Here is a 46,832-nt window from a genome sequence, read left to right on the forward strand (position 1 = left end):
GGCCTGGGCGCTCGCATAGGACAACGGAAGCCCCGTGCCCTTAGCCACCGAAAGCGCGTGGGCGAACATCGCCCGCTCCATCCGGTCGGCCGGCTGCTCCGGGTTCGCCCGGCGAGATGCGGCGTAGACGCAGGCCTGCCCGACGAATTCCATCCACCACGAACGGCGTTCGCCCAGGGACAGGGTGGGGATGCGGCGGGGTTTCATGGGCGCGCCTCGTCGGGGTCACGGACGAGCGAAATCAACCGATCAGCCACGCGGTGGACGGGGATCGCGATGAACGCGCGCAGGCCGCACTCGGCCAGCTTATCGACGTCGCAGCTCGTCCAGGCGCGGACATTTTCCGCCACCGACAGCACCATGCAGGGCGAAGGGCTGGCCCAGGGGCGCGCTCGCGCCCAGATGTCCATTTCCACCAGCACAGCGAACTCGTCGAAGCCCGCCGTGGCTGGGGTGGTGAAGCCGCGGCGAACCCCGAGCGCGGTCAGCTCATCGTCGACAAGCTCGAAGACCACATCATCGAAGCCCATCGGGCTGTCGCGCCCCGGCACAGGCCGCCCCAGCAGCCGGGCGACAGCGGCCACGGGCCACTTGGCCGCGCCGCTGATGATCACGCGCCCGCTCATTCGATCGGGTCCGCGATCAGGTCGCTGGCGGTGATCGGCAGGGCCTCGGCTTGCGCCAGTCGCAGGATGCGCGCCTGGAATTCCGCCGGGATCAGACCGCCGGTGCCGCCCTTCGACTTGGCCCGGTCCCACTTGCGAACCGCCTCTGTCGTGCGGTTACACAGCTGCGCCAGCCGCATCGCCCCGACCACTTCCCGCACTCGCCTGGAGGGTGAAACACCCGCCTCGCTGTTGCCGGGAGAGACGATTTGTACCATAGGGACTATCCGTCGCTAACATTTGATCGCCTTTTGCTGGCCTGATTTGGGATATCTCGTCAATAGCGCCGTGGCGTTCGGTCACAGAAAGTCGTTCCCCATGGACGATCTTCTGGACTGGCCGACCGTAGCCGAGCGACTCAATCACGCCCCACGGGGCGCGCGCGCCCGCCTGGCCGCCGCCCTGCGCATGGACCGCAGCCAGCTGGCCCGCGAGCTGCGCAAGCCGCGCGGCTTCCCCAAGGCCGATCAGGCCAAGATCATTTCGGAGTTTCTGGCCGGTCGCCCGGTGGAGGCTCTAGCCCAGGCCCCGGCCCGCCCCGGCGACCCCATGCGGGTGCCGCTCTATGGCTTCGCCGCAGCCAGCGATGGAGAGCGATTCGCCTTTAACGACGGCCAGATCCTTGACTGGATCGACCTGCCGCGCGGCATGAGCCTCAAGGGGGAATTCTTCATCGTCCAGGCCATCGGCTCCAGCATGGAGCCCCGCATCTGGCCGGGCGAGCGCAAGCTCGTGCAGAAGGGCGTGCCCCCCGGCCGAGACCAGGATGCGGTGATTGAGTTTCGCGACGGGACGGCGGTCTTGAAGACCTATGTGCGCGAGCGCGACGGCGTGGTCTTCGCCCAGCAGTACAATCCAGGGCAGGAACTGCGCTACCAGGCCAGCGACGTGCTTGCCATTCACGCGGTCTTCCCGCTCTAGACGATTTTAAGCGCTCCGCGACCGGGCACGCCCAGCTTCACCCCGAAGTCCCCACGGTCGTGCTGGTTGGTGCGCCAGCCGCCACGCACCCGCGCCTGACAGCGCATCGGTTGCCCGGCGAAGCCAGCAGCCTCTAGACGCTCCACATAGCCGGCGGCGACTTCGCTCGGCAGGTAGCCAACCTTCAGGCCCTCGATCCGCACCTGAATGGCGTTGGCGTCATAGGCGTTGTCCGGTTCGGGCACGAGTTCGGCCTCGCACTCGACGTCATAGCCGTCCCGGCTGTAGCCGCCTGATATCTTCAGGAAGTTGTCGATGTAGCGGCTCTCGCCGACCACCTCCATCGGGAACGACCCCTCGCGCCACTCGATGCGACGCGGCTTCACCGCCGGAGTCCTCGGCCGCGACGGCGCGCCGCCAAACGCTTTCGCGAGCCACCCGAACAGCCCCATTGCAACCCCCCATCGCTTTAAGCGGAAGGTTCACCCCCAGGTCACGCACAGCGCAATCCGACTGTTCGTCGTCATTGTCGCGGAGGTGTCCCTAACTTTCTTGTTGACCTTGTGGACGGATTGTCCACTACTCGCGGTCGCCCCGCGCCGACCCTCCCGGTCATAGTGACCGCAGAGCTTCCGATGGAAACGGCGTCTGTGTTGAAAACGACGATCGGCCCCACGGGTGTGATCGGCGCGGGGCGGGATGTGGTTCGATGAGGCCCGCAACGTCGATTAAGCAACGCCTCGCCGCGATGACGGCTGAGGAGATCGAAGAATTTCAAGGCCTAATGGAGGCCGCCGTCGAATTGGTCGACAAGGCCTGGGTGGGCGGCGAGCACGATCCCTACTGCCCGCTTTCCGGCCGGGCTGACGACATTTCAACCGCCATCTTGGCTCTGGCTCGGAGCTAAGCCATGTCGGTCGTTCTGCCCTTCCCCGCCCCGCCGCTTCGCCTCGCCCGCCCCACGGACGACGCCGTGCTGGTCTTCCACGACGGCAAGGCCCTGCGCTTTGACAGTCCCGCCGCCATGCGCCGGGCCGTCATGGACGCCGAGCTGCCGGAGATCCGCGCCGCCCTGACCGCCCTGGAGGACCGGGCCGCCGAGCTGCAGGCGCAAGCCCAGGCCGCCAGCAACGCCGCCCTCTCCCTCTCCCGCGACCTGAAGGCCGAGCGCGAGGCGAACGCCGTTCGTCTCCGCGCCCTCATCGCCGACCAGGAGCGCCTGCGCGCGCACGCTGTCCGTGATTGGTCCTGCGCCGCCTTCGCCCTGGGCCTGGTCGTCGCCGCCGTCCTGTTCGGGGCCTGACCATGGAATCCCAGAACGCCAAGGTCTCCTGCTCTCTGGCTCTGACCCCCATGGCCCCTGGCGTCGAAGGGGTGGCCCTGGACGACCGCGCCCGCTGGCTGGTCCTCTGGTCCGCGCCCCTGGACCGCGCCATGGCCGAGATCGCCGCCCGCGTCGGCGTCCACCCCGGCCGCCTTACGGTGCATGAGGGCGCAGGCCCCCCGGACGACCACGACGACATCGAGATCCGCGGCCCGGCCCGCGGCTTCGACGAACCCCAGGTCCTGGCCCTGGTCGCCTACGGCCTCACCGCCCCCCAGGCCCGCAAAGGCCTCACCGCCGCCGCCCGGCGCCTGGTGGAGGCCCAGGCCCGCCCGCCGCACCCCGGCCGGCAAGGCAGGGCCGCATGAGCCCACCCTTTTTCGGAAATCGGCGCCGACGCCCCAAGGGCCGCCTGATCCATCCCGCCTTCGCCGACCTGGCCGAACTCGCCACCGTGCTGGCCGCCGTCGCCGTCGGCGCCGTCGCGCTCGCCGCCTTCAAACACTTCACCGGAGCCTGACCCATGGCCGCACCTAACCCCACCCACGTCATGCTTGACCTGGAGACCATGGGCTCCAGCCCCGGCTCCGCCATCGTCGCCATCGGCGCCGTCGCTTTCGATCCCGTCAGCAGCCTTGAGGGCGAGACCTTCTATCGCGTCATTGACCTTGCCTCATCTGTGCGGGCGGGCCTGACCATGGACGCCGACACGGTCATCTGGTGGCTGAAACAGAGCCCGCTGGCCCGGCACGCCCTGACCGGCCCAGCCGAACCCCTCGACGCCGCCCTGGCGAGCTTTTCCGCCTACTGGCGGCGCGTCGGGGGAACCCACCTGTGGGGCCACGGGGGCGGCTTTGACGAACCCCTGCTCGACGCCGCCTACCGCGCGGGCGGCCAGAAGACCCCCTGGCGCTACAGCCAGGCGCGGTGCACTCGCACGATCTTCGAGATTGCCGGCGTCCAGCCGGATCGCTCTCAGGGCACGCACCACAACGCCCTGGATGACGCCCGCGCCCAGGCCGAGGCCGTTTGCCTCGCTTATTCCGTCATCCGCATCGACGCCAAAGCCACCGCGCCGGCCGACGCCGCGCCGACCGTGACCGGAGCCTGACCCATGGCCCTGACGCCCCTCATCCTGCAGAACGCCGAGGTCCTCCGCGCCCTCCGCCTCAACACGGAGGACTTCAAAGGCTGGACCTCCCTCAACGATCTCGCCGCCCACCTGGGGCGCGACCCGTCCAACCTGCGCAAGTCGCTCAACGCGCTTCACCAAGCCGGGCTGATATATCAGCCAGCCAGCTGGAACGGTCTCACCGCCGCTGGCAACGACGCCGTCGCCGCCCTGGACCGCGCCGATAACCGGCCAGACATCGCCGCGGCCGAAGAGCTGGCCACACGCGCCATGCCGGCGGGCTTTGCTCTGATCCCCCACCAGCTGATCGTCCCCGACGGCCTGAATCCCCGCAAACACTTCGACGAAACCGAGCTGGCTGAGCTGGCGGAGTCCATCGCCCAGGACGGCCTGCTCGAGAACCTGGTCGTCCGCCCCATCGCCGAGGGCGACACCGCCCACCGCCTGGTCGCCGGCGAACGCCGCTGGCGCGCCCTGCGCCTGCTGATCGCCGCCGGCCGCTGGGACCAGCCCATCCCCTGCAAGATCGTCGAGATCGACGACGCCGCCCACCGCCGCATCGCGCTCGTCGAGAACCTGCAGCGCAAGGATCTCCGCCCCATCGACGAGGCCCAGGCGCTCAAGGACCTGATGGAGGTCGCAGGCCTTAGCACCGCCGAGATCGCCAAGGAAATCGGCTTCACCCAGCGCTTCGTCCAGCAGCGCCTGCAGCTGCTGGCCCTGCCGCCCAAGACCCAGGAACAGATCAACGCGGGCGCCCTGACCCTGGAGCGCGCCCGCGAGGAGATCGCCCGGATCAACCGGGCCACGGAGGCGGCGGAGAAGCGCAAGCTGCCGGCCGACGAACTGCTGGCCATGGCCGAGATCTTCACCGCCGGGGAACGCCACGGGGTCCGGCTGGAGAGCTGGTATCCCGCGACCTGGGTTCCAGTCGGCCATCGCGCCCTGGAGGAGGGCGACGTCCTTCACCGGCTGGAGGCCCGCGGGGCCATCAAAGTCGAGCGCGGCTTCGAAGATCAGCCCCTGGTCTTTGTCCGGCCAGGCTATGAGTACAGCGCCACCGAGCTGAACGCCCAGCTGCCCGGCTTCATCGGCAGGAAGCGCGACGAGGTCCTGCTGCGCCTGGGCGAACAGGTGCACGGCAAGGCCGAGGCCCTGCGCATCGCCGCCACCCTCGGCAGGATGGGCGGCGAGCGCGGCGAGTACTTCACCTGGGCGCTAAACGAACCCTTCTGCTCGACCCCGGATCCTGCCCTGGAGGAAGCCGCCGAGGCCTGGAGCCGGGATCATCAGGCGCAGACGGCCGAGGCTTTCCATCGCGAGTGCCAGCGCAAGGCCGCCGAAGAGGCGGCCCAGGCCGAACGCGACCGCGTCAAGGCCCAGGTCGAAGCCGACCATGGCGAGCCCGGCCGCGCCTTCCTGGCCGATGTCCGCGCCTTCGAAGACACCGCCCCCGGCCTGACCCACGCCGACTTCACCCAGGCCTTCGCCGCCCTGATGGCCCGCCACAACGGGGCCGGCCCCTATGCGATCGTCTGGAACGAGGAGGACCGCCTGCCGCTCATGGCCGATGGGAACGGCGTCGTTCACCGCGCGTCTGCCTTCGCCTTTGAGGCCCGCCGCCGGCTACAGGCCATCGCCCTGAACTACGCCCTGGGCCTGACGCCCTACAGCGGCCCGGATATCGAGACGCCCTACAACCGGCCGCCCGAAGAGGAGGCGAACCCCGACGCCATCCCCCGCAAGGACTTCGTCTGGATGGTCGCGGGCATCCTCGCCGACGACATCGACGACCTGGACGAAACCGAGGCGCAAGCGATGGCCGAGCGCGGCCTCGCCGCCTACCTCGCCGCCGAGGCCATCGAATACGGCGACCCCGCCCACGACTGGGAAGAGGTCGGCGCCATGGCCATCGCCCAGGGCATCCGCGAGGACGGCCTGGGCCAGGCCGAGACGGCCGACGAAGACGCCGACGCCCTCGAAACCGAGGAGGCGTGACCCATGGAGCCCTTCCCCCGCACCGCCGCGGCGGCCAGCGTCAAGCCCCTGACCCCGCCCGAATCCGACGTCTTCCTCGACATGTGGAAGGCCGAGGTCCGTCGCGCCTACGCCTTCCGCCGCGCCCTGGAGAAGGCCGAGGCCTTCATCGCCGGCTTCGAAGGCGACCCCGCCCAGGCCGACGTCGACGAACTGCTGGCCGAGATCCGCGAGATTCTCCTGACCGGCGCGCCGCCCAAGCCCGCCAAGTCCAACGCCCTGGTCGACCTCGCCCTCGGCGCCCTCATCCCGCTCACGGCCTTCGCCGTGGGCGCCCTCCTCTGGATGCACATGCAATGATCCCCGCCCGCCGCCTCACACCCGCCACGGCGATCGAGGCCCGCGCCCACGCCTGCCGACCGAGCCTGCCGGCCGACGTCCGCTTCGCCCTGGTCACAGCCCCGCCCCCGGCCAAGCCCTTCGCCTATGCGACCCTGGCTGAGCTGGCCCGCGCCATCCACCGCCGCCGCCAGGGCCAGGCCATCCAGCTATTCAACCAGTCCGCCCACCTGGCCCTGCGCGAGGACGCCGTCCCCGGCGTCCGCATCAGCCTGATCGACCCCATCGGCGAGCGCACCACCACGCTGGGCTGGGCCTACCTCGGCGGCTTCCCCCGCCAGACCCTCGAACGCGCCCTGCGCCAGGAAGAGAGCTGATCATGACTGACCCACAGAACCCAGCCCAGGACTCCGCCATGACTGCCCCCGTCACCCTGCCCACCGACCTCGTCGCCGACGCCGTCGAGGCCTATGACCGCTACCGGTACGCCCTCGAAAACGGCCTGCTGATCCAGAACAGCTGGCATCAGGAGCTGGATGGCCGCCAGCTCGCCTGTGCGCTCGGGGTGCTGGGCGGGGCGGTCAACGGCCCGAACGACTGCCCGGCCCAGATCATGCCCCGCTGGCTGGCGCGGATGGTCCCCGGCTTCTTCGACCGCATGGCGCCGGCCGACGCCCAGGCCTGGGGTCTGGCCCTCTACGAACAGCTGGCGCGCCTCAAGGGACAGGTCCCGTTCAGCGTGGTCTATGACTGGCAGGCCACGGCCGTTCTGGAGTTCTGGGCCGGCTCGCTTCAGCGCCGGAAGTTTGATCCCGAAACCCTGGCCACAAAGCTGGCCCAGGTGGAGACCCTGCGGGCCTTGCACCGGAAACACTTGGAAGGGGGCGCAGCGCCGAGAGACGCATGGTGCGAGGCGCTGCGCCCCATTTATGCCTATGCCGATGCCGATGCCTATGCCGATGCCGATGCCGATGCCGATGCCTATGCCTATGCCGATGCCGATGCCTATGCCTATGCCGATGCCGATGCCTATGCCGATGCCGATGCCGATGCCTATGCCGATGCCGATGCCGAGCCGACGCCGCGGGCTGAGGGCGAAACCCGCGCGGATCTGAAGGCGCGGCGCAAGGCGGAGAACATCAAGCTGCTCGGCGACGGCCTGGTCGCCGCCCTGGCCCGCGCCCCGGCCCCGCAGGCCTGACAGCCATGCGGGACGAAAGCTTCACCCTCACCCGGGCGGCCGGCGACGCCCGGCCGCCCTTCACCCGCCAGTACATCGTCGGACGCCGCACGGCCTTCTGGCGCATCCGCGAGGCGTCCGGCCGGGCCGTGGGCATGGCCCCGACCCGCGCCGGGGCGCGCGCGGCGGTGCGGGCGCTGTATGGACAGTCGGAGGCCGGATCATGATGTACCGGGACCAGTTCCTCACCACGATTGGCGACGGCCTGATCTGGTTCGACACCGAACCGGTCATCCGTCTTGTCGTAACTGACGGGAACGGGCACAGGGCTTTCCGCCTGACACGAAGCCAAGCTGTGCACCTGGCCGCCCGGCTGGAGGTCGCCGCGCGCTCGATAGTCGAAGAGGCGGGCGGTGATGCTGTGGAGCGCGCGGAAGAGGTCAGCGAGAACTGGCATCGCCGCCGCCGCCGCCCTCCCTGGGCTTCCCTATACCCCGCGACCACCACCCCATGACCGCCCCGGCCCCGCAGATCCTGCCCAACTGGCCGGGCCTGATGGGCCGCAGGCTGGCCTGTGACTATCTGCAGCTCAGCCCCCGCAGCTTCGCCCTGCTGACCCGGATGCACGGGGTGGCGCCGGTGGACTGCGCCGGCCTCAATGTGCGCCTGTGGCGCAAGGCCGACCTGGACCGCCTCATTGACAACCTGCCCGCCCGGGGCGCTCAACTGGCGCCAGAGGGCTGCGCCGCCAATGACGGGCCACCTGCGCCCCAGGTGGACGACCTGGCCGCGCAGGCCCTGGCGAGGGCCGCCCAGAGGGCGAAGCGGCCATAGGGCGGAACGGTGCAGCGAGGCCGGCGGTGAAACATGTCCAGCGGGTGCCCGGCAAGGATGGCGTGGTCCGCCTCTATTTCCGCAAGGCTGGCTGCCCGTCGGTTCGCCTGAAATCCCCCGAAGGCTCCGCCGAGCTGGCCGCCGAGGTGGCCGCCCTGGTGGCCGCCGCCGGTCCCGATCGCGGGCCGGACACCCTGCGCCAGGCCCTGCGCCACTATGAGCTGAAGTCCGCCGACTTCGCCGACCTGGCCCCCTCCACCAAGTACGAATACCGCCTGATCCTCAAGGAGCTGGAGGAGGACTTCGGCGCCGTCCCCATCGCGGCCTTCAAGCCCGCCTATCTGCTGGACCTGCGCAACACCTGGGCGCCGCGCGGGCACCGGGCCGCCAATATCCGCCTGCAGGTGCTGAAGAACGCCCTGTGGCCCGCCATTGTCGGCGGCCAGCTGGGGACCGGCGACCCCTTCGCCCTGATCCCCCAGGTCCGGAGACCCCGGGATCTCGCCGAGCCCCACGCCATCTGGCCCCAGGCCGTGGTCGAGACGGTCACCAAGGCCGCCATCGCCGAGGGGAGATTCGGCCTGGCCCGCGGGGTGGCCATCGCCCGCTATGCCGGCCCCCGCCTGGGCGACGTCGTCAAACTCACCAAGGCCGCCCGCAAGGCCGGCCGGTTCGTCTTCCTGTCAGGCAAGCGCCGGGTGCCGGTGGACCTGGCCGAAGACCCGGCCCTGACCAAGGTCCTGGACGCCACGCCGGGCCGGGGCCTGATCCTGGCCTACAACATGGACGGCCTGGCCTATACCGAGAGCGGCTTCTATCAGGAGCTGCGCAAGCTCGTCGCCCGCCTGCACAGGGCCGGCAAGATCGACGCAGGCGGCTACAACATGCACGGCCTGCGCCACACCTTCGGCGTCGAGGCCGCCCTGGCCGGCTGCACCGACGCCGAGGGCGCGGCCCTCATGGGCCACGGCAGCCCCCACAGCTTCGCCACCTATCGCCGCCAGGCCGAGCGAATCCGCCTGTCGGAAGGCGCCACCGCCAAGATCGCCGCCCTTCGCGAACGCACGAAGAACGCCGACGTGAAAAACGATCTGGAAAACGGCTGTAAAACCGACGTCCCGGACGCGGAACGTTCCGCCACCCCAGACGCAAAAAAGGCCTGACAAGTCAGGCCTTTGCGCGATGGTACCACCTCTCGGGCTCGAACCGAGGACCTCCAGAGCCACAATCTGGCGCTCTAACCAACTGAGCTAAGGCGGCGTATCGCGAGGGATAGGGTTCTAGTGGCGTGTGACGGCCGGATCAAGGGCCATCGGCGCCGCAGCGTGTCTCGCAAAATTGAGCGCCTGGCGCAGGGTGGGCCATCCCCGGAAACTTGCGCCTCGCGCAAAGAAAAGGCCCCGGAGACCGTGGGTCCCCGGGGCCAATTTCCCTGGTCCTGCGTCGTCCCTAGCGGGGAAGACGGAAGGAGATCGGGATCCGAACGGTGCCGCCTTCAACAGGGGAGCCGTCGGCGGTGCGCGGACGCATCCGGAACAGTCGAGTCATCCGCATGGCCGCAGCGCCGAAGTCTTGGTCGGCGGGGCTTTCTTCCACCACCGAACAGTTCTGCAGCGTGCCCGTGGCCGTAACCGAGCAGCTCAACACCACCCGACCCTCTGCACCCATCCGCTGAGCGCGGTCAGGATAGTAGCGGGCCACGTCCTCACCGCTGGGCAGACGAGCCCAGTCGGGATTGGTGATCACCGACGGACGCGGCGGCTCAGGCGGCGGCGGCGCAGGCGGCTTAGGCGTTTCAATCCGCTCCTGCACCGGCGGAACCGGCAGAGGGGGGATCGAGGTTATGCCGACCGGCGGCGCAACCGGCGGCCGAGGCTGAAGCTTCGGCGGCGGAGGCGGCGGCGTGTTCGACGGCGGCGGCGGAGGCGGCGGCGGAGGCGGAGGCGGCGCGGGCTTGATCAGCGCCACCTCCGTGATGTCCTCCGAGTACTCCCGGTACGTCGGTTCAAACTTGGTCTTATAGAGGTAAAGACCAAGTGCGACGTGAACCACGACCGAGACAATGACAGCGATAATTACGCCATTATTACGCTTCGGCTTCGGCGCATCGAACGGACTGTGATGAATGTGAGTCGTGTCACTGGTTTCAGACATGCCTCACCCTCCTCAATTGTCTTCTTCGCCGATGAGCGCCACGCTGTAGAACCCATTGTCCTGAAGCATGTTCATCACGCCCATGAAGTCACCGTACATGGTGTCTCTGTCGGCGCGGATGAAGATCCGCTCACGCTCCGGGTTCCGTTGCCCGATGTTCGACCGGAGGTCTTCGCCCAGGCCCGCCAGGTCGGTCTGGAAGTCACCGACATAGATGGACCCGTTCGACTGGATCGAAATGTAGACCGGTTTAGGCGGGTTTGCAGATGGCTCGGAGACGGCTGGCGGAAGCGCTACCTGGACCGTCACACTGGCCAGCGGCGCCGCCACCATGAAGATGATCAGGAGAACCAGCATAACGTCCACGAAGGGCGTCACATTGATTTCGCTGTTCTGCTCCGTTTCGTACCTGCCACCCCCAGACCCTGAGAGTTTAGCGGCCATTGGGTTTAGGCCCCCTTGTCGAGCTGCCGGGAGATCGCGTTCAGAAGTTCAGCGACAAAGCCTTCCGAGCGCGCGCCGTAGGCGGAGATACGCGTCTGGAAGTAGTTGTAGAAGATAACCGACGGGATGGCGGCAAAGAGACCCATGCCGGTGGCCAGCAGGGCTTCGGCGATGCCGGGCGCCACGACGGCCAGGTTGGTCGTGTTGGTGTTCGCAATGCCGATGAACGAATACATGATCCCGTACACGGTGCCGAACAGACCGATGAACGGACCGTTGGAGCCGACCGAGGCCAGGAACTGCATGCCGCCGGAGAGGCGCTTGGCCAGAGAGGCCTGGACGCCGCCCACGGCCGCAATAGCGCGGGCGATGGTGGTCTCACGGTGTTCGCCAGAGATACTCAGGCCCGCTTGACGCGAAACCTCAATTTCTTGCACGGCGGCCGCGGCCATGTCGGCCAGCGGATTGCCTTCGAACTCATCCGACATGGCGATGCGGCCAATGTCGCTGGTGTTCTTGGCGCCCCGGAAGGCTTCCAGGAAGCGGTTGGTTTGACGTTCCAGGCCGCCGAACTCGAAGAGTTTGGTCAGCAGCAGGGTCCAGGAGAAGATCGACGCAAGCGCCAGACCGATCAGAACGGCCTTACCGACCGGCTGAGCGTCCAGGAACATCGTCATGATGGTCAGTTCGCCATGACCACCAACATCGGTGGACACTTCTTCCGCAGGAGCCGCAGGCGCGGGCTCGGCGGGGGCGGCGGCGGCCGGATCGGCCGGGGCCTCGGCGGCGGCAGGATCAGTTGGAGCTGCGTCCTGCGCGAACGCCGGGGCGCCCATCATTAGCGCAGCCGCGCCAATGAGAGCGATGAGGGGGGTGTTCCGTTTTTTGTCGAGCATCTGTCGCCAGTTCCTAATGGTCTAGCACGTTTGGACCGAGGGTCGTCGCGCGAGAGCGTCTCCTACCCTAGTTGAATAAGTCTGGCTCCGAACTCGCTTTCGCTGCGCCCGAAGCCGAAACCGCTATCGCTGCTCCCGACCCGTAACCTCCAACTTCCACAATCATGTGAAGCGGGACGTTGCGATTGGGCAAGGCGAGACCGCAGCCCAGGAGCGGACTGCGGACCCTCACCGCAAAGTTAGACGTGCGGCGAGGGACCTTTGGCAACCCCCAAACGGAGCGTCAAGTGCCGCAGGGCGCGGCTAACCACCGATAAGTTAAACAGAAATTGGGGTATCGCTGCGATGCACAATATGAATTCTATGCAATAATTGGAGAAACTCGCCGCCACCGGGAAAGATATTGCTGCATCGCAACATGTTGTGTCGAACGCCGGTTGGCCAAGAAGACAGAAATCTGGCGAGAATCGGGGGCCCGCCGCTCAGCTTTTGCGCAGGCTCAAACCGTTAGAGCGGCAAATGAGCGCGGGGCGGTTCGAAGTCAAGGCGAGGCCCCGTCTGGCGCGGCGTTCGCTTCCGCCCTGTCACATCAAAGTCGCGCTGACCTCTGCATGCTCGGGCGGCCTTAGCCTGAGGCTATGGCTGACCCACCCCTTGATGGCCCTTTCAAGCGCCTCACCACGCTGAGACGTCAGTCCGCCGCAGTGCGCAGCCGCCAGCCCTTGGCGAACCAACGGACAAACCCTGTGCACAAGGAACCGAAGGGCGCGCTCGGGGAGAGAATGAGAAGTGGTGCCTGGGGGCGGATTCGAACCACCGACACGCGGATTTTCAAGCGGCGCGTTTCGCCAGTAGAATCAATGCCCGGCCCGCGCGGGAAAGGAAAACGACCCGTTGAGTCGCAAGGCGTCCCGGCGGATTTGGAAAACGCCTAGAGAGGACCAATCACCATGAGCGGTAGTTACGAAGATCAAGGGACCGGCTACGACCCTGGCGCTGCTGGTTATGAGCGCCAAGGCCGCGCCACGCTGGGGAGACAACCAAGGGCGGTGGAAACCCACATTGGCCGCGAATGCCAGGCGCTGGGTCACGAGTTCGCCTATGAGCCCAACGAGGAGCCCGGCGAGCGTCCCCCCCATTGCATCCACTGCGGCGCTGAAGACCCGGACTATCCGTGGCACGCGCTCGACGCTCTGAAGGTAAAGCCGTGAAGCCCCGGTTTGACTTCCTCCCCAGCGGCTTCGAGAACACACCGCACCCCTGCATCGTCATGGATGATCCGAGCGGCGGCGATCCGCGCATCCTCGCCCTGATTAGCATCATCTATCGGCCCACCGATATGCAGGGGCTGTGCGAGATGGCGAACGCCTACCTCGACAGTATCGACCCGCAACCGAAATGCCCCATTTGCAAAGACAGTGGGCGCGAGCCCAACGGGGACGAGTGCGAGTATTGCGCCGCCGCCTGCAACGCTCCGAGGGTGACATGAGGGACGAACACATCGACCTCCTCGCCCAGACCATGTGCGCCGCCTTTCACGCGGATGACCCAGTGCAGCCAAACGTGATCGCCTCGCCTGTCTGGGAGGGCCTATCCGGCTTTCAGCGGGGGAACTGGCGTCGGGCGGCGAGGGCTGCAACGCGAACGCTAGAAGGCAACGCGCATTGGATCACCCCCGCCGGTCGCGCTCTGCTAGAGGGAGAAGGGTGAATGGAGCGGACGGCGGGAAATCTCACGATTGAGGCCTGGACGGACGGTTCTCCGGTCTGGCTATTCGTCAAGCATCGAAGCCACCAGGGCGAGGTCGTGTTGAGCCACCTCCAGGTCGAAGATCTGCACGACCTGCGATATCTGATCGACCGCACCTTAGCCGGTCTCGACGCTATCTCTGGAAAGGGAGGGTAGGATGGGGCGCATCGTCAAGACCGAGCATGGCCACCGCATCGAGCCGAGCGTTTGGGCCGAACGAGTCTCCGCGCCAGACCCCGGCGCCATGATCCCAGACGGACGCATTGTGACGGTGACGTTCTCGTTCATCCAAGAGGGGGATGCATCGCGGGAGGCGGTTGATGAGATGGTATGCGACCTACTGAACTGCGGCCTCGATCTCATTGCAGCGCCCATCTTAGCCGACACCGGCGCCTCGACCGACCGAGCGCGCCTGTCTCGCCAAGTCCTTGAGGAGGCCGTTGCGCGCTATCAACGCAAAAAGCCCGCCACCCCCTAAAGGATGACGGGCCTAGTCTGTTCGGCGATTGCCGGCGTTATGGCGGAGCCGTTGGGCTCTACGCGGTTAACACGTCCAGGGCGATATGTTCGGAAATCGGCCTGGGGTTAACATGTCTACCCCGGATCGAAGGGACGACAGCGCCAGAGGCTAGACCGGGGATCACGCTCGCGGGTCAGGCGTTCGGTCGTTTGGGCCATGGGGGCCTCCTCTGGTGGGTTGAGCTACCTGCCGAACCGCCACCACGGCGTCGGCGTGACCTGGGCGTTACGCTGGTCGATCAGGGCAACCGCCCCTGCCCGACGGGCGTCACAGACGGCAATCACCGCTTCCTGACGTACCGAGAACACCGCAAGGTCCCCGATGGTCTGTACGGGCTCCACGGGCGGTCCTACGCAGGGTTCGCGAAGGGTCTCAGCGACCGGGATCAGAACCGGCGGCGGGGGCTTGGCGCACCCCGTCAATGCCAGCCCTCCAGCTAGACAGAAGCTCGTCAGGAACAGGCGCATCGGCGCCCGGCGCGATAGCGATGGCATGGCTAGCCTCTTCGGCTTGAGTGCGGACAAACGTCTCTGTTCTCAGGACGTGTTCGACGGTCTGGGTCGCGCCGGCGTTGAGGTCGGATTGATCCTCCGCGACCTCGGCTCTCAGGATGGCCCGCTCTCGGCTGTTGGCCGTCCAGGACAGCCAGAGAACCACGCCAGCCAGGGCGATCGGGACTGCGCCGTAGGTCCAGTACTTCAGGGGGATCATCGCAGGCCCGCCGTGTACTTGCCGTTGCGCATGGTCAGGATCTGACCGCGCATCCTGGGGCCGAAGCTGATGTGAACCCACGTCCCCTCTTCGATGAGCTGGTCGAACTTGATTCCGGCCGCGACAATGGCCCGACAGATGGCGATGGGGGTTCCGAAGCCCGGCGAGATGAAGTCCGCCGCGTCCCCATTCATGTGGTCAGACGTGGCCGATCCGCCGACCGCCTTGTTCAGCGCGGGCGAGCGGTAGCCGGACGAAATGAGGATGGGCTTGCCGAGGACCGCGCGGACCTTCTCAAGGCCCTTGGCGGTGTTCTTGAGCCGGATCAGGACCGGAGCCGGGGGCGTATTGTCGATGCCTCGTCGGGCGGCGGTCTGGCTGGTGACGAACTCGTCAAGGTGGAAGTTGGCAGACAGCTTCACGGGCGATGTCTCCAGAAGTCGAAATGGCCATCCGGCTTGCCGTCTATGGCGTCCAGGCTCTTGAGGATCGCGGGGCCGTAGGTGCGCCCCAGGAAGGTCAGGAGGCCCACCAGGAACATCAGGTCGCCAATTCCGGGGGGTTGGCCCATCAGGCGCGGAACGCCCGCCCAGACCACGCCAGAGGCCGACGCCGCGAGGCCGATGCGCTGGACTTGGGAGAACGCCCCGCCCCATCCGATCAGCAACGCGCCGACGACCGCGATGTAGGAGCCGGCTGCCAGGGCGCAGAGGGCGAAGATGACGACACTCATTCCCCGCCCCCCTCGATTTCCAAGGGACCGAGCTTGACCTTCAGCTTGGCCATCCATTTCGGAACCCACTCGATCAGGCCAGCGCAAATCGTCATGCCGAACAGGCCAGACGAGAAGCCGATCAGCGACAGAACCTCTTGCGGGATTGCGCCACCCGGCCAGACCAGGCTAATCATGGCTGCGAAGCCGGGCGCCACGAACAGCGCCGTGGCCACGCCGACGATCAGCGACAGGGCCTTGCCCCTCACGCCAAGCCGCTCACCGAACGCCATGGAGAGCGCCGCGCCTGCCAGCCCCGGCAGGTACGGAAGCGCGCCCTTCAGGAACGCCATGAGGTTGGGTCCGGGAGCCTGATCGCTCATGCGGGCACACGTCGGGCCATGCGGAGCCCCTTTCTATTGCCAAGGTGTCGGGATGGGTGTTCGTTGAGGAGCCTGATCAGGCTGGCCAGTCATGCGGCTGGTCAGACGCGGGAGGGGGTCAGAGCCCTTCCGAGCCGCCTTCTGGGGGTAGGGTCAGGCGTCGCGGCAAATGATGACGAGACCGCAGCCGCCAAGCTGCTGGGGATCGCCCCCGGTGGTGGACATGCCGCCAGCAGCGGGCGTGCCGGCAGGATAGCCAATGGTCGCGCCATCGCCCCCCCGGAAACCATCATAGCCGGGCGCGCCGGGTGCGCTGGTGCTGGAGCCGAGACCGCCGTCCGTCCCGCCGCCATTGTTGCCGGTTCCACTGTTCTTGCCGGCGCTTCCGTTGATGTTGATGTCGCCATTCAGCGCGACGCCGACAGCGCCCACCACGCCGGTTCCATCGCCGCCACGGCCGCCGGTCAGCACTGCCGACTTCCGGGCCGTGGTCACAGTCGTATCGCCCGACGTGGAGTCCCGCTCGGGAATGCCGATCGTCACGACATCGCCGACCTGGAACCGCACCCGCTGCCAGATCGCCAGGGCGCCGGTGCTGCCCGAGAAGTTGCCCCCGCTGCCCTCACCCTTACCGCCCGGACCCCAGGCGTAGACGGTGTAGAGGCCGGTTTTAGGGCAGAGCCACGTTTGGTTCCCGGCGGTCGTCGGCGCGTTGAACGAGACCTGATAGCGGCTGGGGCGAGACGGGATGCGCCCCATCCCCTGCCCCTTGAGCCCCAAAATCCCCCGGGTCATCAGTAGTCGCCGTAGTGGGCGGTCGTGACGACGGAGCCAGTAGAAACGCCCTGGCCGACATAGAGCGCGTCGGCGGCCTCGAGCAGCAGCGGATTGTCCTCGCTGAAGCCCCAATCGTAGGACGGGATTTCAGTCGTCGCCGCGACGGTGTGCGCTGCGACCAGGATGGTTTCGAGCAGCCGCTTGGTCGTGCCGCCGTCCTTGGATAGATAGAGCTGCACGTTCGTCGCCGTCACGGTCGCCCGGGGAATGGACGTGATGCGCGTCACCCGGGCTCCGTTCGCCCCAGCGGTCATCAGCAGCTCGACGGTCGTGGGCGCGTCGTCCAGGTCGGTGTTCGCGGTCGAGGTGACGGCATAGGCGGTCTGGATCGACTGCGGAGAGATGAAGGCGTTTTCGGTCGCGGGCATGGGCCGGGCTCCTTAGAGGGCAATCGCCATCGCCACGGCGAAGGCTTTTTGTTCGGTTTCGAGGGCGTCCAGAGCGGCCTGCTGCGGCGTGGAGACCGGGGCCGTGGTCAGGTGAGTGTCGGGGACCTTGTTCGACCCGTTCAGGGGCGCGTAGCCGTTGGCCTGGGCCTTCTCGCTGCGGAGCTGATAGAGGGCGGGGTCAAAGCCGGCGATTTGCTCGGCCGTGGCCGCAGCCGCGACAGCCGCAGCCGAGGCCGTCGAGGCGGTGCTGGCCGAGGCCGCCGCGCTCGTGGCGCTGGTGGACGCCGCAGAAGCCGAAGCTGCAGCCGAGTCCTTCGCGCTCTCAGCCAGGGCGACAGAGGCGAGCGCGGCGTCTATGGAAGGGGAAACGCCGTCATAGGCCGCCAGGGGCGCGCCAGAGCCGTCCGTCACCGCGACGGTGAAGGTATCGGCCGTGTCAGCCCAGATCGCCGGGAAACCGCCCGCGTCGTCGGCAATGACCGGATTGGCCAGTTCGGCGGCTAGGGTGGACGTGGTGTAGACCGCCTTCAGCGTGCCGGGCGCGCCATTGGCGTAGAAGTACAGCCGGGCGCCGGCGATCCTATCGCCGCTCGCATTTTCGGCCGGCATCCAGCCAGGCACGATGAGCCGTCCTGCGGGCATCGCAGTCTCCTTCTATGGGCTGCGGCGTCATCTCGACGCTGCGATTGTGGGGTTTCGCCGGATGGGCTTTGCAGGCACTATCGGCGCGTGACCGACGACAATGACGAAATCCGATGGGAGCTGGGCGAGCAGATTTACGCGCGATCCAGCTTCGTCATCGGGTTCTTCATCTGGGTCTGGGCTTTCGTCCTGATCTGGAAGCACGCCAAGCGCGGCGCCCGCCGGATGCGACAGAGGATCAGTAGGCTCGGCCGACCCCAAGTTCAGGCCGCGACGGGATCGAGACCTCGACCGCCGGCTCAGGCGCCGCGACGATCAGGCCCGGCGCATTCTCTACCGGAGCCCTGGACAATCGGGCCGAAACCTCTCGACGTAGAGCAGCTAAGGCGGGATCTTGAGGCCCGGCGTCGTTGAGCGCCGTGGCCAGGGTTTGCAGGAAGTCCCGACCCGCTCCTTGACCGCCGCGTGTTTCCGCCGCCGCGATCAGCCGGTCCAGCATCCCCTCATCCGTCGTCACCCGGGCCAGGGCTTCGGCCTGAGCCGGGCTCACGCCGCGCCGGCGCCACCAATCCGCGGCGGTGCGGGCCAGGCCGATCACGTCGCCGCGAAGGCCCTGCTGTACCGCGTTCGCACCGGCCGCCACATTGCGCCCGACCTCGCCGATGTCGTTGTCCAGGACAGCCGTTCGAGCGCCGGCCCCCGGCGTGACCATAGTCGCGTTGCGGGTCTGGCGCAGGCGAGCGGCGATGTTGCCGAGATAGGCGTCGGCCGTGTCCTCGCCCACGGCGGCGGCGAGGTTTTCGCGGACATAGGGCGCCGTCGCGAGGTCATCCAGGGAACCGAACGACGAAGCTCGCTTGCCGCCCAAAGCGTCCAGGATTTCCTGGCGGATCGCCATGGCGTTGGCTCGACGCGCTTCCGGGCCGAGGGTCTGAACCCACGCGGCATAGTCGGCCGGGTCGGTCGAGGCGAGATCAAGCCGCAGCTTGTCGTTTCCGACGTCAATGGCCTGCGTCGTGGCCCGGTAGGCGGCGCGGGCCTCGTCCAGTTCCGGCACGTTGTCGAGCTGGCGGTCGATGCTGCTGGCGCGATCAAACAGGCCGCTCGCGATATCCCGGGTGTCGGGCGACTGGTTCATCTTGGCGCCCCGACCGCCCATGGCGCGGCGGATGCGGTCGAGAGTGCCAGCCGAGACCGTCGGGAACTCTTCGATGTTCTCGGCCAGAAGCGAGTCCAGCTCCTGAACCTGCGTGTAATCGCGACGGGCGATGGCGGCCGAGCGTGCGCGACGGATCGCGGCGCGGCCCGGGTCGCCTCGAAGCGCGGATGCAGTTTCGGCGTCGATCTCGACCGCAGTCTGATATGGGCCGCGGTATTTCACGTCGGCGTCCATATCTCGCAGCGCATCCAGATCATCAACGTAGGCGGCCGCGGTGCGCGGATCATCGACCAGGCGGCGGGTGTTGCTCATCACCGCGGGCTTGGTCGCGGCGGAACGCCTCACGGCATTGTCGGTCAGGATTTCGCCGGCCGTGTCGGTCTTGACGCCGGTGGCGCGGGCCACGCGACGGCCCCGCTCGCCGATCACGTCGAGGCCGGTCGGGGCGACGCCGACATCGCGCATGGCCTGGGCTTCGGCTCGCATCTGAGCCGGATCAGCCTTGGCGCGGTCCACCAGAACCTGGGCGGCCATGTCTTCGTCGGTGCGGACCATGCGGGGGCGGGTCATGGCGTAGCCAGCGCCGCCCACGAGACCGCCGACGAACGCCGCGGGGCCGATGGTCTGGTTGGCCGCCGAAACCCGCTCCTGGAGGCTCCCTCGGTCAGCCAGGCTATATGCAGCACCTTCAGTCGCCGCCGTGGTCGCGCCACGGGCGATGGCGGACGGAAGCGTGGTCACCGCTCCGGCGCCGGCTGCGGGGATCATGGCGGGCGCGGTCATGCCGACGCCGCGCCCAACCGCCGCCACCTTGGGCCGGCGCTGGGCGAAGTCGTCTTCCACGGCGCGCTGATCGCCCATGTTGCGGCGGAAGGCGCCGGCGATGTCGCCAGGCGTGATCGTGCCATCCGGGTTGCGGGTCGGCCGCAGCTTGCCCGTCACCACGTCGCCCGCGGTGCGCAGGCCAGCGACGATCTCGTCGCCGATGCCAGAGCCGCGGTTGACGTTGGCCATCAGGCCCGCGACCTCGCCGAACACGCCCTCAGTCCGGCGCCGTTGCGGCTTCGCGGCCGGGGCGCGGGTCTGCTGCGCCTCGTAGCGGGCCGCCACCTTGGCCGCGGTCTGGGCGTCCGGCGCATCGACCTCGATGGTCTTGCCGGACTGAAGCGTGATTTCGAACGTCTTCATGGCTTTTCCCGCACCGTGTAGGTCTGGTTGCCGACCTTGACGGCGGTTCCGCCGCGCGAGGGAGGAGCCGCACCGCCTTGACGTCCGCCGGCAGACGGAGCTGGGGTCTCGATGCCGAAATACTGGCGCCACGGCGTGGCCTTGCGCACCGTACCGGCGGTCGGGTCATAGACCGGCTCGGCGGCGGCGTAGGCGTCCCACTGCTCCTGGGCGCCGTTCAGCGTCCCATTGACCTTGGCGTAATAGTCCAGGTAGGCGGCATAGTCCCGCTCGCGGCTCGCGCCGGCCTTGCCCAGCGCCGAAATCCGGGTGTTCGCCGGTCCCGGCTTGTCCACGCCCACGACGCTGGCGCGGTACATCTTGATATCGGCATCCGACATGACGCCGGAACCCGGCTCCCGTTGCGCAGGGGTCAGGCGCTCGACGATGGAGTTCATCTCGGCGACGTTAGGGTCAAACATGGCCCGGACATTGCGCACGATGGGAAGCCCGCCAAACTCTCCGGTCGGCGTCTCACGGTTGACCGTCATGAAGCGATCAAGCTGGTTGATCGTGCCCGTCGCGGTCTGGGCGCGCTGGCGGGCCTCCTTGAGCTGCGTCCGCTCCTGCGGCTCCAGCTTAGGCGCGCCGCCCTGGAACAGGTTGCCGGCGGGGATCCACTGCCCGCCCCGCTTCACGCGGGTCGAGCCGTCCTGCAGCTTGATGACCGTGCCTTCGGGAGCCTGAGCCATTATTGCACCACCACAGCGCCAGCGGGGAGATCGGAGTAGGTCGAAGCGCCAGGCGCGCCATAGCCGCCGCGGCCGGCGACCCGGGCGGCATGTTCGGCTCGGCGCTGGGCGAGGTTGGCCTGAGACACGCCCAGGGAGCCGCGGGAAATCTGGAGCTGCTGGTCGGCTCGCGCATTGTCGGCCGCCCGGTCGCGCTCCTGGGCCTGGAACTTGGTCTGCTCGAAGCGGTCCTTGAGATAGCCGTCCAGCATGTCGGCGCGCTGAAGCATGGTCGCCATCAGGACGCGGCGCTGCTCCGGGGGCGACTCGATGAAAAAGTCGATCTCGTTCGGCGGAATGTCCAGGGCTTCAAGCTGCGCCCGGTTTCCGGCGATCAGGTCATCCCACATGTCCTCGGGCTCGGCCGCGATGCCCCGCAGGACGCCGCCAAAGGCCTGAGCCTTCTGCAGCTTCTGGGCGTCGGCGATACCGTCGAGCTCCTTGTAGAAGTCCAGGTCCCCGCCGGCCAGCGCCTCTTGCGCCGCGGCGCCCGGGTCCGTCGCGGCCATCGACCCGAGGCGCGCCCGGCGCTCGGCTTCCTGTCGGGCCGCGCCGACCTGCTGGGCTTTCATGCCAAGGTCCAGATCACCGGACTGCAGGGCAGAGCGCGCCGCGCCGGCATAATCGCCCGCCGCCATGAGCCCCCCGACCTGGCGTCGGCCATCAATCGCGTCGCGCTGCTGGCGGCGATCCTGACCGGCTTCATAGGCGCCGATGGCCTCGGTCATGCTGGGGATATAGATCCGGTCCATTGCGTGATCCTCAGTAGGGGCCAAAGCCGGTGTAGGACGGATTGAAGGTCGAGCGGCCCATGGTCATGGATGGGACCTGCGCCGCGGTCGGCGTGCTGCTGGATGGGCGGTTGCCCATGTAATAGGCCCCGGCGTTGACCAGGCCGCCGATCCCGCGGTTCCAGGCGTTGGCCGCTCCCATGGCGCCCTGCCCCTGCGCATTGGCCGCGGTCATCATCAGGTTTCCCTGGTTGGCCGCGAAGCTCTGGGCCGCGCTCTGGTTGGCCTGCGTCGCGCCGGTCCCGAAACCGGCCATGCTCAGCAGGGTCTGGTTGCGGGTGTCGTAGCGATCGGTCAGGTAGCCGCGGTCGTCGGCATAGAGCCCATCGGATCGGGCGCGGTCCTGGCCATAGATGGAGTCGGCGCGGCTCCGGTCGGTGTTGTATTGCGCCAGGCCCATCCCGTAGATGCCCATCTGGCGGCCGGCGAAGCGGTCGAACTCGTTGGACGCGAAATCCTGGTTGAACCGGGTTGCGGCCTTCAGGCGGTTGCCGCTGAAGCGGTTGCCGCCGGTCGAGGCGATGGCGTTCAGCGCGGAATTGCCCTCACGGAGCCGCAGCTCATAGCCGGGATCCTGCTCAAACGTGGCGATGGACAGGTCGAGGCTGGGCGCCGGGCCGAAGTCCTGACGCGGGCCGAAGTCTGGCCGCGCGCCGATGGAGTAGCCGCCAGGGGCCGTGGGATCGGCATAGCCGGGCGCGGCGCCACCTTCCGTCATCGCGCCGCCCGTCATGGTCGGGAAGGCCCGCTGCTCACCGCCCGCGACAGCGTTGGGAAGCTGGACCTGACGAACCCATTCCTCCTCGCTCGCCCATTGGCCGCCGGGACCGATCACGCCGGCGCCGCGAAGCTCGGCCGCCCGCTGCTGCACGTCCTGGTTGGCCTGGATATAGGCCGGCACGTCATAGCCGCCGGGCTGGGTCATGGAGACCGAGGCCGGGTTGGAGCCCATCGGGGTTCCGCCCGACCGCAGGCCCATCCCGCCAGCAATAGCCTCCGCAGCGGAAAGCCCGATCTGGCGGAAGGGCTCGTTATCTTGGCGGTTCTGGTTGTAGATCCGCTCCTGAAGCGCGGCGGCATCGCGGGCGGCCTGGGCGTTCTGGTCGCCCGCCTGGCGCGAGGCGTTGGCCGCATTGCGCGACCCGATGATCGACGCCCCGGCGCTGACGGCGGCCGTGGCCAGAAGCGCGGTGCTGGTTGCAATCGCCATCAGCGATACTCCTTCACGAAGCCACATTCGACTGGCTGATAGCCGGCCATGCGGTAGAGGCGGGAAACGGCGGGGAGACGGTCGTCGGCCATGGCTGAGAACTGGACGGCGTTGGCGCCGCGGTCCTTTGCCCACGCCTCAAAGGCCTCGCGGAGCGCCCGGCCTTCGCCCTCGCCCCACCAGAACAGCTCTGCGGCGATGACGAAGGACGGGTTGAAATAGGCCGGCGACAGGATCCCGCCGCAAAACCCGTCGTCGCTCAGCAAGATCACGCCGGCGCCGTCGATCAGCGCCCCGGCGAAGCCTTCAAAAGCGGTCTCATCAAGGGGGACGTGCTTCCAGACCCCGTAGGCGTGGAAGGCGCGGGCGCAGGCCATGACCCGGGCCATGTCGTCGCGGGTGGCTTTGGTGATCATGAGCCCGAGATCCCCGTGATGCGGCCTTTGGCGTCGACGGTCAGCGATGTGATGACGGTGAACGTGCCGGGCGTGACAGCCGTATTGGCCAGGGACAGCGTCGGATTGCCGGCCACACCATCGCCGTCGGCGACGCTGATCTGCCCTGCAGCCCCGGTCAGGGTCCGCTTGGTAAAGGCGTCGGCGCCGGTCTGCGTGACGAAGCCCGCCCCGCTGTTGAGCCCAGCCAGGGCGGTCAGGGTGGGGTCGGCGTCCTGCTTTTCGCCAACGATGCCGCCGGAGCGCGAGACCAGGTTCTCGAAGAAGTTGCGCCACGGCTGGGTGACAAAGCCGCGAGGATCGAGCATCGGTACGCCAACGGGCGGGATTTGCAGTGGGAGGGCCATCAGTCGCGCTCCACGTCGATGTCGACATAGACGCCTAGGATCGCGCGGCGAACCGGGTCAGCGATGGTCAGGCGGAAAGCCATGGCGTCGGCGGAGCCCTGCGGCCCGAAGCTGATGCGCTTGGTGCGCTCGCCGAACTTGCCCATGCGGCGTTCGATCCGGTGGGCGAACACCTCCCCGTCCTTGGTGGTCTCCAGGGTGATCTTCGGATCGAGGGTCAGGGAGCCGACCGCGGTCTGGGCGATGACCTCCACCTCATCGACCGAGAAATCCAGGCCCTGGGCGTAGGCGTAGGGCGTGGTCATCTCGAAGATCAGGGGCTCGCCGGCCTCGGTGTGGGTGTTGGCGTCGAGCCGGAAGATGGTTCCGGTGCGGGAGTCGGCGAACAGGTCATGGCCGAAGCACCGGGCATAGAAGGTCGCGCGCCAGGTCTCAGATCCAAACGACTTGCGCTCGGGCCAAAGCTCGGTCGACTGATCGAAGACGATGGTCCCGGCCGGATTGCGGAATGTGACGAACAGGTGGCCTTCCCAGACATGGGCCGTGGCGATGGTCTGCTCGGGGTTGGGCCAGGTCTTGATCTGGCGCTCGATGTCGTGGTTGGAGATTCGAACCGCCGTGATCCCGTCCAGGCGCCGCACGGTGCGGTCTGAGGCCAGGAAATACATGGTGTCGTTCGTGACCACGCCGGCTTCGCGCCCGGCGAAACCCACATCGACCATCACGTCCTGATAGCGTTGGAACGGGAAATCGACCCCGCCGGTGTTCTGCTGCGCCTCGATAGTCTGCTTGCCGGCCAGGAACAGGGTCCGGCGCAGGATGATCGGCGTGATCAGGATGTCGGGCTTCCACTCCGCAGAGGCGAAGTCGAGCGCGTCGAAGTTGAGCGGGTCGTCCAGCTCGCAGGCGAAGAAGACGTCAGTGTCGCGCTCGGTGAAGACGAAATAGCCGTCCACCCAGGCCACGCCCGAGGCTTCCGGTGCATCGGGGTCGGTCACTACCTGCGTCGAGGCGCCATCAAAGACATAGATCAAGCCGGCCGAGACGATCACGACATGGACGCCATCGCCGGCCATCGCCACCCGGTCAGCGCCAGGGATCGCGCCCTTGACGCTGGCGACCCCGTTCGCGGCGATCTCGTAGAGATTGGTCCCGGCCACGACGAACAGCCGGTCGGTCATCTCCAGCATCCCGCGCGGGGGACCGGGGAGGCCAGTTGACCAGGCCACGAGGCCCGGCGTGCCGTAGACCGGAGTCGGCTCCTTGCCCTCTGGCACGCTCTCCAGGTAGCCGTTGACCAGGCGCTCGACACCCTCCATCGGGACCTTGGCGCGGCCGGCCTTCTTGCCAAGCGGTAGGGGGAGCCGCATCAGAAATAGGTCGCCCGAACCGTCGGCCGCTCGGCGCTGGACTTCAGGGCGGCGAGGCGAACCTCGGCCTCCATCATCCGGGGCTCATGGCCCTTGCCGTTCTTGCCGAACGCCGGCGCCGCCTGGGAGGCAACCCAGAGCATGAAGGGCGTGGCCGCGGCGTCGGGGATGTCGTTCGCATCCCACCAGATCAGGCCGCGCTCCTGGAGCTCGGCGCGGCTCGTGTCGATCCAGATGTCGGCCAGGTTGGCGAGTTCGGCCGGCGGGCTTTCGTCCGCGGCGTTGATCACCTTGAGGTGCGCCAGAAGCATCCGGCGAAGCTGCTGTTTGGTCATTGCAGGGTCGCCTTGTCGTAATCGTGGATCAGGTCGCAGAAGGCGTAGCCGTCGATCTGGGCGAGAAAGGCCGCGGCCAGGTCCATATCGTCGGTCGCATCGCCGCAGACGTCGAACAGGTTGACGATGGGAGCGAGGCGGCCGTCGTCCAGCAGGGCCACGCGGCCCGGAAGGTGTAGGGCGACGACCGCCACCACGGCCCTAGTCCTCGCCCTTGATGAACTTCTGTTCGTCCACCAGGGCCTTCAGCTTGGCGACACCGAGGCGACGGTCGAACTCGACGCCCATGGCCTCCAGTTGCGCGATCAGCGCGGCCTTTTCGTCGGAGGCGTTGGAGCCGCCGGGGATCTGGTCGCCGTCACGGTCCAGGGCTTCGACCTGGGCGTCGGTGAGGTGCGGGTAGGCGTCCGACGCCGGCTCGACCACATCGGGGGCGGGGTCGCCTTCGACGGCTGCGGGCGCGGCAGGTTCGACCAGATCGGGAAAAGCCGCGGCGACGACAGCGGCGCGAGTGTGGTCAGGGTCAGCCATGGCGAGGCCGGCGGAAAGCTCGCCTTCCTTCGTCACGAAATGGCTGTTGCCGGCCAGCTTGCCTTCAAGGGCGCTCGGGACCGGATCGACCCATTCGTTCTTCGGAAAAGCGACGCCGTGAAGCATCAGGACTTTCGGGCCATCACCGTCATTGCGGGGATCGCCAATGAACATGGCTTTCATGCGGGTGTTCCTTGGGTTGGAAATGGCCCGCGCTGGCCCGGATTACGGCAACTTCGAAGCTGCGCACCGCTTGACGCCGAATGGCGCATCCGAACTGGTTTTGGTAACCGCAGCCCTGGCGCGGCCGGCTGCTGCGGGGAATGCGCAGAAGGGTGGGCCGACCCTATCTAAGAGCCGGCCCGATTACGCTTACGGGACGATGTAGTCCACGCGGACGAAGATGGTGCCGGCCGCGAACGTGGCGGCGGCGACGTTGGCCTCGGCCTGGATCACCGTCTCATTGGTGAAGGGGCCGATGGCGCCGGCGCTCATGTTGAAGGGCCGGAAGTTGGCGCCCGCCGGGATCAGGTCGAGGACCACATCGCCGCTCAGAACGCCGGAGTTGACCAGGCCCGCGGCCGACGCGCTGTCCACCGTCGCAGAACCGCCGTTGGCGGCCCAACCGATGTCGATGTCCAGAGCCGCGATCCCGGTGTCCATGTCGGACGCCCAGAACTGACCGCCGACGATGATGGCGCCGGCCGGCAGCTTGCAGAGCTTGAAGATATCGCCGTCTTCGACGTTGGCGGCGACGGCATAGGACCCGTAGGCGACGGCGAGAGCGCCAGCGCCCATGGGCTTGTAGACCGGGAAGTCCGCAGCAGCGCGGGTTCCCACGAGGGTTTCGGCGGCCATGCGACCACTCCTTTCAGGAAGATGGGGACGGACGACCCGCTATGAGCCGCCCGTCAGGTTGTCAGGGGATGGACCGCTTAAGCGTCGGCGACGCCGCTCACGAACAGGGTGGCCACGCCGTAGTCGCGGAGGTCGTCACGGTCGCCCGTGCCGGTGCCGAAAGTCAGCTTGTCGAAGCCGTCGATGGCGTCGATGGCCACACCGGACTTGTCCTGGTAGTCGAACTTCTGCTCGATGGTCTTCCACCGCTTGGCGATGCCGTAGCCGATGGCCTGGGCGCCGACGAGATAGACGGGGGTCACATCAATGCCGCCGGCGCCGACGCCGGTGTAGATCGGCAGGTCCTCGCACTCCTTGATGATGATGCCATCCCAATAGAGATCGCCGCCCTCGAAGAGGCGCATGGCCTCGCCCTGGGCAGTGGTGTCATCGAGGATGGCCTCCATCTCGGAGCGGAGGTCGCGCATCGCGAACGGGTGAGCGTAGGCGATGTACAGGTACTTGCCGTTGCCCTTGTCCTGGAGGGGGCGGATCTTCGGCGAGGCGGTGCGCGCCATGCGCTTCAGAAGGGAAAGCGTGCCCTTCTTCAGAACATCGGTCGTGCCGTCGACGTTGGCCAGCGACGCGGAGTGGTCGTTGGCCGAGTTGTTGGCCTTCGCGGCGCCGAACAGAACCCGGTCGGCGTTGTCGGCCAGCCAGGCGTCCTTCTGGGCTTCGGAGGCCGAGGCATAGGCCACGCCGTTGATCGACCCGAACGCGCGGATGATGCGGTCGCGGGTGTTCTCCTTGCCCCAGGTCATCAGGGCGGGCTTGGCGGCATCGCGCAGGCCGATGGCCGACTTCTGCTCCTCCATCTCCGGGACCAGAACGCCGTGCCGGCGCTTGTTCACGGTCAGGGGGTGCGAACGCGAGGTCAGGTCTTCTTCCGACCCTTCCAGGGTGGCCGAGCCCTCCACACCGTCGCCGGTGAGCCGGTTCAGCAGGGCGAAGTGGATCGTGTCGCCCTTCTTCTTGGTCAGGTCTTCCTTGACCTGGATGGCCGCATTTTCGCCCATCTCCATCAGCTTGGAGAACACGTTCTCCTGGATGTGCTCGACGAAAAACTTGTCGTCCCACTGCTCGACAGTGAGACCGGTAGCCGCGCGGGTGTCCGCCATGGCCATGCTCCTTCATTGGGAATGCGGCGTCGTCTCGACGGCGCAGGGGGTTGGGTTCGTGACCCGGCCTAGCGGTTCAGGATGTCGCCAAGCGGGGTCGGCCCCGTGAACGCCGGAGTCCCCGAGCGGGGGGCGGCGCTCCGAACACCGGCGGTGGCCGGCGGGGGCGTGGGATTGGGTTGAGCGCGCATCTGCGGATTGGCCGGCGCGGGGTCGCGCTGCTGTTCGGCCATGATCTCCGCGCGGATCTGATCTTCCAGCCGCTTGCGGTAGGCGGCGGGATCGTCACCGACCTCTTCGACGACGCGCTCACGCTGGAATTGCGCGAAGGCGGCGCCCCACGGGTCGGGCTGGCGGATGGCCCACTGCTCGATGTCGGGCTTGGTGCTCAACCAGGCGCGGCAATCTTCGAAGGCGTCAGCGCCGTGCTGTTGCTTGGCGAAACGCTCCGACAGGGTGAGCGTGGTCTGGAGTTGGAAAGTCTGGAGTTCGCCTCGCAGGCTTTCCTGGATCGCCCGATGATAGCCCTCGGGGTCGGCAAGGGGGTCAACCGGCAGGCCGCCATATTGCTGCGGTTGCGGTTGCGGTTGCGCCTGACGGCGGCGCTCCTCTTCCAGCCTGGCCTCATAGTCGCGGACGGCCTTGTTCGCATTCGTGACATGCTCGCGCGCCCACTTGGGGAGACGCGGGTTCAGCCACTCCTGGAACTTCGGATCGTTGGCGAGCTGGTCGAAGTCGACACCGGCGGTCCCGGCCGGGGCGGGGTTCGGGGTCTCCGCATTGGCCTGCGGGGCGGCTTGGGGGTCGGCGGCCGGCGCGGGCTCATGGGCCAGCGGCTCCTCCGACTGGCCTGACCCCGACGCGGCCTCTTGAGGAGCGTTGCCGCCGCCCAGAATGTCCGCCATCGGGGTCAGGTTCGTCTCGGCCTCAGTCCCGGCCGGAAGGGTGTTTTGGTCCGTCATGTTGGGATGCGCTGGACTGTCTCTCGACGTTCAGCTCTCTCGGCCGTACCGGGCCGGGCGGATCAGCCCACTAGGGGCGGATGGGGGTCGCGCCAGGGCGCGGAAACTGTTGGTCTAGGCCGCCGTGTTCGGGTGCATCAGCTTGTGGCGCAACGCCATCGCGTCCCACCACGCGTTATGCTGGACGGCGCCGGGAAGCGTCGTCGGATAGGCGTTGCAGCGGACCATCTGAAAGGCGAGCGTGCGGATGTCTGCCATTTGGCCGCCCTCGAACTCGATCATCTCGCAGAGATATCGGATGTCCGCCGGCCAGTCTGAGACGATCAGCGGTTGGACGTCGCCCTCCATGAAGTCGGCGATCTCGTCGCCAAGCTCGCGGGCGTCGCCACGAAACGGCTTCTGTGGACAGTCAAGCAGGAACGGGACCACGTTTTCGCGGACCCAGGGCTCGGCGGCTTCGTGGTCGGTCAGAAGATAGACCCCTTCCCCGTCCTCTCGGACCAGGGCGAGGCTCATCAGCGGGCCGTGGAAGCCGTCAAACTCGCAGTCGAGGAAGTAGCGCATCACGCCACCATCCGCGGCTCACCGCCCATAAGTCCCGCCATCGGGGCCTCCTGCGGCTGGGGCTGCATCGGAACGCCGCCGCCAGGCCCCATAGGAGCCCCACCAGCGCCTTCCATGCCCTGCGGCATAGGAACGCCGCCCGGAGCTTGAGGCTGGCCCTGCGGAGGAGCCTGGGGCGCGTCCGTCATCCCTTCGCGCATGTCCGGCATTTCCACTGCCACGCCGATCCGGGCCAACTTCTCGGCGCCGGTCGCCAGCTTGGAGTAAGCCCCAGCCCGGGTGTCTGCGACCTTGGCTTCGGCCATCTCTCGGGCGAGACGGGTTGCGTCGTCGGCGGCCGGGTCCTGCGGCTGCTGGCCAAGCTGATCCAGCATCTCTAGGATCTGCGCCTTGCGCTTGGACGGCAGGCCCGGATGCATCTCCAGCGCGACCTTCAGCATCGGAGGCGGCAGACCCGCACTCATCAGCTCGACGAAGGCGCCGTAATGCTCGCCGCTCTGGTTGATGGTATCCGGCGCATCGGAAACGATGATGTCCATGTCCAGGCGCGCCATGTCGTTGGTGCGCAGGGGCTGGCCGGTTTCCGGGTCCACGGCCGGGATCAGGTTGCCGGGGCGGATGCCCTGTTCGGCGGCCCGGCGCCATTCGTCCTGCGTGCCGACGACGCCGGTCTGCGGGTCCATCCACTGCTGAGCGTTCAGCCCGACCCACTTCGGCGCGTTCTCATCGTCGGTGACGCGGACCCATTTCTCTGCGGTCCAGAACTGCTTCATCATGGAGGCGATGATGTTGAACACGCGCCAGTCCATCCGGCGCAGGGTGTCCATCAGATCCGACTGCTCGACCAGACCGCCGGCCTGTTGCGCCTCGATGGCGCGGCCCGACTGATCCGAGACGCCCTTGCCCAGAAGCGCCTGGTTAGGACCGGCCTCCTGGATATAGGCCATGGCCTGAGCGCCCATCTGGGCCTGACCCATGGATAGGTCGAGCCCGCGGTCGATCTTGAGCGTCGCACCGACGTTGGTTTCGATCCAGCCATCCGGCCGGGCAAGCTCGCGCCTGGCCGAATTGACGTCATCCACCGCGCCCTTCTCAGCGATGACCTGGGAGACGTTCAGAAGGTGGAGCTGCTTGGACCGGCGCTTGTTGATCTCGTCCTGGGGGTCGATCAGGTGGCGCATTTCGCCGTATCGGTTGTTATCCCGATCGACGTTGGCGCTTTCCAGAACCCAGGGGCAGTAGCCCTCGCCGTCCTGGTCCTGATACGGGTTCTCGGCCGCGTACAGCTTGCCGCCGCGGGTGAACTCGCAATAGGCCCAGCCCCGCGTGGTGCGGTGCCAGATATAGACCATGCGGACCCGCTTGCGCTTCCCATCGGCCCAGACCGTGTAGCGCGGCTTGTCGTCATAGGTCCGGCCGGGGCCGGGCGCGCTCTCGATGGTGGTTTCCAGGATGGCGCGGGCCGCGTCCTCTTCCATGCCGTTCGATACGGCGCGAGCCAGCGCGTCCTCGTAATCCATCCAGACGACCTGGCCGAGATAGCGGGCGTCGCTGAAGTCCGGCTCCGACGAATGCGGGTCGTAGAACAGGCGATCCCACTGGATGCGCTTGATCTGGAACTCGATGTCGCCATTGCGCTTTTGCAGCGCGGCGATCTCCAGGCCGGCGAAGCCTTCGACTATGATGTTCTTCCAGGCCTGCGAGCGAGCCGAGGGGTAGTCCGCCTTGTCGATGACGTAGCGCATCCCATCGGTGAAGGCTTCCGCGGCCCCGACGTCGTTCGGATTGTTCCGCGGCCAGGCCTTCGGGTCGCGGCGCTGGCGCTTCTCCATCCCGCCCAGGAACGAGGCCCTGGCCCGCAGGACGTTCAGGACGATAGGCGGCTGACCACGGGCGCGGAGGGCGTTGACCTCTTCGTCGGTGAGCTGCTTGTTGTCCACATAGTCCCGATCCCGCTCAGCCTTGGTCCGGGCGGTGTAGCTCGCCTCTTCCGCGGCCTCGTACATCTGGATCAGGGCCGGCAGGTTGTCGGGCTCGGCCTCGGGGGTCGGGTAGGTGGTCATGCCGTTTTCCAATCTGCCCTCCCTCCTGTTCTGTCGTTCGGCGCCCAGCGGTCGCGGGGCGGGGTCGGTTGTGGTTTCGGCATCGGGATGATCGCGCTGTTCACGGCGTACTCGCCGGCCGCGTCTGACCCGTGGCTGTTGTCGTCGTGCAAGGGCTCGGTGAAGGCCGCCAAGGAGCGGTTCCAGCGTTTCCGGTAGTTCCTCAGGCGATCCAGGCCGACAGCGCATCTGCGCTCGTCAAACGACATGACCGGCAGGAGTCGCCGCAGGGCGTTGATGCGCTCGGCCGGCCCCTGCTGAACCCCGACCCGCACCGGCTTCACGCCAAAGCTATGGAGGGTCTGCAGCCTGGTCTTCGCGCCGGCGCCCCACTCCCTGACCTTCACGTCGTGGGGCAGGAAGTGGTTGCGGTAGGTGTAGGGCTGAAGCCGGCCGAGCCGCGCCATAGCCTCGGCGCGCTCAACGGGATCGGGGATCAGCTCGGGCATGGCGGCCCGGACAATGGCCTCGACGCCCTCGCCGTTCGTCTCGAAATAGTCGATGGCCCGGACGCGCTTGCCGTTGTCCTGGAAAAACCAGATCGCGGTGTAGTCGTCGACGCCGATGTCCCAGGCCGTATCGACCGGCAGGCTGGCGATGTGCGGGACGTGGGTTATGCGCCCCTCATCCAGGGCCTTCTTCAGCTCGGTTCCGTAGTAGGAGCCCGGAACCGCGGCGTCGAAGTCGACCAGATACTCCTGGCGGAACTTGGCATCGCCCTCTTCCTCCGACCCGGTCTCGTCGATGAACTCCTGGCGCTCCTTGTCCAGTTGCTCGATGGTGAAGACGCTGGTTTGCAGGGCCGTTGACCGCTGCGTGAACCAGGTCGGATCGCGCTCCCGGGCCTCAAACGCCCTGACGGCGTGGTTCCGACCACGCGGGGTCCAGATGAAGATCGCCCAGCCGCCGTTTTCGGCCAGGATAGGCCGGATGTAGGTCCAGGCGTCGGGCTTGGCGATGGCCCATTCGGAGAAGACCACGCCGATGGGCGGCGAGCCCACGAGGCTGTCAAAGTTGTCGGACCCCACGACCTGCCATGTCGATCCGTTCTTGAACCGGATGAACATGTCGGTGTTGCGGATCTCGGCGCCGTCCATCAGCTCGCCGAACGCTTCATAGATGCGCCGCTTGCCGGTGTGCGGGTTGACCGCATCCCAGATGGCTTTGCGGGCCTGGGCGGCTTCCGGCAGCATGTGCCAGTAGACCCCGACCCTGCGCTGAGACGCCTCCTTGGCCCAAGCTAGGGCTACGTCATCCTTGCCCCAGCGCCGGTGCGCCGCGACATCGGCCCGGATGCCGCCGGCCATGAGGTAGTCCCAGAGGGGCCGCTGATAGTCGCGAGGCTTCCAAAGCGCCGCGCGCCTGGCCCGTTCCGCCCTCACCTCTTCCAGGGTTGGGATGCGGCTTGCACTAATCGCCATCGGGGATCAGTTGAAGTCGTCGAGCGGCACGCCGTAATCGTCATCGACCACGCGGCCGGACTGGATGCGGATGGTCCGTCGCGCCCCTCCGAAGGTGGCGGCGATGTCCACATAGCCCCGCTCGCCGCTGATCGTGGTCGAGAGCTGCGAGCCCGAGACGGTCGGGGTCGTGGCGGAAAGGCCGCTGCCTTCGGTCGAGACCGATGTCGGCGCGCTCGGATATTCGATCAGAGCCGGCGTCGTCTCGCCCTCAAGGGGGTTGATCGTCGCGGCGTTGCGCTTGGCGTCATAGTCGGCGCCGTAGACCGACAGACCGCCGCGGGCCAGGACTTGGATACGCATGGGGCCTCCTGCCCCGCTCTCAGGGCCGAGCTTGGTTCGGAACGCCCTGGCGCTCCTGCCGTATAATCGGATGTGCCCCGGTCTCAGGGGGCTTGGCGCTTGTTCGGAACGCTATGCGGTCCTGTCGTTCAGACGATGCGGGTGGGGGTGGGCTGAGGTTAGGGCGCGTCGAACGCTTCCACGCGCCGCACCTTCATTGGCCAGCGCACGTCCGTCGTGGCGGAAAAATGCTGCGCGACGATGTATCTGCCGACGATGCTTGGGATTGCTGCGTCTTGCACCGTTACATCGTAACGCCCGTCGATCACGACGCGAACTCTGTCGCCAATCACAAATATCTGCGTGGTATGTACGGTGTTGGCCAAGGCGAGCGACGGGGAAATTGTCGTCTTGCCGGTGTTCATTGTTACGAACGCCCCGCCAGAGACCCGTTTCTGGATGTTGCACACACCATTCGTGATGGTGATGTGCAACATGGTGTCGATCCAGTTGGGAGACGGCGATATGATCAACGCCAAGGTCGTAAAGGCCGTGCCGACAGTATCATCTACCCAGGACCAGTCGCACTCTAGGCGTCTAACCGTTTCACCCAAGTCCATGCCAGCATAGACGACTTGCCCTCCTGGGGCCTGGAAGGTGTTGTCAACGAGCCGGCCATCTGTCGCGGCCGGCAGGGGAAACGACGCAACATATGCGCCGCGCAAATCCCAGGCTTGCCCTGTCGGCGCATCGCCCAGCTCTCCCGGCGAGGTGTCGGCGCGCTGGAAATCATCAAACATCAGGCGGCGCATACCCCCCGACCCCACAACCCCCCTGACCGGGCTAGATACAACGCCACGGATGAGCATCTATTGGCTCAAGCGGTAGGGGATGGGGCCAGAGGTATAGGCCGTGCAGTTCAGGCGGTAGAGAACGCTGGCCTCAGACTCCTCGACCACAACCGACATCGGCGCGGTAAAAGCGGCGGGGGTTCCGGCTGAGTCACGGGAGCAGGGTAGCCATGTCACCCCGTCGTCGAAGGAACGCTCAAGCTGGCCGGTCGCGACGAACGTGCCCGACAGAGAGGCGTTGAAGGGCCGCCCAGCAGCCGGCCGGAACGACGCGCTCTGACCCGTCGCCGTGAACGAGCCGACAACCGGCTGGACGCGCGACGCATCCCAATTAGGACCTGAGGCCATGGGTCTTCTCCATCACAGGGAAACGCCGCGTCATCTCGACGGGGCTGTAGGGTCGGCCCTAGGCCAGAGGATGTAGTACATCCCTCGCGGGGGAGGGGCCAGATCGGGCGGGAAGCGCCATCGCTGTAGTCCACCTGACCCTGGCGGCCGGTGAGCGTGGGATCGAGGGTCACATCCACCCCCATGAGCTTGGCGGTCGCCAGCCCGGAGGCGTCCGGCGCCTTGGGCGGAAAGCAGTTCTCCGCAGCCCAGGCCTCAAGCTCGCGCCACCGCTCCTCGGAAAGCCGGACGCGCACCGGATGGTGGAACATGCGGGCGCTACCAAGCCGCTCGGCCACATCCCGCATCTTGTCGAGCGTGGCGGCGGAGAACGTCTCAGCGTCGATCACGCCTCACCTCCCGTCGCCACTTTGGACAGGAGCGCCTCAAGCTTCTCCAGATCGCCGTCATCGGCCTTCGACAGGTCGTAGGTCTGGATGGGGCCGCCGTCCTTGCCGGTGTGTTCGTTCAGAACCTTGTCGCCGTAGATCGACGGGAGCCACTTTCCCGCCAGGCGAAGGCGAGTGTCGATGCGAATGCGCTTGTCCGTCGCAGCGACAGCGTCTTTCGACGGCTCATCGGCAATGTCCAGGCACTGCTCTGCAAGGGCGTGGATTCCCCGCTTTCGCGCGTCGTGGAATTGTGAGGAAAACTCGGGGTCGTTTTCGATCCAGTCGTAGACCGAACGTCGGGCGGGCATCTTCGGATCAGAGCAGATGCGCAGCAGGGGCTCGCCGGCCTCCGTGCGCTTCAGCAGCTCCACAACGATGTCGTCTTCGAACCGGGCGGTTGGGCTGGAGGTTAGCTTAGTCTCTTCGGTCATGGTGTGGCCTCAGAGGCCTAGGCGGGCCAGGAGGCCGCGGCGGGCCTCGCTGGCGCGGGCATCGGCCGACTGCTTGGCGTGAAAGTCGGCGAGGGCGTTGTAGGCGCGAGCGCGAGCCTGAAGCACCTGGCTGTCGGGGTCGTTGGCGACTACGCGGCAATTGGACAGATCGACCGACAGGCCGCCAGCATCATACAGCGCCTTGCGGGCCATCTGGATCGGGTCGCCAGCCTCTTCGACGCCGCGGGTCTTGGGATCATCAGCCGAGCCGAGAGGCGGGAGGGTGTGCGGCTCGACCTTCGGCTGCTCAGGAGCCTTGCCGCTCTCGATAAAAGCGGCAATTTCCGCGGCCGTCTCCACAAGAGGCTTCCGGGTCTGAAAGCCGCCAGCGGCGAGCGTGTAGGTCGTAGCGAACTCCAGCGCCTTCAGTCGGACTTCTTCGGGGGTCATAGGTGTTCCGGGGTTGGGGCCGGATTGTCCGGCTGCGGCGGTCGGCATTGCTGGCGCGATCGGTTCGTTGAGGCGCAGGACTGTGATTGTCCCGCCCGTGTCGCTGTCGAGGGCAGCGGCGATCTCGACGGCTCGTTCAGGAGTTGCGCCGGCCATCATTGCAGCGCGGGCGCATCGCTCACCAGAGCCCCAGGCGTAGCTATCGGCGCTGGCCTCGATCCAGCCTTTGCCCCACCACTGCCGAACGACGCCAGCCGGCGTGACCTGGATCAACACGCCATCGTCGATCTCAGGCGGCGAAGGGTCGCGCGGGCCGTGAGTCCAGTGGGCCAGGCGTTCGGCGTCTTGTGCGGCGCCCGAGTGGGCCCAGAGCGAACCGTCCTCGGTCTGCCAAGCCTTCGTGACTTCGCCGGCCGGCGCGTTGTTGCAGCTCGTTAGCTGGCTATCGGCTGCAAGCTCGCCGTCGCGATAGGCGATGGTGGTCATGATCAAGCGGCGTTGGTTGCGGATTGCCGCGCGAGGCTGTCGCGGAGCGAGAAGCCCATGAGCGGATAGAGCTGGCGGATCGCGTCTTCGCGGGCGAAGGTGCGACCCTTCTCCTGGTCGTAGTTCTCGGGGCTGGCCGGGGCCGACTTGCCGACCACGATGAAGCCGTTGCGCATGGTCAGGAAGCAGACCGTCATCAGATGCATTCCGGCAGACGCCGGCTGGCCGCATCGCACAGCCGCGTCGCCCGCGTTGATGTAGTTCTCGCCGGCGATCTCGGCTTTGATGTCGTCGAGCGACACGCGCGGGTGGGTAGCGCCCTTGGCGGACAGGGCTTCGGTGGCGGACAGAGAGTCCATGTTGAACCTATGGGGCTCGTGTTTCCGGGGGACGGTTGCCATTCCCGGATCAGGCGACGTTGCGTCCTGATGAAGTCTCGCGCCGCAGCCCCAACGCGCATGGATAGGGCTGAGATGGTCTCGCCTCTGGGATGTTGAGGCGTTGGGCTGGGCGCGAAGGGGGGTTAGGCGGCGGCGATCATGTGGCGAACCATGGCCTCGGCCTGCGTGTAGTTCAGCAGGTTCGTGCCGGTCGGCTCGTGCCGCATGGGATGGTCGGTGTTCTCATTGAACTCGGCCTTGAAGCTGATCCCGCCGTCCGGGCTGAAGTCCGCCGGGAGCTTCCAGGCGAGGAAGCGTTCGACCATCGCCTTGATTTGGTCTTCGGTCATGTCGGGGCCTCGTTTTGATGATGCGGGCCGACGCCCTAGGATGTATTACATCCCCATGGCCCAACCGAAGTCCCCGCCCCTATCGTTCCGACCTCCGGCTGATGTGCTGGAGGCTGTAGAAGGCTGGGCGGGTAAGCGGGGCATGACCCGGAACGCGGCGCTTATCGCGCTGCTGCGTCTGGGCCTGGATGTGCCGGAGCGGGTGAAGGTTGATCTGCCGGTGGGGCTTGAGCGGCCGGCTTATGGGGCGAGGCTGAAGCGGAGGTAGGGCGCCCCGGCCCGAAGGCCAGGGTCTTGAGGCTCAGCCCCGAGGGGCGAGCGAACCGCGCTTGGCGCAAAGCGCCGACATGCACGGGATGCCACCTTCGCCTTCCGCTGTCAACATGTGGTGCATCACGTCACCGTGCCCGCTACGTCTAGGGCTCGCTTGAGGGCGCGGAGGTTGCGCTCGTAGGCGCGGCCCTCACCAAAGCTGGCCAGACAGTGCCCCTCCCCCGCAACCCATCGGAGCATTTGCATACAGGCGGGCTCCGAACTGCATTGGACCGCAACGGCTCGCTCCATTTTGCCGAGGATTTGCAGGTTGATCGCGCGTTGGGCGCGGGCGGCGACGAAGCGGTTGTTGTCGTGGCCGGCGCTGGTCTGGCCTACGGCGCCGAGCTGGCTTCCGACGTCGGCGGACCTGGCCTGCCATCCGGCTCGGTATCGCGTCCCGGCCTCATACTGGCGCTGCGTCAGGCCGTCGCGGGCGCGGGAGGCGGCGTATAGGCCATCTCGCGTGATAATCCGCATCCGGCCGCCATCCTTAGCCACCTCTTCGCCGCGGGCCTTAGCCAGGCCTTCGGTCTCAGCCGCCGCTTGCTCCCGCCACGCCTTTTCGCCCCATCGCGCCCGGTTAGCCTCCAGGTTCTCCAGGTTGCGCCGGGCCTGCTCGCGGGCCTTGTCGCTGGCCAGGGGGTTCGTTAGCCGGGCCTGCTCGCGGTCGTATTGCGCCACCAGTTCGGGGGGCGCCCCGCGTTCGTTCGCGGGCAGTTCGATCACGTCGCCGGCGGGGGCCGGGGCGGGCTGCGTCTTGTGCTTGCGACGGGTCATCGGCTCAGGCCTCCTGTTCCGGCGCGGGGCCTCGGGCGTTCCACGCCTCGGCCGTCTGGACTTCGTCGTCGATGGGGTGGCGAAGGCAGTCGTCGTTTGAGCAGATGATGCGGCGACTGACGCGCCCGTCTGCAATGGCGGTGAAGGTCAGGGTCGCGGCCTCGGAGCCGCAAAGCCAGCACGGGATCAGATCGGTCATCGGCTCAAGCCTCCCCGGTGTGTTTCTTGGCGAGCCCGTATAGCCCGGCGAATGCATCAAGGCGCGCCTGCAGCGCCTCATGGGCGCGCTCAGTCATGACCGTGAGGCCGTGGGTGCTGCCCCGGAAAACGGCGGCTTCAAACATGATGATCGCGGCCTCCATCTCCTTTTGGACGGCGGCGAGATTGGCGGACGCGGCGGCTAGCGCGGGGTTCGGCGTTTCGGTCATCGGCTCACCTCTGCCTGGATTGTCGGGTGTTTCGGATCAGTGGTCACGCCCTGGCGAAGCGGCTCCCAGGGGTCTCGCCTTGGCCCTCCGGTCGCCCGTTCGATGGGCGGGAGTCGGGCCGGCGTGGTGCGGTTTCGGTTGCGCCGCGGGCTGGTCGCCTTGGACCGCTCAACCCGAGGCGCGGAGGTCCCGGACGTGGTTCAACGGGCCGCGCTTATCGGATCCAGACGCCGGATAGGTCATCATCCGCTCCAGGCCCCTGAAGGTCAGAACAACGGCCATGTGCTTGGCCCGATGCTCCCGCCTCCAGGTCACGCCGGGCCACATGATCAGCTCGCGCTCTGTAGCGAGGTCGTATTCGCAGCGGCTCAATGCAACCGCTCCTGCGCCGTGGCGGTTTCGGACTCGCCTTCGTCCATCAACTCTCCGTCGATCCGGGCGCCGGATGCGATCAGGTCGCGGAGGAACCCCTCGGCCTGGTCGTGGTCCTCGGCTTCGAGACGGAAGACACGGCTCGCGCCGGAGCTGTCGCGGAAGGAGCCGGTGTAGGTGCGGACGGTCACCGGGCGTACTCCCCGCCTGAGTAGCGCGGCCAATCGGCGGCATGGCCATGGCGGACCATCTCAGCGGCGATGTCCCGGCCGTCTGACGTGCGCCGGCAGCGCGCCACAACGCGGTCATAGGACTTGCCCTTGCGCTCGCATCGCAGGTCGGTTCGGCGGATGATGTCGGACATCGCACGGGTCGCGGCGGGACCTTCGGCGTGGTGGCGTTCCGGCGCCTGAATGCCCCAAATCCTGACTCGCGTTCCGTCCTGGCAGCGGAGGCTATCTCCGTCGATCACGCCAGGGCTTGCGCAGAGGAACACGGCGGCGGCGAGGGTGGCGATCATGCCGCGCGCTCCTCAAGAACCTGGGCGCCATGCGCCCGCAGGGCTCGCGGGCCTCCCTTGCGGATCAGGTCGGCCACGGTCCCGCTGCTCGTGACGATCGCGCCTCGGTCCTGGTCCCATCGGCACATGCGCAGGACGCCATTGGCGTGGTCCTCGCCCATCTCGCGGCGAAGGTCGGCCAGCAGGTCAGGCGGGCCGTTCCAGGCCAGGGGTGTGACGGGCGGCGCGGCTGGGCTGACCAGCTTCCACAGGCCCTTGCGCAGCCAACGGTCAAACCTCGGGACCCTGCCGCCGCCGTCGGCGTACTGGCCCGCCGCAAAGGCCTTGGCCGCCGCGAGGATCGCCGCCGGGGTTGCGCCCGCCGCAATCTCGTCGTCCCAGGCCTCGCCCATCGCCTCAATGCTGACGGTCAGGCGTCCGGCTTCCGGGTAGGCCTGGACCGCAAGGCCGAAGGCATCGTCTCGCAAATCCCCCCGAGGGGGGTTGGGGGGTTCTTCTTCTATAATCCCTGTCCCTGTCCCTGTCCCTGTCCCTTGCGATCCCGTTGGGACGGTTTTGGTATCCCGTTGGGACTGGTTTTCGGTCCCGTTGGGATTGCCGTCGTCATCTTGTCTGGACTGCCGACGCTTGATTTTCAGCAGGGCTTTCGACTGCGGCGAGATGCGCGCCAGGAGTGCGGCGGCATGTTCGATGGCATGTTCGATGTCGGCCGGATCAAAGCTGATCTTCCACCGCTTGGCGTTCCCGGCGCCCGACGACAGGCGCTGCGAAAGCTTTTCCAGCCAGGCCTCGAGGGCAAACTCGCAGACCGTCTCGTGATAGTGCCGGCCGTCGTCGCACAGGACAAAGCCCCGCATCGCCGCAGATTTCACCTTGCGCCAGGTGCGCAGGTCCCGACCGAGGCCGGCGGCCTTGGCCAAGGCGGCTTCGTCATCCGACAGGCTTCCGGCGGGGACGGAATGCCAGGCCGAAAACCAGAGGTTCAGGCCGGCGCGCCAGGCGCTATCGTCGGGCGTGGCGTCAAAGTCGGATTGGCGCAGGCGGGTGATGTCCAGCATCATCCGGGGGAAGTCCCGCAGATCGCATTCTGGCGGGGTCAGTGGCGGATGCGCCATCATGCGTCTCCATAGGGCGAGCGCGCCGGAAAGCGGTCATCGCTCGCGAGGTTTGAGAACTTGGTCAGGTCGCCATTGAAGGCGAGGCTCACGGTCCCGATGGGGCCATGGCGTTGCTTGCCGATGATCACGTCGGCCCGACCACGGCAGGCGTCCATCTTCGTGATCCAAGCCTCATAACCGGCCGTGTTCGGCTCAGGCCTGGACCGCTCCAGGTAATATTCTTCCCGGTAGAGGAAGAGGACCATATCGGCGTCCTGCTCGATGGAGCCGGACTCGCGGAGGTCGGAGAGTTGTGGGCGCTTGTCCTCGCGCTGCTCAACCTGGCGGGAGAGCTGCGAAAGGGCGATCACGGGGACGTCCAAGTCTTTGGCCAGGGCCTTAAGCCCCATGGTGATCTCTGAGACCTCTTGGACCCGGTTGCCGTCCTTGCGGCCCGTGGTGACGAGTTGCAGGTAGTCCACCACGATCAAGTCGAGGCCGGTCATGCGTTTCTGGCGCCGGGCGCGGGCCGCCAGCTTGGCCAGGGCAAGGCCGCCCGTGGCGTCGATATGCAGCGGGGCTTCCTGGATTTCGATAGCGGCGTCTCTGACCCGGCCAAACTCGTGGGCCTCGATCTCGCCCTTTCGGATGCGATCGCCCGACACGCCGGAGGATTCCGCCAGGATACGCATGGCCAGCTGTTCGGCGCTCATCTCCAGGGAGAAGAACAGCACCTGACCGCCGGCCGTGGTGCGACGGGTTCCGTCTGGCCGGGTCTCGTAGGCGTAATTCCGAGCCGCGTGGAAGGCGATGTTTGCCGCCAGCGCGGTCTTGCCGGCCGATGGGCGAGCCGCCAGGATCACCAGATCAGACGGATGCAGGCCGCCCAGCTTGCGGTCCAAGTCGATCAGTCCGGTGGACAGGCCAGACAGTCCCCCGTCACGCTCAAAGGCGGCTGCGGCCATCTTGACCGCGCCCGTGACGGCATCGGCGAAGGATACCACACCGGCGCTTTGACCGCGGCCATTCTCAGCCAGCTTGTAGAGCGCGCCCTCCGCACCTTCGATCAGGTCGGCGGCGGATGCGTCGATTTCCGGGTCTGTGGCCTGGGCCTCGAGGTCGCCGGCAATGCGGATCAGCTCGCGGCGCTTGGCCGTTTCGATGACGGCGCGGGCGTAGTCCCTGGCGTGAGCCGAGGGCGGGGCTTGTTCCACCAGCAGGGCGAGGTAGCGCAGCCCGCCAAGCTCCTCAAAGGCCGGGTCGCGCGCTACCTGATCGGCCACAAGGATGGGCTCGGCAAGCTGGCCACGCCGGATCGCGCTTTCGATGATCGCAAACAGCCGGGCGTGGAAGGGTTCGAAGAAGTGGTCGGCCTTCAGGTCATCGCAGCGGTCGAAAGCGGCGTTGTCGTACAGCAGGGCGCCCAGGACGTACTGTTCGGCCTCCAGGTTGCACGGGATATGCTTGATCGGCGGGGCGTCATTGGCCGGCGTCAGGGTCAGCGCGTTCATGCCGCCTCCCCCTGGTCCTGATCCCGATCCAGGGCCTTATCCAGCACCTGGGCCGCGACCTTCGCCACTACGGGGCCGATGGGGTTTAGGCCTTCGGAGGGGGGCTCTGAGGGCGTCTGGGGGGCTTCGCTCACCGGCTCCACCCCTTCGCGATCCCGCGCCGATGGGCTCTCTCGACCACATGGGACTTGAGCAATTCGATCTCTCCAAGGGTTCGGTCCAGGCCGATGGAGTCGAGGAGCGCGTCGGCGCATCCCCTCATCTTGGCGGCGTCGAGGTGAATGGCGGCGGCCCTGATCTCTTCGGTTTCACGGGCGGGGGCGGTCATGCGGCCTGACCTTCAAGCGCCGCGCTCAACCGCTCCGCATCCACGTCGAACAGCTCGGCAAACTCTTCGACGCTTAGGCCCTTGGCGATTTGCTGGCGCGCCCTGGCGAGGAGTTCCGGCGTGATGGGCTTCAGGCGGATGATCTGGACGCCGTTGCCGACGTTCTGGAGCGTTGCGCCCCGGGGGATGGCGCGACCCTTGGGCCTGGCTTCCTGGCGCCGGCGGACCTCAGCGATGGTCTTCGGGGGCGCGGCAGGCGCTAGCGGGGCTTCCTGGCGCTCGGCGAGGGCCTTGGTCCGCAGGGCGTAGCGAACGGCCTCCTCGGCTGCGTCCTGGGCTTTCTGGAACCGGACGCCGCCATGTTGCCGGGCGCTGCTGATCGAGGTCGTGCGATAGCCGAGCGTCCGGCAGATATCGGAGATGGCCGTCTGAGACCCGCGCGCCAAGCCGGTGATGGCGGGCGCAAGGCATCGCCGCGCAAGGCCCGCCTTCACGGTCAGGGCCTCGATGGGATCGTCCCCATAGTTGACGGCCGAGGCGATGATGGCCCGGGCGTAGAGATCAGCCGAGGGCATCAGGCGACCCCCTCCAGGGCTTGCGCCAGACGGTCGGCGTCGAGACGGAAGGTCATGGCGAACTCGTCGAGGCTCATGCCGCGTGACAACTGCTGGCGAGCCCAACGGACATGCCGATCGGTCGGGGCTTTGCGCTCCAGCCTGACCACGCCCTGGGGAAGGGCTCGGGCCTGACCGCCCTCGATCACGCGGAGATGGCGGAAGGTGTTGGGCGCGGGCCGGTCGTTCTCGCCGGGCAAGGCCGGGGCGGTGCGGCGTCTGATGGTCTGGACCGCAGAGAAGCCGCCAGCCAGGGTCAGGGCCCGGCAATGCTGATCGACCTTCTCAGGGTTTGGCGCGAACGGGTCGGCCATGTTGAGGTTGATCAGGCCCTCGCGCTCGGCTTTCCACCAGATCGCATCCAAGCCCCGGTTGAGGATGGGCGCGATGCGTCGGCAGTTGGCGAGCGGGCCAATGGCGCGGTTCCATTCGGCATGGAACGTGGCGTTATCTTCCGGGGTCCAACGGGCGCCGCGTGGGCGGGTGCTGTTCATGCTGCGATCCCTTGTTTGGATTGGCGGGCGGTGTCTGGGCGGATGGTGACGTCGACGCCAGCCGTCGAGGCGTAGGTCTTCCCGGCGTTGATCCAGCAGACCTGGGCGTCATCGGCGAAGGCCACGGCGTTGCAGCCGTCGAGAACCGCCTTGATGATGTTGTCGAGGTCCGGGCGCTTGGCGGGATGGATCTCACCAGCCAGCATGGCGGCGCGGGCGCCCTTCGAGGTCGAGGCCGCAGGCTCCAGCCGGACGATGATGGAGACCTCCACCGGCCCGGCGAACCGCTCACGCCCCGCCATGGCGACATGGGCGGCGTGCTTGATCAGGCTCTCATAGGCGACGGTCTTCGCGTCGGTGAAGGTGCGGCCGCCGCCGAAGCGGGGCCGACCCTTGCCGCGAGGCGCGCCGGGGATGGTGAAGGTCAAGGCGGTCATTGCGGCGGCCACTCCCGCCCAAGCTCTTTGGCGAGGCTCGCGTGGAAAGCCCGATAGGCGGCGCCCTGCGCGAGGCCCAAGGCCCCGTCGTTGCCCCTCTTGCGGGCTTCATGGGCGAGGCCAGCGGCGACGCTCTGGGCGATGGCCAGGGCCTGGGCCACCTCAGGCGAGGGGGCGGGCTTGACCGGGCGGCGGCGGGTGAAGTCGAAGAGGCCGAGGGTCATTGATGCCCCCGCGCCGCGCAGAACCAGTACAGGGCGATCAGCGGCCAAACGACCGACGACCAATCACCCTCGATCAGGGAGATGATCGCGACGCCGACCGATGAGACCACAAATGTGCCGTTCAGGATGGCGACCATCACAGGTCGAGCCCCGCCGCGTGGGCGTACAGGTCGAGCAGGGCTTCCTCTTCCTGCCGAGCGGCCCGCGACTTGCCGCGCAGGGAGACGACCTTTCGGATGATGCGGGGATCGAATCCCTGGCTCTTCGCTTCCGCCAGCACGTCGCGGATGTGGGCGCCGACTTCCTGGCGCTCCGTGGTCAGGTTCTCGACGCGCTCGATGAAGCTGCGAAGCTGGCCCTGGGCGGTTTCGTTCAGGACGTCGGCGTGGGCTTGATCGGTCATGATCACCACGCCCCAAACCAGACGCCGACGCCGTGAATGACGCCCACGGGAGCGGCGATGGCGCCGGCGATCAGGAACAGCCAGGAGCCGGTCTTGATGCAGACGATGACGTGGGTGAGCCAGGCGGCGATGAGGCTGAAAATCAGGCCGACGGCGGCCAGGGGTGCGAAGAGATTGGACATGGGTTTCCCCCATCAGGTCAGGCGCTCCACCCGGCGCCTGGTCGGGTAAGCGGTTAAGCCGCGACGGGCGCGTGAACCTTGGGCAGGTCAGAGCCGATGGACGGCTTGGCGAGATCGGGGTGACGCGCCATCCAGTCCTGAACGAACCAGAGTTGGCCGCAGCCGCCGCCGATGGTGTCCTGGCCGGCGGGGTCGAAGACCCGCACGTCGTATCCGCGGGCGACCAGCTTTGCGGCGAAGTCCGTGGCGAGGCCGCGCTGATGGTCGTTGGTCGCGGGCATTCCCTCGTTGCGCTCGCAGACCACAGAGACGGTCGCGCACCACACGTCCGGCCGGTAGAGCGCCAGGATGCGGTCGGCGTCGGCGTCGGTGCTGTTGCCGTCGTGGGCGCAGTAATTGAAGAACGGGCGGCGCCCGGTGAGGTTGGCCCAGGCCTCGCCGGTCCTGGCGATGGCGGCCAGGGTGAGCTTGTGCTTGAAGGGGACCAGAGCGTCCCGAGCTTCATCGGTGCTTTCGTGAACCGAAAATTGCAGACCAACGGTCGGGACCTCTACGCTCAGGTCGGCGACCTCGCCGTAGTCCACAGACGGGGCGGACGTGGAGATCAGGAGGGCGGCGCTGGGATAGAGCCGATGCAGGTCGCGGATGGCCGGGGCGAGGGCCTTCATGTTCAGGAGCGGCTCGCCCATGGACATGAACATGATCTGGAGGCGGCCCATCTCCTCAGCAGTCACGCCCTCGGCTTCGAAAGCCGCGTCCAGACAATGGACAGCCTGAGAAACGATCTCGGCTTGGGTCAGGGAGCGGACGAAGGCGTCGCCGGCGCCGCAGAACCGGCAACCGACCGGACAACCGCTTTGCGTCGAGATACAGATGACCGTTCGCTCAGCGTAGGTCGGATAGCGATAGAGAACCGCCTCAGCGACGGCGGTGTTGCTGGAAAAGACGAACTTGGCGACGTTCTCTTGTTCGTCGTCGATCCGCTTGATGTCGTTCCAGGTCATGGGGTTTCCCCTGGGGTCAGCCGCTCAAACCCGCGCGGCTGATGCGGGTAAGCGGTTACTGATCTGAGGAGCGAGACCGGCTCACGCGGGCAAACTCGCCTTGCAGCTTCAGTGCGGCGGCGTCATAGGCGCGCGAGGCAGCTTCCGGGCTGTCGTATTGTCCGAGGTAGTGGTGGACGCCGGCGCAGGTGATCTGCGCAATCCAGGCGCGGCGGCGGCTATTGAAGCTCACGCCCTTGAAGCCTGACGTGTTGCGCCTTGTCAGACCGACATTGTGCCGGTTCTCCGTGAAGCCGCACAGACGCAAGTTCTCAAGCCGGTTGTCGAGCTTGTCGCCGTTGATGTGGTCCACCTGGGCGCCGTTCGGAGCGTCCATCAGAAAGCGGTGCAGGTACTCGCGGCGATGGTTGCCGCGCGGCCCGACCCCTCGGCAGGCATACCGGCCGTCAAAGCACCACTTGAAAGTGCCGGCCTTAGCCAAGCCGGTTGGATCCACCAGCGCCACGCGGCCTTGGGTCAGGGGGATTTCATGAACGCTCATGCAAGCCACCGCCAAGCCGCCTGGATGCGCCCGCGAGACCATTCAGTGACCGCCCGCGCCGCGTCGGCGACTAGGCTGAACACCAGCGTCAGAAGCGCGCCGATCAGGTACAGGAGCGAAAGACCGCAGATCGCGAGCCACAGTCCGCAGCGTTTGAGCGCGCTCAACATGGCGCCGCCTTTCATTGTTGATGAATTGGTCGGCGGTTTCGTCCAGCAGGGCGCCGAACACCGCGAAGAGGACCGGCCAGCCGCCGTTCGGGTGCTGGATGATCTTGTCGAAGGTCTGCCAAGACGCCCGGCCCGAGCAGACCGAGCGGGCCTCGTCTTCATTCAAGCCCCACTCGACGCCTACCGACTTGCGGCGGGCCGAGGGCCAGCGAAGGGCGGCGTATTGGGCGAGCGCATCGCGTGTGCGCTCAAGACCGAAGCCGGGAAGATTTTTCCCAAAGCAGTCGCGGATTTCCATGGGCCTCACCGTCATGTTGAACACGACGGAAGGGCGGCCA

Annotated in this window: 75 protein-coding genes and 1 tRNA gene; 18 read left to right on the forward strand and 58 right to left on the reverse strand. The window is 67.2% G+C overall.

What is annotated here, in order from left to right; genetic code table 11:
- The 3 genes from Q8K84_RS05450 to Q8K84_RS05460 all read right to left on the reverse strand — a co-directional run.
- Positions 1 to 207: hypothetical protein (locus Q8K84_RS05450; protein ID WP_305281566.1), on the reverse strand; the 207-nt coding region annotated here is incomplete at its 3' end.
- A complete protein-coding gene (locus tag Q8K84_RS05455; protein WP_305281567.1) occupies positions 204 to 626 on the reverse strand; it encodes a hypothetical protein in 423 nt (140 codons plus the stop codon). The genes Q8K84_RS05455 and Q8K84_RS05450, both read right to left, overlap by 4 nt.
- Positions 623 to 883 (reverse strand): hypothetical protein, encoded by a 261-nt coding sequence (locus Q8K84_RS05460; RefSeq protein WP_305281568.1) that lies wholly within the window; start codon positions 881 to 883, stop codon positions 623 to 625. Before Q8K84_RS05460 ends, Q8K84_RS05455 begins: the two co-directional genes overlap by 4 nt.
- A 100-nt stretch (positions 884 to 983) precedes the next feature.
- On the opposite strand from Q8K84_RS05460, the gene Q8K84_RS05465 reads away from it, so the two are divergent.
- Positions 984 to 1,586 carry a S24 family peptidase gene (locus Q8K84_RS05465; protein WP_305281569.1) on the forward strand — a complete coding sequence of 201 codons (603 nt, stop codon included), beginning with the start codon at positions 984 to 986 and terminating at the stop codon, positions 1,584 to 1,586.
- Here Q8K84_RS05465 and Q8K84_RS05470 read toward each other — a convergent pair.
- Positions 1,583 to 1,972: an HIRAN domain-containing protein gene (locus tag Q8K84_RS05470; RefSeq protein WP_305281570.1), complete on the reverse strand. Its 390-nt coding sequence runs from the start codon at positions 1,970 to 1,972 to the stop codon at positions 1,583 to 1,585. The two genes, Q8K84_RS05465 and Q8K84_RS05470, sit on opposite strands and share 4 nt — an antisense overlap.
- A gap of 524 nt (positions 1,973 to 2,496) precedes the next feature.
- On the opposite strand from Q8K84_RS05470, the gene Q8K84_RS05475 reads away from it, so the two are divergent.
- The 12 genes from Q8K84_RS05475 to Q8K84_RS05530 are packed head-to-tail and all read left to right on the forward strand — an operon-like array spanning position 2,497 to position 9,535.
- Complete coding sequence (locus Q8K84_RS05475; RefSeq protein ID WP_305281572.1) at positions 2,497 to 2,889, forward strand: hypothetical protein; 393 nt, start codon at positions 2,497 to 2,499, stop codon at positions 2,887 to 2,889.
- A 2-nt stretch (positions 2,890 to 2,891) separates the two neighbouring features.
- The gene (locus Q8K84_RS05480; RefSeq protein WP_305281574.1) at positions 2,892 to 3,278 is read left to right on the forward strand and encodes a hypothetical protein; all 387 of its coding nucleotides are present in this window, start codon (positions 2,892 to 2,894) and stop codon (positions 3,276 to 3,278) included.
- On the forward strand, positions 3,275 to 3,430 hold the full coding sequence (locus tag Q8K84_RS05485; RefSeq protein ID WP_305281576.1) for a hypothetical protein: 156 nt from the start codon (positions 3,275 to 3,277) through the stop codon (positions 3,428 to 3,430). The genes Q8K84_RS05480 and Q8K84_RS05485 overlap by 4 nt, the downstream gene beginning before the upstream one ends.
- Positions 3,431 to 3,433: 3 nt before the next feature.
- The gene (locus Q8K84_RS05490) at positions 3,434 to 4,021 is read left to right on the forward strand and encodes a 3'-5' exonuclease (RefSeq protein ID WP_305281577.1); all 588 of its coding nucleotides are present in this window, start codon (positions 3,434 to 3,436) and stop codon (positions 4,019 to 4,021) included.
- 3 nt (positions 4,022 to 4,024) lie between these two features.
- On the forward strand, positions 4,025 to 6,040 hold the full coding sequence (locus Q8K84_RS05495; protein ID WP_305281579.1) for a ParB/RepB/Spo0J family partition protein: 2,016 nt from the start codon (positions 4,025 to 4,027) through the stop codon (positions 6,038 to 6,040).
- A 3-nt stretch (positions 6,041 to 6,043) separates the two neighbouring features.
- Positions 6,044 to 6,379: a hypothetical protein gene (locus Q8K84_RS05500; RefSeq protein WP_305281580.1), complete on the forward strand. Its 336-nt coding sequence runs from the start codon at positions 6,044 to 6,046 to the stop codon at positions 6,377 to 6,379.
- Positions 6,376 to 6,735: a hypothetical protein gene (locus Q8K84_RS05505; RefSeq protein WP_305281581.1), complete on the forward strand. Its 360-nt coding sequence runs from the start codon at positions 6,376 to 6,378 to the stop codon at positions 6,733 to 6,735. Before Q8K84_RS05500 ends, Q8K84_RS05505 begins: the two co-directional genes overlap by 4 nt.
- 2 nt (positions 6,736 to 6,737) lie before the next feature.
- Complete coding sequence (locus tag Q8K84_RS05510; protein WP_305281582.1) at positions 6,738 to 7,559, forward strand: hypothetical protein; 822 nt, start codon at positions 6,738 to 6,740, stop codon at positions 7,557 to 7,559.
- Positions 7,560 to 7,564: 5 nt separating this feature from the next.
- Complete coding sequence (locus tag Q8K84_RS05515) at positions 7,565 to 7,765, forward strand: hypothetical protein (RefSeq protein WP_305281583.1); 201 nt, start codon at positions 7,565 to 7,567, stop codon at positions 7,763 to 7,765.
- Positions 7,762 to 8,052 (forward strand): hypothetical protein, encoded by a 291-nt coding sequence (locus Q8K84_RS05520; RefSeq protein WP_305281584.1) that lies wholly within the window; start codon positions 7,762 to 7,764, stop codon positions 8,050 to 8,052. The genes Q8K84_RS05515 and Q8K84_RS05520 overlap by 4 nt, the downstream gene beginning before the upstream one ends.
- On the forward strand, positions 8,049 to 8,372 hold the full coding sequence (locus tag Q8K84_RS05525; protein ID WP_305281585.1) for a hypothetical protein: 324 nt from the start codon (positions 8,049 to 8,051) through the stop codon (positions 8,370 to 8,372). The genes Q8K84_RS05520 and Q8K84_RS05525 overlap by 4 nt, the downstream gene beginning before the upstream one ends.
- Positions 8,373 to 8,398: 26 nt before the next feature.
- A complete protein-coding gene (locus tag Q8K84_RS05530; RefSeq protein WP_305281586.1) occupies positions 8,399 to 9,535 on the forward strand; it encodes a hypothetical protein in 1,137 nt (378 codons plus the stop codon).
- 20 nt (positions 9,536 to 9,555) lie between these two features.
- On the opposite strand, the gene Q8K84_RS05535 is transcribed toward Q8K84_RS05530, so the two are convergent.
- From Q8K84_RS05535 to Q8K84_RS05550, 4 genes are all read right to left on the reverse strand, one after another.
- Positions 9,556 to 9,632: transfer RNA gene (locus tag Q8K84_RS05535), tRNA-His, on the reverse strand.
- A gap of 189 nt (positions 9,633 to 9,821) precedes the next feature.
- Positions 9,822 to 10,526, reverse strand: a complete 705-nt coding sequence (locus Q8K84_RS05540) for an energy transducer TonB (RefSeq protein WP_305281587.1) — start codon at positions 10,524 to 10,526, stop codon at positions 9,822 to 9,824.
- Positions 10,527 to 10,538: 12 nt separating this feature from the next.
- Positions 10,539 to 10,970 carry a biopolymer transporter ExbD gene (locus Q8K84_RS05545; RefSeq protein ID WP_305281588.1) on the reverse strand — a complete coding sequence of 144 codons (432 nt, stop codon included), beginning with the start codon at positions 10,968 to 10,970 and terminating at the stop codon, positions 10,539 to 10,541.
- A 5-nt stretch (positions 10,971 to 10,975) separates the two neighbouring features.
- Positions 10,976 to 11,866 carry a MotA/TolQ/ExbB proton channel family protein gene (locus Q8K84_RS05550; RefSeq protein WP_305281589.1) on the reverse strand — a complete coding sequence of 297 codons (891 nt, stop codon included), beginning with the start codon at positions 11,864 to 11,866 and terminating at the stop codon, positions 10,976 to 10,978.
- Between the two features lie 950 nt (positions 11,867 to 12,816).
- On the opposite strand from Q8K84_RS05550, the gene Q8K84_RS05555 reads away from it, so the two are divergent.
- From Q8K84_RS05555 to Q8K84_RS05570, 4 genes are all read left to right on the forward strand, one after another.
- On the forward strand, positions 12,817 to 13,077 hold the full coding sequence (locus Q8K84_RS05555) for a hypothetical protein (RefSeq protein WP_305281590.1): 261 nt from the start codon (positions 12,817 to 12,819) through the stop codon (positions 13,075 to 13,077).
- Positions 13,074 to 13,355 carry a hypothetical protein gene (locus Q8K84_RS05560; RefSeq protein WP_305281592.1) on the forward strand — a complete coding sequence of 94 codons (282 nt, stop codon included), beginning with the start codon at positions 13,074 to 13,076 and terminating at the stop codon, positions 13,353 to 13,355. Before Q8K84_RS05555 ends, Q8K84_RS05560 begins: the two co-directional genes overlap by 4 nt.
- A gap of 221 nt (positions 13,356 to 13,576) precedes the next feature.
- Positions 13,577 to 13,771 carry a hypothetical protein gene (locus Q8K84_RS05565; protein ID WP_305281593.1) on the forward strand — a complete coding sequence of 65 codons (195 nt, stop codon included), beginning with the start codon at positions 13,577 to 13,579 and terminating at the stop codon, positions 13,769 to 13,771.
- A 1-nt stretch (position 13,772) separates the two neighbouring features.
- On the forward strand, positions 13,773 to 14,093 hold the full coding sequence (locus Q8K84_RS05570; RefSeq protein WP_305281595.1) for a hypothetical protein: 321 nt from the start codon (positions 13,773 to 13,775) through the stop codon (positions 14,091 to 14,093).
- Positions 14,094 to 14,507: 414 nt separating this feature from the next.
- Here Q8K84_RS05570 and Q8K84_RS05575 read toward each other — a convergent pair whose 3' ends face one another.
- The 30 genes from Q8K84_RS05575 to Q8K84_RS05720 all read right to left on the reverse strand — a co-directional run bounded on the left by Q8K84_RS05575 (position 14,508) and on the right by Q8K84_RS05720 (position 37,077).
- Positions 14,508 to 14,846, reverse strand: a complete 339-nt coding sequence (locus Q8K84_RS05575; protein ID WP_305281596.1) for a hypothetical protein — start codon at positions 14,844 to 14,846, stop codon at positions 14,508 to 14,510.
- Positions 14,843 to 15,268 carry a D-Ala-D-Ala carboxypeptidase family metallohydrolase gene (locus tag Q8K84_RS05580; protein ID WP_305281597.1) on the reverse strand — a complete coding sequence of 142 codons (426 nt, stop codon included), beginning with the start codon at positions 15,266 to 15,268 and terminating at the stop codon, positions 14,843 to 14,845. The genes Q8K84_RS05575 and Q8K84_RS05580 overlap by 4 nt, the downstream gene beginning before the upstream one ends.
- Positions 15,265 to 15,579 (reverse strand): hypothetical protein, encoded by a 315-nt coding sequence (locus Q8K84_RS05585; protein ID WP_305281599.1) that lies wholly within the window; start codon positions 15,577 to 15,579, stop codon positions 15,265 to 15,267. The genes Q8K84_RS05580 and Q8K84_RS05585 overlap by 4 nt, the downstream gene beginning before the upstream one ends.
- Entirely contained in the window at positions 15,576 to 15,941 is a 366-nt protein-coding gene (locus Q8K84_RS05590) for a hypothetical protein (protein ID WP_305281600.1), read from the reverse strand. The genes Q8K84_RS05585 and Q8K84_RS05590 overlap by 4 nt, the downstream gene beginning before the upstream one ends.
- 153 nt (positions 15,942 to 16,094) lie before the next feature.
- A complete protein-coding gene (locus Q8K84_RS05595) occupies positions 16,095 to 16,736 on the reverse strand; it encodes a hypothetical protein (protein WP_305281603.1) in 642 nt (213 codons plus the stop codon).
- Complete coding sequence (locus tag Q8K84_RS05600; protein WP_305281604.1) at positions 16,736 to 17,146, reverse strand: hypothetical protein; 411 nt, start codon at positions 17,144 to 17,146, stop codon at positions 16,736 to 16,738. Before Q8K84_RS05600 ends, Q8K84_RS05595 begins: the two co-directional genes overlap by 1 nt.
- Positions 17,147 to 17,158: 12 nt before the next feature.
- Positions 17,159 to 17,809, reverse strand: a complete 651-nt coding sequence (locus Q8K84_RS05605; RefSeq protein WP_305281605.1) for a hypothetical protein — start codon at positions 17,807 to 17,809, stop codon at positions 17,159 to 17,161.
- Between the two features lie 238 nt (positions 17,810 to 18,047).
- A complete protein-coding gene (locus tag Q8K84_RS05610; RefSeq protein WP_305281607.1) occupies positions 18,048 to 20,156 on the reverse strand; it encodes a hypothetical protein in 2,109 nt (702 codons plus the stop codon).
- On the reverse strand, positions 20,153 to 20,887 hold the full coding sequence (locus Q8K84_RS05615; RefSeq protein WP_305281609.1) for a hypothetical protein: 735 nt from the start codon (positions 20,885 to 20,887) through the stop codon (positions 20,153 to 20,155). Before Q8K84_RS05615 ends, Q8K84_RS05610 begins: the two co-directional genes overlap by 4 nt.
- Entirely contained in the window at positions 20,887 to 21,678 is a 792-nt protein-coding gene (locus Q8K84_RS05620; protein WP_305281611.1) for a hypothetical protein, read from the reverse strand. The genes Q8K84_RS05615 and Q8K84_RS05620 overlap by 1 nt, the downstream gene beginning before the upstream one ends.
- A 10-nt stretch (positions 21,679 to 21,688) precedes the next feature.
- Positions 21,689 to 22,927: a hypothetical protein gene (locus Q8K84_RS05625; RefSeq protein ID WP_305281612.1), complete on the reverse strand. Its 1,239-nt coding sequence runs from the start codon at positions 22,925 to 22,927 to the stop codon at positions 21,689 to 21,691.
- Complete coding sequence (locus Q8K84_RS05630) at positions 22,927 to 23,343, reverse strand: hypothetical protein (RefSeq protein WP_305281614.1); 417 nt, start codon at positions 23,341 to 23,343, stop codon at positions 22,927 to 22,929. The genes Q8K84_RS05625 and Q8K84_RS05630 overlap by 1 nt, the downstream gene beginning before the upstream one ends.
- Positions 23,340 to 23,729, reverse strand: coding sequence for a hypothetical protein (locus Q8K84_RS05635; protein ID WP_305281616.1), 390 nt, complete (start codon positions 23,727 to 23,729; stop codon positions 23,340 to 23,342). The genes Q8K84_RS05630 and Q8K84_RS05635 overlap by 4 nt, the downstream gene beginning before the upstream one ends.
- Positions 23,729 to 25,099 carry a packaged DNA stabilization protein gene (locus tag Q8K84_RS05640; RefSeq protein ID WP_305281618.1) on the reverse strand — a complete coding sequence of 457 codons (1,371 nt, stop codon included), beginning with the start codon at positions 25,097 to 25,099 and terminating at the stop codon, positions 23,729 to 23,731. Before Q8K84_RS05640 ends, Q8K84_RS05635 begins: the two co-directional genes overlap by 1 nt.
- Positions 25,099 to 25,434, reverse strand: a complete 336-nt coding sequence (locus Q8K84_RS05645) for a hypothetical protein (RefSeq protein ID WP_305281620.1) — start codon at positions 25,432 to 25,434, stop codon at positions 25,099 to 25,101. Before Q8K84_RS05645 ends, Q8K84_RS05640 begins: the two co-directional genes overlap by 1 nt.
- Positions 25,431 to 25,631, reverse strand: a complete 201-nt coding sequence (locus Q8K84_RS05650; protein WP_305281622.1) for a hypothetical protein — start codon at positions 25,629 to 25,631, stop codon at positions 25,431 to 25,433. The genes Q8K84_RS05645 and Q8K84_RS05650 overlap by 4 nt, the downstream gene beginning before the upstream one ends.
- 4 nt (positions 25,632 to 25,635) lie before the next feature.
- Complete coding sequence (locus Q8K84_RS05655; RefSeq protein ID WP_305281624.1) at positions 25,636 to 26,148, reverse strand: hypothetical protein; 513 nt, start codon at positions 26,146 to 26,148, stop codon at positions 25,636 to 25,638.
- 189 nt (positions 26,149 to 26,337) lie between these two features.
- The gene (locus tag Q8K84_RS05660) at positions 26,338 to 26,823 is read right to left on the reverse strand and encodes a hypothetical protein (protein WP_305281626.1); all 486 of its coding nucleotides are present in this window, start codon (positions 26,821 to 26,823) and stop codon (positions 26,338 to 26,340) included.
- Positions 26,824 to 26,900: 77 nt separating this feature from the next.
- On the reverse strand, positions 26,901 to 27,980 hold the full coding sequence (locus tag Q8K84_RS05665; RefSeq protein ID WP_305281628.1) for a DUF4043 family protein: 1,080 nt from the start codon (positions 27,978 to 27,980) through the stop codon (positions 26,901 to 26,903).
- A gap of 68 nt (positions 27,981 to 28,048) precedes the next feature.
- Positions 28,049 to 28,942, reverse strand: coding sequence for a hypothetical protein (locus Q8K84_RS05670; protein ID WP_305281629.1), 894 nt, complete (start codon positions 28,940 to 28,942; stop codon positions 28,049 to 28,051).
- Positions 28,943 to 29,056: 114 nt separating this feature from the next.
- A complete protein-coding gene (locus Q8K84_RS05675; RefSeq protein WP_305281631.1) occupies positions 29,057 to 29,509 on the reverse strand; it encodes a hypothetical protein in 453 nt (150 codons plus the stop codon).
- Complete coding sequence (locus Q8K84_RS05680) at positions 29,506 to 31,569, reverse strand: hypothetical protein (RefSeq protein ID WP_305281632.1); 2,064 nt, start codon at positions 31,567 to 31,569, stop codon at positions 29,506 to 29,508. The genes Q8K84_RS05675 and Q8K84_RS05680 overlap by 4 nt, the downstream gene beginning before the upstream one ends.
- Positions 31,566 to 33,029 carry a hypothetical protein gene (locus Q8K84_RS05685; RefSeq protein ID WP_305281634.1) on the reverse strand — a complete coding sequence of 488 codons (1,464 nt, stop codon included), beginning with the start codon at positions 33,027 to 33,029 and terminating at the stop codon, positions 31,566 to 31,568. The genes Q8K84_RS05680 and Q8K84_RS05685 overlap by 4 nt, the downstream gene beginning before the upstream one ends.
- A 6-nt stretch (positions 33,030 to 33,035) precedes the next feature.
- Positions 33,036 to 33,371, reverse strand: coding sequence for a hypothetical protein (locus tag Q8K84_RS05690; RefSeq protein WP_305281636.1), 336 nt, complete (start codon positions 33,369 to 33,371; stop codon positions 33,036 to 33,038).
- 158 nt (positions 33,372 to 33,529) lie between these two features.
- On the reverse strand, positions 33,530 to 34,162 hold the full coding sequence (locus tag Q8K84_RS05695; protein WP_305281638.1) for a hypothetical protein: 633 nt from the start codon (positions 34,160 to 34,162) through the stop codon (positions 33,530 to 33,532).
- Between the two features lie 57 nt (positions 34,163 to 34,219).
- Positions 34,220 to 34,549, reverse strand: a complete 330-nt coding sequence (locus Q8K84_RS05700) for a hypothetical protein (protein ID WP_305281640.1) — start codon at positions 34,547 to 34,549, stop codon at positions 34,220 to 34,222.
- Positions 34,550 to 34,934: 385 nt separating this feature from the next.
- Positions 34,935 to 35,411, reverse strand: coding sequence for a hypothetical protein (locus tag Q8K84_RS05705; protein ID WP_305281642.1), 477 nt, complete (start codon positions 35,409 to 35,411; stop codon positions 34,935 to 34,937).
- 9 nt (positions 35,412 to 35,420) lie between these two features.
- Positions 35,421 to 36,347, reverse strand: a complete 927-nt coding sequence (locus Q8K84_RS05710) for a hypothetical protein (protein ID WP_305281644.1) — start codon at positions 36,345 to 36,347, stop codon at positions 35,421 to 35,423.
- A 2-nt stretch (positions 36,348 to 36,349) separates the two neighbouring features.
- Positions 36,350 to 36,706 carry a Gp49 family protein gene (locus tag Q8K84_RS05715; protein ID WP_305281645.1) on the reverse strand — a complete coding sequence of 119 codons (357 nt, stop codon included), beginning with the start codon at positions 36,704 to 36,706 and terminating at the stop codon, positions 36,350 to 36,352.
- A gap of 164 nt (positions 36,707 to 36,870) precedes the next feature.
- Entirely contained in the window at positions 36,871 to 37,077 is a 207-nt protein-coding gene (locus tag Q8K84_RS05720; RefSeq protein WP_305281647.1) for a hypothetical protein, read from the reverse strand.
- A gap of 55 nt (positions 37,078 to 37,132) precedes the next feature.
- Between Q8K84_RS05720 and Q8K84_RS05725 the strand changes: the two genes are divergently transcribed.
- Positions 37,133 to 37,345: a hypothetical protein gene (locus tag Q8K84_RS05725; RefSeq protein ID WP_305281648.1), complete on the forward strand. Its 213-nt coding sequence runs from the start codon at positions 37,133 to 37,135 to the stop codon at positions 37,343 to 37,345.
- Positions 37,346 to 37,470: 125 nt separating this feature from the next.
- Here Q8K84_RS05725 and Q8K84_RS05730 read toward each other — a convergent pair whose 3' ends face one another.
- The 20 genes from Q8K84_RS05730 to Q8K84_RS05825 form a co-directional block, all read right to left on the reverse strand.
- On the reverse strand, positions 37,471 to 38,169 hold the full coding sequence (locus tag Q8K84_RS05730; RefSeq protein WP_305281650.1) for a hypothetical protein: 699 nt from the start codon (positions 38,167 to 38,169) through the stop codon (positions 37,471 to 37,473).
- A 4-nt stretch (positions 38,170 to 38,173) separates the two neighbouring features.
- Positions 38,174 to 38,368: a hypothetical protein gene (locus tag Q8K84_RS05735; RefSeq protein WP_305281652.1), complete on the reverse strand. Its 195-nt coding sequence runs from the start codon at positions 38,366 to 38,368 to the stop codon at positions 38,174 to 38,176.
- A 4-nt stretch (positions 38,369 to 38,372) separates the two neighbouring features.
- Entirely contained in the window at positions 38,373 to 38,597 is a 225-nt protein-coding gene (locus Q8K84_RS05740) for a hypothetical protein (protein ID WP_305281654.1), read from the reverse strand.
- A 168-nt stretch (positions 38,598 to 38,765) separates the two neighbouring features.
- Positions 38,766 to 38,969, reverse strand: a complete 204-nt coding sequence (locus tag Q8K84_RS05745; RefSeq protein ID WP_305281655.1) for a hypothetical protein — start codon at positions 38,967 to 38,969, stop codon at positions 38,766 to 38,768.
- Positions 38,966 to 39,160, reverse strand: coding sequence for a hypothetical protein (locus Q8K84_RS05750; RefSeq protein ID WP_305281657.1), 195 nt, complete (start codon positions 39,158 to 39,160; stop codon positions 38,966 to 38,968). Before Q8K84_RS05750 ends, Q8K84_RS05745 begins: the two co-directional genes overlap by 4 nt.
- Positions 39,157 to 39,489, reverse strand: a complete 333-nt coding sequence (locus Q8K84_RS05755; RefSeq protein WP_305281659.1) for a thermonuclease family protein — start codon at positions 39,487 to 39,489, stop codon at positions 39,157 to 39,159. Before Q8K84_RS05755 ends, Q8K84_RS05750 begins: the two co-directional genes overlap by 4 nt.
- Positions 39,486 to 40,604, reverse strand: coding sequence for a hypothetical protein (locus tag Q8K84_RS05760; protein ID WP_305281661.1), 1,119 nt, complete (start codon positions 40,602 to 40,604; stop codon positions 39,486 to 39,488). Before Q8K84_RS05760 ends, Q8K84_RS05755 begins: the two co-directional genes overlap by 4 nt.
- Positions 40,604 to 42,097: a replicative DNA helicase gene (locus Q8K84_RS05765; RefSeq protein WP_305281663.1), complete on the reverse strand. Its 1,494-nt coding sequence runs from the start codon at positions 42,095 to 42,097 to the stop codon at positions 40,604 to 40,606. The genes Q8K84_RS05760 and Q8K84_RS05765 overlap by 1 nt, the downstream gene beginning before the upstream one ends.
- On the reverse strand, positions 42,094 to 42,231 hold the full coding sequence (locus Q8K84_RS05770; protein WP_305281665.1) for a hypothetical protein: 138 nt from the start codon (positions 42,229 to 42,231) through the stop codon (positions 42,094 to 42,096). Before Q8K84_RS05770 ends, Q8K84_RS05765 begins: the two co-directional genes overlap by 4 nt.
- On the reverse strand, positions 42,228 to 42,425 hold the full coding sequence (locus Q8K84_RS05775) for a hypothetical protein (RefSeq protein ID WP_305281666.1): 198 nt from the start codon (positions 42,423 to 42,425) through the stop codon (positions 42,228 to 42,230). The genes Q8K84_RS05770 and Q8K84_RS05775 overlap by 4 nt, the downstream gene beginning before the upstream one ends.
- Positions 42,422 to 43,000 (reverse strand): hypothetical protein, encoded by a 579-nt coding sequence (locus Q8K84_RS05780; protein ID WP_305281667.1) that lies wholly within the window; start codon positions 42,998 to 43,000, stop codon positions 42,422 to 42,424. Before Q8K84_RS05780 ends, Q8K84_RS05775 begins: the two co-directional genes overlap by 4 nt.
- Complete coding sequence (locus Q8K84_RS05785) at positions 43,000 to 43,533, reverse strand: hypothetical protein (RefSeq protein ID WP_305281668.1); 534 nt, start codon at positions 43,531 to 43,533, stop codon at positions 43,000 to 43,002. The genes Q8K84_RS05780 and Q8K84_RS05785 overlap by 1 nt, the downstream gene beginning before the upstream one ends.
- Entirely contained in the window at positions 43,530 to 43,970 is a 441-nt protein-coding gene (locus Q8K84_RS05790) for a RusA family crossover junction endodeoxyribonuclease (RefSeq protein WP_305281669.1), read from the reverse strand. Before Q8K84_RS05790 ends, Q8K84_RS05785 begins: the two co-directional genes overlap by 4 nt.
- A complete protein-coding gene (locus Q8K84_RS05795; RefSeq protein WP_305281670.1) occupies positions 43,967 to 44,194 on the reverse strand; it encodes a hypothetical protein in 228 nt (75 codons plus the stop codon). The genes Q8K84_RS05790 and Q8K84_RS05795 overlap by 4 nt, the downstream gene beginning before the upstream one ends.
- The gene (locus tag Q8K84_RS05800; RefSeq protein ID WP_305281671.1) at positions 44,191 to 44,331 is read right to left on the reverse strand and encodes a hypothetical protein; all 141 of its coding nucleotides are present in this window, start codon (positions 44,329 to 44,331) and stop codon (positions 44,191 to 44,193) included. Before Q8K84_RS05800 ends, Q8K84_RS05795 begins: the two co-directional genes overlap by 4 nt.
- Positions 44,331 to 44,597 carry a DUF2312 domain-containing protein gene (locus Q8K84_RS05805; protein WP_305281672.1) on the reverse strand — a complete coding sequence of 89 codons (267 nt, stop codon included), beginning with the start codon at positions 44,595 to 44,597 and terminating at the stop codon, positions 44,331 to 44,333. The genes Q8K84_RS05800 and Q8K84_RS05805 overlap by 1 nt, the downstream gene beginning before the upstream one ends.
- Positions 44,598 to 44,599: 2 nt before the next feature.
- Positions 44,600 to 44,779, reverse strand: a complete 180-nt coding sequence (locus tag Q8K84_RS05810; protein WP_305281673.1) for a hypothetical protein — start codon at positions 44,777 to 44,779, stop codon at positions 44,600 to 44,602.
- A gap of 53 nt (positions 44,780 to 44,832) precedes the next feature.
- Positions 44,833 to 45,783 carry a radical SAM protein gene (locus Q8K84_RS05815; protein WP_305281674.1) on the reverse strand — a complete coding sequence of 317 codons (951 nt, stop codon included), beginning with the start codon at positions 45,781 to 45,783 and terminating at the stop codon, positions 44,833 to 44,835.
- A 55-nt stretch (positions 45,784 to 45,838) separates the two neighbouring features.
- Positions 45,839 to 46,324: an HNH endonuclease gene (locus tag Q8K84_RS05820; RefSeq protein WP_305281675.1), complete on the reverse strand. Its 486-nt coding sequence runs from the start codon at positions 46,322 to 46,324 to the stop codon at positions 45,839 to 45,841.
- A 42-nt stretch (positions 46,325 to 46,366) separates the two neighbouring features.
- Positions 46,367 to 46,792, reverse strand: a complete 426-nt coding sequence (locus tag Q8K84_RS05825) for a hypothetical protein (protein ID WP_305281676.1) — start codon at positions 46,790 to 46,792, stop codon at positions 46,367 to 46,369.
- Positions 46,793 to 46,832: the final 40 nt, after the last annotated feature.

The sequence above is a fragment of the Phenylobacterium sp. genome (assembly GCF_030679875.1).
Taxonomy (GTDB): Bacteria; Pseudomonadota; Alphaproteobacteria; order Caulobacterales; family Caulobacteraceae; genus Phenylobacterium.

What these genes read in the sequence shown, in the direction of transcription:
- Q8K84_RS05775 (WP_305281666.1), bottom strand. Translation starts at nt 42,425, where the DNA reads ATGACCGCCCCCGCCCGTGAAACCGAAGAGATCAGGGCCGCCGCCATT.
- Q8K84_RS05765 (WP_305281663.1), bottom strand. Translation starts at nt 42,097, where the DNA reads ATGAACGCGCTGACCCTGACGCCGGCCAATGACGCCCCGCCGATCAAG.
- Q8K84_RS05465 (WP_305281569.1), top strand. Translation starts at nt 984, where the DNA reads ATGGACGATCTTCTGGACTGGCCGACCGTAGCCGAGCGACTCAATCAC.
- Q8K84_RS05585 (WP_305281599.1), bottom strand. Translation starts at nt 15,579, where the DNA reads ATGAGTGTCGTCATCTTCGCCCTCTGCGCCCTGGCAGCCGGCTCCTAC.
- Q8K84_RS05490 (WP_305281577.1), top strand. Translation starts at nt 3,434, where the DNA reads ATGGCCGCACCTAACCCCACCCACGTCATGCTTGACCTGGAGACCATG.
- Q8K84_RS05790 (WP_305281669.1), bottom strand. Translation starts at nt 43,970, where the DNA reads ATGACCGCCTTGACCTTCACCATCCCCGGCGCGCCTCGCGGCAAGGGT.
- Q8K84_RS05785 (WP_305281668.1), bottom strand. Translation starts at nt 43,533, where the DNA reads ATGAACAGCACCCGCCCACGCGGCGCCCGTTGGACCCCGGAAGATAAC.
- Q8K84_RS05480 (WP_305281574.1), top strand. Translation starts at nt 2,892, where the DNA reads ATGGAATCCCAGAACGCCAAGGTCTCCTGCTCTCTGGCTCTGACCCCC.
- Q8K84_RS05485 (WP_305281576.1), top strand. Translation starts at nt 3,275, where the DNA reads ATGAGCCCACCCTTTTTCGGAAATCGGCGCCGACGCCCCAAGGGCCGC.
- Q8K84_RS05710 (WP_305281644.1), bottom strand. Translation starts at nt 36,347, where the DNA reads ATGACCACCATCGCCTATCGCGACGGCGAGCTTGCAGCCGATAGCCAG.
- Q8K84_RS05455 (WP_305281567.1), bottom strand. Translation starts at nt 626, where the DNA reads ATGAGCGGGCGCGTGATCATCAGCGGCGCGGCCAAGTGGCCCGTGGCC.
- Q8K84_RS05720 (WP_305281647.1), bottom strand. Translation starts at nt 37,077, where the DNA reads ATGACCGAAGACCAAATCAAGGCGATGGTCGAACGCTTCCTCGCCTGG.
- Q8K84_RS05685 (WP_305281634.1), bottom strand. Translation starts at nt 33,029, where the DNA reads ATGGCGATTAGTGCAAGCCGCATCCCAACCCTGGAAGAGGTGAGGGCG.
- Q8K84_RS05670 (WP_305281629.1), bottom strand. Translation starts at nt 28,942, where the DNA reads ATGACGGACCAAAACACCCTTCCGGCCGGGACTGAGGCCGAGACGAAC.
- Q8K84_RS05665 (WP_305281628.1), bottom strand. Translation starts at nt 27,980, where the DNA reads ATGGCGGACACCCGCGCGGCTACCGGTCTCACTGTCGAGCAGTGGGAC.
- Q8K84_RS05810 (WP_305281673.1), bottom strand. Translation starts at nt 44,779, where the DNA reads ATGTCCAATCTCTTCGCACCCCTGGCCGCCGTCGGCCTGATTTTCAGC.
- Q8K84_RS05815 (WP_305281674.1), bottom strand. Translation starts at nt 45,783, where the DNA reads ATGACCTGGAACGACATCAAGCGGATCGACGACGAACAAGAGAACGTC.
- Q8K84_RS05610 (WP_305281607.1), bottom strand. Translation starts at nt 20,156, where the DNA reads ATGAAGACGTTCGAAATCACGCTTCAGTCCGGCAAGACCATCGAGGTC.
- Q8K84_RS05735 (WP_305281652.1), bottom strand. Translation starts at nt 38,368, where the DNA reads ATGACCGATCTGATCCCGTGCTGGCTTTGCGGCTCCGAGGCCGCGACC.
- Q8K84_RS05660 (WP_305281626.1), bottom strand. Translation starts at nt 26,823, where the DNA reads ATGGCCGCCGAAACCCTCGTGGGAACCCGCGCTGCTGCGGACTTCCCG.
- Q8K84_RS05690 (WP_305281636.1), bottom strand. Translation starts at nt 33,371, where the DNA reads ATGCGTATCCAAGTCCTGGCCCGCGGCGGTCTGTCGGTCTACGGCGCC.
- Q8K84_RS05725 (WP_305281648.1), top strand. Translation starts at nt 37,133, where the DNA reads ATGGCCCAACCGAAGTCCCCGCCCCTATCGTTCCGACCTCCGGCTGAT.
- Q8K84_RS05635 (WP_305281616.1), bottom strand. Translation starts at nt 23,729, where the DNA reads ATGGCCCTCCCACTGCAAATCCCGCCCGTTGGCGTACCGATGCTCGAT.
- Q8K84_RS05700 (WP_305281640.1), bottom strand. Translation starts at nt 34,549, where the DNA reads ATGGCCTCAGGTCCTAATTGGGATGCGTCGCGCGTCCAGCCGGTTGTC.
- Q8K84_RS05505 (WP_305281581.1), top strand. Translation starts at nt 6,376, where the DNA reads ATGATCCCCGCCCGCCGCCTCACACCCGCCACGGCGATCGAGGCCCGC.
- Q8K84_RS05680 (WP_305281632.1), bottom strand. Translation starts at nt 31,569, where the DNA reads ATGACCACCTACCCGACCCCCGAGGCCGAGCCCGACAACCTGCCGGCC.
- Q8K84_RS05555 (WP_305281590.1), top strand. Translation starts at nt 12,817, where the DNA reads ATGAGCGGTAGTTACGAAGATCAAGGGACCGGCTACGACCCTGGCGCT.
- Q8K84_RS05760 (WP_305281661.1), bottom strand. Translation starts at nt 40,604, where the DNA reads ATGGCGCATCCGCCACTGACCCCGCCAGAATGCGATCTGCGGGACTTC.
- Q8K84_RS05600 (WP_305281604.1), bottom strand. Translation starts at nt 17,146, where the DNA reads ATGCCCGCGACCGAAAACGCCTTCATCTCTCCGCAGTCGATCCAGACC.
- Q8K84_RS05620 (WP_305281611.1), bottom strand. Translation starts at nt 21,678, where the DNA reads ATGGACCGGATCTATATCCCCAGCATGACCGAGGCCATCGGCGCCTAT.
- Q8K84_RS05495 (WP_305281579.1), top strand. Translation starts at nt 4,025, where the DNA reads ATGGCCCTGACGCCCCTCATCCTGCAGAACGCCGAGGTCCTCCGCGCC.
- Q8K84_RS05540 (WP_305281587.1), bottom strand. Translation starts at nt 10,526, where the DNA reads ATGTCTGAAACCAGTGACACGACTCACATTCATCACAGTCCGTTCGAT.
- Q8K84_RS05780 (WP_305281667.1), bottom strand. Translation starts at nt 43,000, where the DNA reads ATGCCCTCGGCTGATCTCTACGCCCGGGCCATCATCGCCTCGGCCGTC.
- Q8K84_RS05695 (WP_305281638.1), bottom strand. Translation starts at nt 34,162, where the DNA reads ATGCGCCGCCTGATGTTTGATGATTTCCAGCGCGCCGACACCTCGCCG.
- Q8K84_RS05755 (WP_305281659.1), bottom strand. Translation starts at nt 39,489, where the DNA reads ATGATCGCCACCCTCGCCGCCGCCGTGTTCCTCTGCGCAAGCCCTGGC.
- Q8K84_RS05655 (WP_305281624.1), bottom strand. Translation starts at nt 26,148, where the DNA reads ATGAAAGCCATGTTCATTGGCGATCCCCGCAATGACGGTGATGGCCCG.
- Q8K84_RS05605 (WP_305281605.1), bottom strand. Translation starts at nt 17,809, where the DNA reads ATGCCCGCAGGACGGCTCATCGTGCCTGGCTGGATGCCGGCCGAAAAT.
- Q8K84_RS05590 (WP_305281600.1), bottom strand. Translation starts at nt 15,941, where the DNA reads ATGAGCGATCAGGCTCCCGGACCCAACCTCATGGCGTTCCTGAAGGGC.
- Q8K84_RS05730 (WP_305281650.1), bottom strand. Translation starts at nt 38,169, where the DNA reads ATGACCCGTCGCAAGCACAAGACGCAGCCCGCCCCGGCCCCCGCCGGC.
- Q8K84_RS05575 (WP_305281596.1), bottom strand. Translation starts at nt 14,846, where the DNA reads ATGATCCCCCTGAAGTACTGGACCTACGGCGCAGTCCCGATCGCCCTG.
- Q8K84_RS05460 (WP_305281568.1), bottom strand. Translation starts at nt 883, where the DNA reads ATGGTACAAATCGTCTCTCCCGGCAACAGCGAGGCGGGTGTTTCACCC.
- Q8K84_RS05630 (WP_305281614.1), bottom strand. Translation starts at nt 23,343, where the DNA reads ATGATCACCAAAGCCACCCGCGACGACATGGCCCGGGTCATGGCCTGC.
- Q8K84_RS05550 (WP_305281589.1), bottom strand. Translation starts at nt 11,866, where the DNA reads ATGCTCGACAAAAAACGGAACACCCCCCTCATCGCTCTCATTGGCGCG.
- Q8K84_RS05715 (WP_305281645.1), bottom strand. Translation starts at nt 36,706, where the DNA reads ATGGACTCTCTGTCCGCCACCGAAGCCCTGTCCGCCAAGGGCGCTACC.
- Q8K84_RS05500 (WP_305281580.1), top strand. Translation starts at nt 6,044, where the DNA reads ATGGAGCCCTTCCCCCGCACCGCCGCGGCGGCCAGCGTCAAGCCCCTG.
- Q8K84_RS05475 (WP_305281572.1), top strand. Translation starts at nt 2,497, where the DNA reads ATGTCGGTCGTTCTGCCCTTCCCCGCCCCGCCGCTTCGCCTCGCCCGC.
- Q8K84_RS05615 (WP_305281609.1), bottom strand. Translation starts at nt 20,887, where the DNA reads ATGGCTCAGGCTCCCGAAGGCACGGTCATCAAGCTGCAGGACGGCTCG.
- Q8K84_RS05795 (WP_305281670.1), bottom strand. Translation starts at nt 44,194, where the DNA reads ATGACCCTCGGCCTCTTCGACTTCACCCGCCGCCGCCCGGTCAAGCCC.
- Q8K84_RS05820 (WP_305281675.1), bottom strand. Translation starts at nt 46,324, where the DNA reads ATGAGCGTTCATGAAATCCCCCTGACCCAAGGCCGCGTGGCGCTGGTG.
- Q8K84_RS05515 (WP_305281583.1), top strand. Translation starts at nt 7,565, where the DNA reads ATGCGGGACGAAAGCTTCACCCTCACCCGGGCGGCCGGCGACGCCCGG.
- Q8K84_RS05595 (WP_305281603.1), bottom strand. Translation starts at nt 16,736, where the DNA reads ATGACCCGGGGGATTTTGGGGCTCAAGGGGCAGGGGATGGGGCGCATC.
- Q8K84_RS05645 (WP_305281620.1), bottom strand. Translation starts at nt 25,434, where the DNA reads ATGACCAAACAGCAGCTTCGCCGGATGCTTCTGGCGCACCTCAAGGTG.
- Q8K84_RS05825 (WP_305281676.1), bottom strand. Translation starts at nt 46,792, where the DNA reads ATGGAAATCCGCGACTGCTTTGGGAAAAATCTTCCCGGCTTCGGTCTT.
- Q8K84_RS05525 (WP_305281585.1), top strand. Translation starts at nt 8,049, where the DNA reads ATGACCGCCCCGGCCCCGCAGATCCTGCCCAACTGGCCGGGCCTGATG.
- Q8K84_RS05570 (WP_305281595.1), top strand. Translation starts at nt 13,773, where the DNA reads ATGGGGCGCATCGTCAAGACCGAGCATGGCCACCGCATCGAGCCGAGC.
- Q8K84_RS05520 (WP_305281584.1), top strand. Translation starts at nt 7,762, where the DNA reads ATGATGTACCGGGACCAGTTCCTCACCACGATTGGCGACGGCCTGATC.
- Q8K84_RS05740 (WP_305281654.1), bottom strand. Translation starts at nt 38,597, where the DNA reads ATGACCGAAACGCCGAACCCCGCGCTAGCCGCCGCGTCCGCCAATCTC.
- Q8K84_RS05565 (WP_305281593.1), top strand. Translation starts at nt 13,577, where the DNA reads ATGGAGCGGACGGCGGGAAATCTCACGATTGAGGCCTGGACGGACGGT.
- Q8K84_RS05800 (WP_305281671.1), bottom strand. Translation starts at nt 44,331, where the DNA reads ATGGTCGCCATCCTGAACGGCACATTTGTGGTCTCATCGGTCGGCGTC.
- Q8K84_RS05805 (WP_305281672.1), bottom strand. Translation starts at nt 44,597, where the DNA reads ATGACCGATCAAGCCCACGCCGACGTCCTGAACGAAACCGCCCAGGGC.
- Q8K84_RS05625 (WP_305281612.1), bottom strand. Translation starts at nt 22,927, where the DNA reads ATGGCGATTGCAACCAGCACCGCGCTTCTGGCCACGGCCGCCGTCAGC.
- Q8K84_RS05640 (WP_305281618.1), bottom strand. Translation starts at nt 25,099, where the DNA reads ATGCGGCTCCCCCTACCGCTTGGCAAGAAGGCCGGCCGCGCCAAGGTC.
- Q8K84_RS05510 (WP_305281582.1), top strand. Translation starts at nt 6,738, where the DNA reads ATGACTGACCCACAGAACCCAGCCCAGGACTCCGCCATGACTGCCCCC.
- Q8K84_RS05705 (WP_305281642.1), bottom strand. Translation starts at nt 35,411, where the DNA reads ATGACCGAAGAGACTAAGCTAACCTCCAGCCCAACCGCCCGGTTCGAA.
- Q8K84_RS05545 (WP_305281588.1), bottom strand. Translation starts at nt 10,970, where the DNA reads ATGGCCGCTAAACTCTCAGGGTCTGGGGGTGGCAGGTACGAAACGGAG.